Annotated in this window: 50 protein-coding genes and 1 tRNA gene (2 of these 51 running past the window's edge); 22 read left to right on the forward strand and 29 right to left on the reverse strand. The window is 68.2% G+C overall.

All coding sequences use genetic code 11. The features are described 5' to 3' along the window. The 3 genes in view from ACFWUR_RS18760 to ACFWUR_RS18770 are tightly spaced (at most 5 nt apart) and all read right to left on the reverse strand, a layout consistent with a single transcriptional unit that may run on beyond the window. Window positions 1-1927, reverse strand: partial view of an ATP-binding cassette domain-containing protein gene (locus ACFWUR_RS18760; protein WP_378908414.1) — the 5' portion only. Its footprint begins 602 nt before the window's first position; only the first 1927 of its 2529 coding nucleotides appear in the window; its start codon is at window positions 1925-1927; the stop codon falls past the left edge of the window. Beyond that, window positions 1924-2853, reverse strand: a complete 930-nt coding sequence (locus ACFWUR_RS18765; RefSeq protein WP_378908539.1) for an ABC transporter permease — start codon at window positions 2851-2853, stop codon at window positions 1924-1926. Before ACFWUR_RS18765 ends, ACFWUR_RS18760 begins: the two co-directional genes overlap by 4 nt. A 5-nt stretch (window positions 2854-2858) precedes the next feature. Beyond that, window positions 2859-4367: an ABC transporter substrate-binding protein gene (locus tag ACFWUR_RS18770; RefSeq protein WP_378908415.1), complete on the reverse strand. Its 1509-nt coding sequence runs from the start codon at window positions 4365-4367 to the stop codon at window positions 2859-2861. 302 nt (window positions 4368-4669) lie between these two features. On the opposite strand from ACFWUR_RS18770, the gene ACFWUR_RS18775 reads away from it, so the two are divergent. The 5 genes from ACFWUR_RS18775 (at window position 4670) to ACFWUR_RS18795 (ending at window position 10713) form a co-directional block, all read left to right on the forward strand. After that, the gene (locus tag ACFWUR_RS18775; RefSeq protein ID WP_378908416.1) at window positions 4670-5785 is read left to right on the forward strand and encodes a TauD/TfdA family dioxygenase; all 1116 of its coding nucleotides are present in this window, start codon (window positions 4670-4672) and stop codon (window positions 5783-5785) included. Next, the gene (locus tag ACFWUR_RS18780) at window positions 5757-6767 is read left to right on the forward strand and encodes an ornithine cyclodeaminase family protein (protein ID WP_378908418.1); all 1011 of its coding nucleotides are present in this window, start codon (window positions 5757-5759) and stop codon (window positions 6765-6767) included. The genes ACFWUR_RS18775 and ACFWUR_RS18780 overlap by 29 nt, the downstream gene beginning before the upstream one ends. Beyond that, window positions 6758-8143 carry an alanine racemase gene (locus ACFWUR_RS18785; protein ID WP_378908419.1) on the forward strand — a complete coding sequence of 462 codons (1386 nt, stop codon included), beginning with the start codon at window positions 6758-6760 and terminating at the stop codon, window positions 8141-8143. The genes ACFWUR_RS18780 and ACFWUR_RS18785 overlap by 10 nt, the downstream gene beginning before the upstream one ends. A gap of 25 nt (window positions 8144-8168) precedes the next feature. Beyond that, window positions 8169-9200, forward strand: a complete 1032-nt coding sequence (locus ACFWUR_RS18790) for a PLP-dependent cysteine synthase family protein (RefSeq protein ID WP_378908420.1) — start codon at window positions 8169-8171, stop codon at window positions 9198-9200. Window positions 9201-9321: 121 nt separating this feature from the next. Further along, complete coding sequence (locus ACFWUR_RS18795) at window positions 9322-10713, forward strand: MATE family efflux transporter (RefSeq protein ID WP_378908422.1); 1392 nt, start codon at window positions 9322-9324, stop codon at window positions 10711-10713. 55 nt (window positions 10714-10768) lie between these two features. On the opposite strand, the gene ACFWUR_RS18800 is transcribed toward ACFWUR_RS18795, so the two are convergent. The 4 genes from ACFWUR_RS18800 to mfd all read right to left on the reverse strand — a co-directional run bounded on the left by ACFWUR_RS18800 (window position 10769) and on the right by mfd (window position 16409). Then, window positions 10769-11344 carry a TerD family protein gene (locus ACFWUR_RS18800; protein WP_301903359.1) on the reverse strand — a complete coding sequence of 192 codons (576 nt, stop codon included), beginning with the start codon at window positions 11342-11344 and terminating at the stop codon, window positions 10769-10771. 38 nt (window positions 11345-11382) lie between these two features. Continuing rightward, on the reverse strand, window positions 11383-11868 hold the full coding sequence (locus tag ACFWUR_RS18805; protein ID WP_378908423.1) for a hypothetical protein: 486 nt from the start codon (window positions 11866-11868) through the stop codon (window positions 11383-11385). Between the two features lie 222 nt (window positions 11869-12090). Next, window positions 12091-12798 carry a MazG family protein gene (locus tag ACFWUR_RS18810; RefSeq protein ID WP_378908424.1) on the reverse strand — a complete coding sequence of 236 codons (708 nt, stop codon included), beginning with the start codon at window positions 12796-12798 and terminating at the stop codon, window positions 12091-12093. Beyond that, window positions 12795-16409 carry a transcription-repair coupling factor gene (gene mfd / locus ACFWUR_RS18815; RefSeq protein ID WP_378908425.1) on the reverse strand — a complete coding sequence of 1205 codons (3615 nt, stop codon included), beginning with the start codon at window positions 16407-16409 and terminating at the stop codon, window positions 12795-12797. The genes ACFWUR_RS18810 and mfd overlap by 4 nt, the downstream gene beginning before the upstream one ends. Window positions 16410-16526: 117 nt before the next feature. Here mfd and ACFWUR_RS18820 point away from each other — a divergent pair, with 117 nt between their 5' ends. Further along, window positions 16527-17150, forward strand: a complete 624-nt coding sequence (locus tag ACFWUR_RS18820; protein WP_378908426.1) for a TIGR03085 family metal-binding protein — start codon at window positions 16527-16529, stop codon at window positions 17148-17150. Window position 17151: 1 nt separating this feature from the next. Here the strand turns inward: ACFWUR_RS18820 and ACFWUR_RS18825 are convergent, their stop codons facing one another. Then, a complete protein-coding gene (locus ACFWUR_RS18825; protein ID WP_056813825.1) occupies window positions 17152-17799 on the reverse strand; it encodes a TetR/AcrR family transcriptional regulator in 648 nt (215 codons plus the stop codon). A gap of 160 nt (window positions 17800-17959) precedes the next feature. Then, a complete protein-coding gene (locus ACFWUR_RS18830) occupies window positions 17960-18598 on the reverse strand; it encodes a TetR/AcrR family transcriptional regulator (RefSeq protein WP_358071705.1) in 639 nt (212 codons plus the stop codon). A 302-nt stretch (window positions 18599-18900) separates the two neighbouring features. Between ACFWUR_RS18830 and ACFWUR_RS18835 the strand changes: the two genes are divergently transcribed. The 6 genes from ACFWUR_RS18835 (at window position 18901) to ACFWUR_RS18860 (ending at window position 23530) form a co-directional block, all read left to right on the forward strand. After that, window positions 18901-18971 (forward strand) — tRNA-Gln (locus ACFWUR_RS18835). Window positions 18972-19065: 94 nt separating this feature from the next. Next, window positions 19066-20556 carry a bifunctional UDP-N-acetylglucosamine diphosphorylase/glucosamine-1-phosphate N-acetyltransferase GlmU gene (glmU, locus tag ACFWUR_RS18840; RefSeq protein WP_378908428.1) on the forward strand — a complete coding sequence of 497 codons (1491 nt, stop codon included), beginning with the start codon at window positions 19066-19068 and terminating at the stop codon, window positions 20554-20556. Beyond that, on the forward strand, window positions 20553-21533 hold the full coding sequence (locus tag ACFWUR_RS18845; protein WP_378908429.1) for a ribose-phosphate diphosphokinase: 981 nt from the start codon (window positions 20553-20555) through the stop codon (window positions 21531-21533). Before glmU ends, ACFWUR_RS18845 begins: the two co-directional genes overlap by 4 nt. Window positions 21534-21737: 204 nt before the next feature. Further along, window positions 21738-22361 carry a hypothetical protein gene (locus ACFWUR_RS18850; RefSeq protein WP_378908430.1) on the forward strand — a complete coding sequence of 208 codons (624 nt, stop codon included), beginning with the start codon at window positions 21738-21740 and terminating at the stop codon, window positions 22359-22361. 64 nt (window positions 22362-22425) lie between these two features. After that, window positions 22426-23091 carry a DUF2461 domain-containing protein gene (locus ACFWUR_RS18855; RefSeq protein WP_378908431.1) on the forward strand — a complete coding sequence of 222 codons (666 nt, stop codon included), beginning with the start codon at window positions 22426-22428 and terminating at the stop codon, window positions 23089-23091. A 64-nt stretch (window positions 23092-23155) separates the two neighbouring features. Then, a complete protein-coding gene (locus ACFWUR_RS18860) occupies window positions 23156-23530 on the forward strand; it encodes a hypothetical protein (protein ID WP_378908433.1) in 375 nt (124 codons plus the stop codon). 89 nt (window positions 23531-23619) lie between these two features. Here ACFWUR_RS18860 and egtD read toward each other — a convergent pair whose 3' ends face one another. From egtD to egtA, 4 genes are all read right to left on the reverse strand, one after another. Continuing rightward, the gene (gene egtD, locus ACFWUR_RS18865) at window positions 23620-24591 is read right to left on the reverse strand and encodes an L-histidine N(alpha)-methyltransferase (protein WP_378908434.1); all 972 of its coding nucleotides are present in this window, start codon (window positions 24589-24591) and stop codon (window positions 23620-23622) included. After that, the gene (locus tag ACFWUR_RS18870; RefSeq protein WP_378908436.1) at window positions 24588-25637 is read right to left on the reverse strand and encodes a class II glutamine amidotransferase; all 1050 of its coding nucleotides are present in this window, start codon (window positions 25635-25637) and stop codon (window positions 24588-24590) included. The genes egtD and ACFWUR_RS18870 overlap by 4 nt, the downstream gene beginning before the upstream one ends. Continuing rightward, window positions 25637-26971 carry an ergothioneine biosynthesis protein EgtB gene (gene egtB / locus ACFWUR_RS18875; RefSeq protein ID WP_378908437.1) on the reverse strand — a complete coding sequence of 445 codons (1335 nt, stop codon included), beginning with the start codon at window positions 26969-26971 and terminating at the stop codon, window positions 25637-25639. Before egtB ends, ACFWUR_RS18870 begins: the two co-directional genes overlap by 1 nt. A gap of 181 nt (window positions 26972-27152) precedes the next feature. Further along, complete coding sequence (gene egtA / locus ACFWUR_RS18880) at window positions 27153-28442, reverse strand: ergothioneine biosynthesis glutamate--cysteine ligase EgtA (RefSeq protein WP_378908438.1); 1290 nt, start codon at window positions 28440-28442, stop codon at window positions 27153-27155. Between the two features lie 122 nt (window positions 28443-28564). Between egtA and ACFWUR_RS18885 the strand changes: the two genes are divergently transcribed. Next, window positions 28565-29743 carry an aminotransferase class V-fold PLP-dependent enzyme gene (locus ACFWUR_RS18885; protein ID WP_378908440.1) on the forward strand — a complete coding sequence of 393 codons (1179 nt, stop codon included), beginning with the start codon at window positions 28565-28567 and terminating at the stop codon, window positions 29741-29743. A 449-nt stretch (window positions 29744-30192) separates the two neighbouring features. Then, window positions 30193-31836 (forward strand): fatty acyl-AMP ligase, encoded by a 1644-nt coding sequence (locus ACFWUR_RS18890; RefSeq protein ID WP_378908441.1) that lies wholly within the window; start codon window positions 30193-30195, stop codon window positions 31834-31836. A 176-nt stretch (window positions 31837-32012) separates the two neighbouring features. On the opposite strand, the gene pth is transcribed toward ACFWUR_RS18890, so the two are convergent. Together pth and ACFWUR_RS18900 are read right to left on the reverse strand one after the other, a co-directional pair. Beyond that, window positions 32013-32591, reverse strand: coding sequence for an aminoacyl-tRNA hydrolase (pth, locus tag ACFWUR_RS18895; RefSeq protein WP_062984789.1), 579 nt, complete (start codon window positions 32589-32591; stop codon window positions 32013-32015). A 23-nt stretch (window positions 32592-32614) separates the two neighbouring features. Continuing rightward, a complete protein-coding gene (locus ACFWUR_RS18900) occupies window positions 32615-33235 on the reverse strand; it encodes a 50S ribosomal protein L25/general stress protein Ctc (RefSeq protein WP_378908443.1) in 621 nt (206 codons plus the stop codon). Window positions 33236-33651: 416 nt separating this feature from the next. Between ACFWUR_RS18900 and ACFWUR_RS18905 the strand changes: the two genes are divergently transcribed. Continuing rightward, window positions 33652-35292 (forward strand): peptide chain release factor 3, encoded by a 1641-nt coding sequence (locus ACFWUR_RS18905; protein WP_378908445.1) that lies wholly within the window; start codon window positions 33652-33654, stop codon window positions 35290-35292. A gap of 27 nt (window positions 35293-35319) precedes the next feature. Here ACFWUR_RS18905 and ACFWUR_RS18910 read toward each other — a convergent pair whose 3' ends face one another. Further along, complete coding sequence (locus tag ACFWUR_RS18910) at window positions 35320-35844, reverse strand: nuclear transport factor 2 family protein (RefSeq protein WP_378908541.1); 525 nt, start codon at window positions 35842-35844, stop codon at window positions 35320-35322. A 279-nt stretch (window positions 35845-36123) separates the two neighbouring features. Then, a complete protein-coding gene (locus ACFWUR_RS18915; RefSeq protein ID WP_378908446.1) occupies window positions 36124-36996 on the reverse strand; it encodes an Abi-alpha family protein in 873 nt (290 codons plus the stop codon). Window positions 36997-37398: 402 nt separating this feature from the next. Here ACFWUR_RS18915 and ACFWUR_RS18920 point away from each other — a divergent pair, with 402 nt between their 5' ends. Together ACFWUR_RS18920 and ACFWUR_RS18925 are read left to right on the forward strand one after the other, a co-directional pair. Continuing rightward, window positions 37399-38613: a DUF445 domain-containing protein gene (locus tag ACFWUR_RS18920; protein WP_378908447.1), complete on the forward strand. Its 1215-nt coding sequence runs from the start codon at window positions 37399-37401 to the stop codon at window positions 38611-38613. After that, complete coding sequence (locus ACFWUR_RS18925) at window positions 38604-39440, forward strand: Abi-alpha family protein (protein WP_378908448.1); 837 nt, start codon at window positions 38604-38606, stop codon at window positions 39438-39440. Before ACFWUR_RS18920 ends, ACFWUR_RS18925 begins: the two co-directional genes overlap by 10 nt. On the opposite strand, the gene ACFWUR_RS18930 is transcribed toward ACFWUR_RS18925, so the two are convergent. Beyond that, a complete protein-coding gene (locus tag ACFWUR_RS18930) occupies window positions 39437-41227 on the reverse strand; it encodes an ABC-F family ATP-binding cassette domain-containing protein (protein WP_378908450.1) in 1791 nt (596 codons plus the stop codon). The genes ACFWUR_RS18925 and ACFWUR_RS18930 overlap by 4 nt on opposite strands. A 207-nt stretch (window positions 41228-41434) precedes the next feature. After that, on the reverse strand, window positions 41435-42370 hold the full coding sequence (locus ACFWUR_RS18935) for a 4-(cytidine 5'-diphospho)-2-C-methyl-D-erythritol kinase (RefSeq protein ID WP_378908451.1): 936 nt from the start codon (window positions 42368-42370) through the stop codon (window positions 41435-41437). Between the two features lie 153 nt (window positions 42371-42523). On the opposite strand from ACFWUR_RS18935, the gene ACFWUR_RS18940 reads away from it, so the two are divergent. Continuing rightward, complete coding sequence (locus ACFWUR_RS18940) at window positions 42524-42730, forward strand: heavy-metal-associated domain-containing protein (protein ID WP_378908452.1); 207 nt, start codon at window positions 42524-42526, stop codon at window positions 42728-42730. Between the two features lie 414 nt (window positions 42731-43144). Here the strand turns inward: ACFWUR_RS18940 and rsmA are convergent, their stop codons facing one another. The 5 genes from rsmA to ACFWUR_RS18965 form a co-directional block, all read right to left on the reverse strand. Beyond that, on the reverse strand, window positions 43145-44029 hold the full coding sequence (gene rsmA, locus ACFWUR_RS18945) for a 16S rRNA (adenine(1518)-N(6)/adenine(1519)-N(6))-dimethyltransferase RsmA (protein ID WP_378908454.1): 885 nt from the start codon (window positions 44027-44029) through the stop codon (window positions 43145-43147). 34 nt (window positions 44030-44063) lie between these two features. After that, window positions 44064-45209 (reverse strand): lipase family protein, encoded by a 1146-nt coding sequence (locus tag ACFWUR_RS18950; protein ID WP_378908455.1) that lies wholly within the window; start codon window positions 45207-45209, stop codon window positions 44064-44066. A gap of 113 nt (window positions 45210-45322) precedes the next feature. After that, on the reverse strand, window positions 45323-46471 hold the full coding sequence (locus ACFWUR_RS18955) for an alpha/beta fold hydrolase (RefSeq protein ID WP_378908456.1): 1149 nt from the start codon (window positions 46469-46471) through the stop codon (window positions 45323-45325). A gap of 186 nt (window positions 46472-46657) precedes the next feature. After that, window positions 46658-47785, reverse strand: a complete 1128-nt coding sequence (locus ACFWUR_RS18960) for a transglycosylase family protein (protein ID WP_378908457.1) — start codon at window positions 47783-47785, stop codon at window positions 46658-46660. Window positions 47786-47957: 172 nt separating this feature from the next. Then, window positions 47958-48812 carry a TatD family hydrolase gene (locus tag ACFWUR_RS18965; RefSeq protein ID WP_378908458.1) on the reverse strand — a complete coding sequence of 285 codons (855 nt, stop codon included), beginning with the start codon at window positions 48810-48812 and terminating at the stop codon, window positions 47958-47960. Window position 48813: 1 nt separating this feature from the next. Here ACFWUR_RS18965 and metG point away from each other — a divergent pair, with 1 nt between their 5' ends. Beyond that, window positions 48814-50382, forward strand: a complete 1569-nt coding sequence (metG, locus tag ACFWUR_RS18970) for a methionine--tRNA ligase (RefSeq protein ID WP_378908460.1) — start codon at window positions 48814-48816, stop codon at window positions 50380-50382. A gap of 121 nt (window positions 50383-50503) precedes the next feature. Here the strand turns inward: metG and ACFWUR_RS18975 are convergent, their stop codons facing one another. Both ACFWUR_RS18975 and soxR read right to left on the reverse strand, forming a co-directional pair. After that, a complete protein-coding gene (locus tag ACFWUR_RS18975; RefSeq protein ID WP_378908461.1) occupies window positions 50504-51256 on the reverse strand; it encodes an isocitrate lyase/phosphoenolpyruvate mutase family protein in 753 nt (250 codons plus the stop codon). Window positions 51257-51289: 33 nt separating this feature from the next. Next, the gene (gene soxR / locus ACFWUR_RS18980) at window positions 51290-51775 is read right to left on the reverse strand and encodes a redox-sensitive transcriptional activator SoxR (protein WP_378908462.1); all 486 of its coding nucleotides are present in this window, start codon (window positions 51773-51775) and stop codon (window positions 51290-51292) included. A 164-nt stretch (window positions 51776-51939) separates the two neighbouring features. Between soxR and arcA the strand changes: the two genes are divergently transcribed. Together arcA and ACFWUR_RS18990 are read left to right on the forward strand one after the other, a co-directional pair. After that, a complete protein-coding gene (gene arcA, locus ACFWUR_RS18985; RefSeq protein WP_378908464.1) occupies window positions 51940-53181 on the forward strand; it encodes an arginine deiminase in 1242 nt (413 codons plus the stop codon). Next, window positions 53178-53546: a GntR family transcriptional regulator gene (locus ACFWUR_RS18990; RefSeq protein WP_378908465.1), complete on the forward strand. Its 369-nt coding sequence runs from the start codon at window positions 53178-53180 to the stop codon at window positions 53544-53546. The genes arcA and ACFWUR_RS18990 overlap by 4 nt, the downstream gene beginning before the upstream one ends. 122 nt (window positions 53547-53668) lie before the next feature. On the opposite strand, the gene ACFWUR_RS18995 is transcribed toward ACFWUR_RS18990, so the two are convergent. Continuing rightward, window positions 53669-55273, reverse strand: a complete 1605-nt coding sequence (locus ACFWUR_RS18995) for a dolichyl-phosphate-mannose--protein mannosyltransferase (RefSeq protein ID WP_378908466.1) — start codon at window positions 55271-55273, stop codon at window positions 53669-53671. Window positions 55274-55440: 167 nt separating this feature from the next. On the opposite strand from ACFWUR_RS18995, the gene rsmI reads away from it, so the two are divergent. Then, window positions 55441-56295, forward strand: coding sequence for a 16S rRNA (cytidine(1402)-2'-O)-methyltransferase (gene rsmI / locus ACFWUR_RS19000; RefSeq protein ID WP_378908542.1), 855 nt, complete (start codon window positions 55441-55443; stop codon window positions 56293-56295). 38 nt (window positions 56296-56333) lie between these two features. On the opposite strand, the gene ACFWUR_RS19005 is transcribed toward rsmI, so the two are convergent. Together ACFWUR_RS19005 and ACFWUR_RS19010 are read right to left on the reverse strand one after the other, a co-directional pair. Next, window positions 56334-57461 carry a glycosyltransferase gene (locus ACFWUR_RS19005; protein WP_378908467.1) on the reverse strand — a complete coding sequence of 376 codons (1128 nt, stop codon included), beginning with the start codon at window positions 57459-57461 and terminating at the stop codon, window positions 56334-56336. Window positions 57462-57634: 173 nt separating this feature from the next. After that, window positions 57635-57671, reverse strand: partial view of a GAF domain-containing protein gene (locus tag ACFWUR_RS19010; protein WP_378908469.1) — the 3' portion only. Its footprint extends 968 nt past the window's final position; 37 of the gene's 1005 nt are visible here — the last part of the coding sequence; the start codon falls outside the window, past its right edge; its stop codon occupies window positions 57635-57637.

The following is a 57671-nucleotide window of genomic DNA, read 5'->3' on the forward strand; positions in this document are numbered from 1 at the left end:
GCGTGGTCTTCCCCGCGCCGGACGGTCCGACCACCGCGAGAGCCGAACCCGCGTACACACTGAACCCGATGTCGTCGAGGACCACGTGACCGTCGGCCTCAGCTTTGATTCCCTTGGTGCGCAACGCAACTGTCGTGGCCACGCCGTCGGCGGACGATTCGATCCCCGCCGGGCGCGGACCCGTCCCCTGCGGCCGGCTCGGGTGACCGTTTCGGCCCAGCGGAATCTCGCGCGCCGACACCGCTGCGTGAGTGCCGTGCGACTCCGAGGGGCCGTGTTCAGGGGGCAGCTCCACCGATGGAGAGACGACTGGAGTGTTCGCCGCGGCAGCGGGTGTCGCCGGCCCCGGCGGGTGGACCTCGATCACGGTGTCGGCGACGGCGTTGATGGCCTCGGTGTCGTGGCCGGAGAGCAGGACGGCGGTGGAGTCGCGCGTGGCCAGGGTGGAGATCAGGTGCGCGATTTCGGTGCGGAGCGTGCCGTGCAGGCCCGCCAGGGGTTCATCGAGGATGAGAATTCGGGGGCGGCGAAGGATGGCGCGCGCCAGTGCCACGCGACGTTGCTGGCCGCCGGACAGGCGGGCGCAGCGGCGGCGCAGGTGGGCGGGGTCGAGGCCGACCTGTTCGAGGACAGCCAAGCGGTCGGCCTCGGAGCTGTCGGGTGCCGCGTCGGCCAGAACTGCGCGAACGCGAAGAAGCGGGTTGAGTTCGGAGCCGGGGTCCTGGCCGACGTAGGCGATATGTTCGCGGCGGAACCCGCGCAGCGCACCGCCGTCGAGTGCGAACACGTCGTGCCCGGCGACCAGCACCGTGCCTTGCGCACGAGTGTCGGCGGGCAGATGCCCGAGCAGCGCGCGCATGGCCGTCGATTTTCCCGCGCCGGACGCCCCGGTGAGCGCGGTGACCGTCCCCGGCTGCAACCGAAACGACAACGGCGCCAGCAACATCGCGCCACTGTCGGTCACCACGCTCAACTCGTCCACCACCGCCGCGTCACCCTTCACCGAGATCCCGCAGCCGCCCGACCGCGCCGCACCTCGCGTGCTCCGGTCTGCCCGCACGAGGTCGGCCGATTCGGCAGCATCGGATGCGGTTTTCGGGATTCGTCGATTCCCGGGGCCACCGGTCACCACCAAGTTCACACCGACCGCCACGACGGCGATGGCAGCACTAGGCGCCAGCACCGCCCAGGGGTTCAACAGCAGCCCGGAGGCGTTGTCGCGGACCATGATCGCCCAGTTGTCGGGATCGAGGGCGGCCACCCCGAGGAAGGCGATGGTGCTGACGAGATAGATGGCCACGACGAAGCGCAGGCCGAGCTGGGTGGTGAAGACAGCCCGGAGATTGGGCAAGATCTCGCGGAAGACCAGGTGGGACAACGATTCTCCGCTGGCGACGGCCGCTTCGACGTAGCCGGAGGTCGCGACGGTGGCGGCCGAGGCCGCGAATATCCTGGCACAGTAGGGAACTCCGAAGATCAACGACACCACGATCAGCGCGGAGACGCCGCCCTGCGGCCAGGCGGTGAGCACGAGCAGAATGCCGAGGACCGCGGGCAGCAGGATGACCAGGTCACCGCAGAGTTCGATGATCTTGCCCGCGCGCGGGCGCACGGCGGCGACGGCGCCGAGGACAGCCGACAGCACGGTCACCGCCACCGCGATCACCGCCGAGACCACCAGCAGGTGGGTGCCGCCGGTGAGCAGGTGGCTGAGCACATCCCTGCCCAGCCGATCGGTCCCGAGCAGCGCTCCCCCACCCGGGGGTGCGAACGGCATCCCGACCGCCTTCTCACCCGGATAGGGCGCGAACAGCGGCCCCGCCACCGCGAGCACCACCACAAGCCCGACACCCGCGGCCACCGAGTACCGCCACCCCGCAGCGCCCCATCGCGGCACCCGATCACCGGTCCTTCCCGCGACGTTCATCGCGCACTCCGCGATGCCCACGCCCGGACCAGGTCGGCGACGGCAAGCAGCACCATGATGACGATCGCCGTCAACGCGACCACCGCGGCGACCATCGTGGCGTCCCGATCGGCGACGGACCCGGCGAGCACAGCGCCGACCCCGGGATAGTTGAACAGGGTCTCGACCACCAAGGCCCCGCCGAAGAGCATGCCCACCGATGTCGCGTACCCGGCGACGATGGTCGGCGCGGCGAAGGGCAGCATGTGCCGCAACAACACAGCGCGAGGCGGCAGCCCTTCCAGCACAGCGCTTTCCACATGTGGTGCCGCAGCCACATCGAGCAGGGCCGAGCGCACGACTCGGGTGTTCCAGCCGATCTGCGGAATCGCCAGAGCCAGCACCGGCAGCACCAACATCTCGGGCCCGACCGGAAACCCGGACCGGCCCGTGATGGTCACGGCGGGCAGCCAGCCGGTGGCCAGGGAGAACACCAGGATCAGCAAGGTGCCGCCGACGAATTCGGGCACGGCCACCGCAACAGTGCTGACGGGCTGCAGAATGCGCGCACCGAGCGCGGTGGGCCGCATCGCCCACCAGCAGCCCAGCCCCAACGACACCGCGATGGTCAGCAGCAGCGCGATCCCACCGAGCAGCAGCGTCTGCGGGAACTTGTCGGCCAGCAAGGCGCCGATCGAGTTCCCGCGCGCGGTCTGCCCGAAATCTCCGGTGAGTACGCCGCAGATCCAATCCAGGAACTGCACCGGCAGCGCCCGATCCAGCCCGAGCTCGTGCTCCTTGGCCGCCAGTTCGGTCGCGTCCGCGTCCCTGCCGAGCGCCGCGCGCGCCGCGTTTCCCGGCAGCAGGTCCACCGCGACGAATACGACGGCCAGCAAGGTCACCAGGAGCGCGATTCGCCGGAGCATCGGCAGGGCGAAGGTTTTCATGTGGTTCACGCCAACCAGGCACGTTCCAGCTGCACGCGCGCGAACCCACCCAGCGTCGGCAGATCGCGCACCGTCGCCGCGGCGATGTCGACGCCGTCGGCCATACCCCACACCAGGTAGCCGCCACGCTCGAACTCGATGCGCTGCAGTTCGCGCACGGCGCGGGTGTACTCGTCACCGGACGCGGCGAGGGCCTTGGCGTTCGCGGCATCGAATTCCGGGTCTCGGAAGCCGGTTTCGTTGCGGTTGGATCCGGATGTCATCAGCTTGTCGGCCAGGAAGACCACCGAGTCGTTGGTCCCCCACGACACCGTGTACAGCGGCGCGTTGAGCCAAGTCTGATCGTAGAACGCGGCCGATTCCACCACCTGTACGTCGAGCCGCACGCCGATCTCGGCGAGCTGGGTGGCGATCACCTTCGCCGATTCGACCTCACCCGGGGCTTCGGCCTTCGTCACGAACGGGTAGCTGCGTGCGGTGTCGAAACCGGCTTCGCGCAGCAGGGTTTTCGCGCGCTCGACATCGCGGTCGCGGCGCAGCGCGGAGTCGTAGAGCGGGTCGGCGGTGCCGAGGACATCGGCGCCGACGGTGCCGTAGCCGGAGTGCACCTGGTTGACCAGCGCGGTCCGGTCGACGCCCAGCCGCAGCGCGGCGCGCACCCTGGCATCGGCGAACGGTCCGTCGGCGGCGCGCATGGCCACCCCCAGCATGGTGTCGTTCGCGCGCCGGATGACCTGCAGGTCACCGCGTCCCGCGGCGGTGCGGCCGGCGATCGCGCCCACGTTGGAGGCGAGGTCGATCTGCCCGCCCAGCGCCGCGTTGCCCAGCGCGGTGACGCTGTCGAACATCGTCACCTCGATGGCGTCGAGCAGTGGCGGCGTACCGTGCCAACGCTCGTTGCGCACCAGCCTGGCGTTGCCGTTCTGATAGGACTCGAGCCGGAACGGGCCGGTGCCGATCGCGGCGGTGAAGTCGGTGGTGTTCTTGGGCACGGTGAACGTCATCAGCCGAAGCAGCAGGGGCAGTTGGGTATTGGGCTCGGACACGGTGAACACCACGCGACCGGGGCCGTCGGCGACGATGTCGTTCTCGGCCACCGGCATCTTCGACGCGCCGCCGACCGAGCGCAGGCGTCGCATCGACCACACCACGTCGTCGGCGGTCACCGGCGCACCGTTGTGGAAGGTCGCGCCGTCGGCGATGGTGAAGGTCCAGCGACGGTTGTCGGCGCTGGATTCCCAGCGCGAGGCGAGCCGCGGGGCGACGGTCGGGTCGCCGCCGGGCACGGTGAGGGCGTCGTAGACGAGCGAGGCGATCAGGAAGTCACTGTCGTTGCTGAGGTTGGCGTGCGGATCTCGTTCACTGCGCGCGGCGGTGCCGAGGGCGCCGACCCGCAGGGTGCCGCCCTTCTCGGCAGGTCCGTCCGCCCCATTGTCGTTGGTGCAGGCCGCCGCCAACAGCACAGCGGTGACGCCGATTCCGGATTGCAGGAGCTGCCTGCGCGTGAAACCCATCGTGTTGCCTCCTCGAACCGCGGGCGCCGCACCCCTTTTCCGGGCACCGCAAACTAGGCGAGGCTAGCCTAAAACGCACCCCGCGTGGTGGGCTTCTTGTCGACCGAGACCGATCCGCAGCGGCGGCGGACACTCCCGAATATCACCTCTTACGCGAGTTCGGGTAGAAATCAGCGTTATATGATTCGGCTATCTTCTTGCCGAAACGTTAGGTAAGTCTTGCCTAAACATATCCCAGGCACTACCTTCGCTCATCGAGTCTCCAACACCCGCGTTCGACCGATGCGAAGAAGGGAAGGCCGGTGAAAAGCGTTCTGTCCGAACGTGTAACGATTCACCTGCACGACATCGAACATCGCGAGCTCGACCCCGGGGCCGCTCTGGCCGTCCGGGCGCTCGCGACCGACATCCGTCACCGTTTAGGTGACGCAAAACACACTGTCACCCTCCATGATCCGGCGCTGATTGCCCACATCGAACGGCGCGCAGGCGAATTGCCCGACTCCGTGCGACACGCCGTTCGCCCGCCCGCCACCGCCGCGGGGGCGACCGTGCTGCGCGGCTTGGCCGTTACCGACGCCGAGTTCGGTCCGACCCCGGCGCATTGGCACGACGCCGCCGTCGCGGCAGGCGAATCCGACCACCACGGTTCGCTCGAGCTCGACATCGTGTTGATGCTGCTCGGCCGATGCGCGGGCAATCCGTTCGGCTGGCAGGGCCAGCAGAACGGCAGGCTGGTCAACAACATCGTGCCCGCGATGGGGCACGAGAACGAGCAGTCGGGAGCGAGCAGTTCCACCCTGTTGAGCCCGCACACCGAAGACGCTTTCCACTGCGAACGGGCCAACCTGCTGATGTTGAGCTGCGTGCGCAATCCGGACCGCGTCGCCACCACCATCTCCTCGGTGCGCCAGGTCCAACTGTCCGACGACGATCGGCGCGCGCTCGCCACGCCGACCGTGCCGATCCTGCCCGACGTGTCCTACGGCACCGGCTTCGATCAGCACGCGCTCCCGCTGCCGACCCTGTGGGCTGACGAAACAGGCAGTGTCACAGTGCGTTACGACCCGGCCTACACACCCCTCGACGACGCCGACCCGCATTTCCGTGCCGCGTATGCCCGGCTCACCGCCGAGCTCGCGCGGGTCTGCCACGCACCCGCGCTGGCGCCGGGCGAGATCCTGTTGATCGACAACGATGTGGCCGTGCACGGGCGAGTACCGTTTCGCGCCCGCTACGACGGCACCGACCGCTGGCTCAAGCGCATCAACATCCGGCTGCCCGAACGCCGTCGCCGCGCGCAGGAAGCGTCCGAGAATGGGTACGGGCAAGAGGTGGTCGCGCCGTTCCGGGCGGGCACCGATCGGACGGCGGAGCAGGGCAGGGCAGATGAACGAGGACGCAGTGAACAATCGTGACCGCAGTATCCCGCTCCGGGTGCTCTCGCGCAGTGACCTGGCCGACGTACCGATCACCCCGGCCGAGGTGGTCCGGGCGGTCGAAGAGGCCTATCTCGCCTTCGCGGCAGGCGAATCCGACAACCCGCGCAAGCTGAGCGTCGCCGACCCCGGCGGCTCCTCGGTGTCCTACGCGATGCTCGGTCGCGACGGCCGACGGCGCGTAGTGGCGATGAAGACCTCCTACAAGTTCGATCCGGGCCACGACCGCAGCACCAAGCGGTACTACACCACCATCACGCTCTACGACGACACCACCGGGGCCCCGATCGCGATGATGGACTGCGCCCGGGTCGGCGCGTTACGCACGCCCGCCGTCTCGGCGCTGCTCGTGCGCGAGACCGTGCGCCGGGGAGCCGACAGCGCGCTGCTCATCGGCACCGGCACGCAGGGACGCAACGCGCTGCCACACCTGCTCGCGGCGAACCCCCAGTTGCGCAAGCTGATGGTCTACGGCACCCATCCCGACGGGCTGGCCGCGGTGCACGCACAGCTGGCGGCGGAGGTGCCGCACGCGGTGCTCGAGCAGGTCGACGATCCGTATGCGGCGGCCGCCCACGCCGATGTGGTGCTGGCGACCGCGGGGCCGGGGACCGAGGTGGCGCTCGAATCCGCCCATCTGGCACCGGGTTCGGTCGCGGTGCTCATCGGCTACGGGCTCGCGCCGTCGGCACTGGTCGATGCCGACCGGGTGGTGGCCACCAGTGCCGCGCAGATGGCGCTGACCGGCACCGACATGGCGGGGCCCGACGGCACGCTGCGTTCGGTCGACGCCGAACTTCCGCAGATCCTCACCCGCAGTGCCACGGCCCGCCGCAGCCAGGACGAGAAGATCTTCGTCTACAACAGCGGGCTGGTGCTCACCGATATCGCCGTCGCGCACGCCCTGGCCGCCCGGGCGATCGCCGAGGGACGTGGCACGGAGGTGCCCCTGTGGGATTAGCCAGGGCGAACTCCGCGACCATCGCGGGTGGCACCACCGAGCCCGGCACCGACGACGCGCCGCACTGCGCGCCGCCGATGCCCGCCCACATCGATGCGACCGAACAGCGCCTGCTGGCTGATCCGGGACTGCTCGGTGACATCGCCGAGGTGGTCGCCGGGCCGTTCCATGTGCTGTTCCCCGACCGGGTATCGCGCAACATCGAGGCTTTCCAGTCGGCGTTCGCCGACGCGGGCATCGACGGGTTCGTCTATTTCGGGAAGAAGGCGAACAAGGCCGCGTGCGTCGCCAGGGCATGTGCGCAGGCCGGCGCGGGCGTCGATGTCGCCAGTACCGGCGAGCTGACATCGGCGCTGGCACAGGGTGTTCGGGGTGAGGACCTGATGGTCACCGGCCCGGCGAAATCCGATGATCTGCTGTGGCTGGCCGCTCGGCATCGGGCGCTGATCGCGCTCGACGCCCTCGACGAAATCGACCGGTTGGCCGCGCTGGATCTGCCGGCGCGCGTGCTGCTGCGGGTGCTGCCGGAAGGGTCGACGAGCCGATTCGGCCTCGACCCCATGGAACTGGAGCAGGCCATCCAGGTCATTCGCGCCGATGGACCGATCACGCTGTCCGGCTTCAGTTTTCATCTGTCGGGCTACGACGCGACCGACCGCTCCGAACAAGCCGCCGCGTTGGTCGGACACTGCCTGCGCGCGCGGGCCACCGGGCATCCGGCCGACACGATCTCGGTCGGCGGCGGCTTCGGCGTCGACTATCTCGACGCCGAATCCTGGGCCCGTTTCCAGGACACCCTCAGTGACAACTGGTTTCACGGCGGCCCACCGTCCGACGACTACTACCCCTACCATTTCCCGATCCCCGGCGCGGCCATGCTCGCCGCCGTCCTCGCCCACAAAGATCTCGCGAAACTCTTGCGTGACAACGGCATCCGCCTGGCCGTGGAGCCCGGTCGCGCCTTGCTCGACCGAGCGGGCAGCTCGGTCTTTCGCGTCCAAGGCGTGAAAACCCGTGCCGTCGACGGTGAGCCCTACGACATCCTCACCGTCGACGGCACCAGCCTGAGCCTGTCCGAGCAGTGGTTCGCCAGTGAGTACCTGCCCGATCCCGTGCTGTGGCCCGCCCGCGACGGGCACCGGACCCCTACCTGTGTCGGCGCCACCACCTGCCTGGAGTCCGACCTGCTGAGCAGGCGGCGCATCCCACTGCCCCGGCGCGCCCGCATCGGCGATCTGCTCGTCTACCCGAACACCGCCGGGTATCAGATGGACTCCAACGAGTCCCCGTTCCACGAACTCCCGCTGCCACCGAAGGTGGTGCTGCGCGAGGGCTCCGACCGGTTGCGCTGGACCCTCGACACCCCTTCCCGCTGATCCACATCCGATGGAGGAACACCCCATGGCTCTCGTCACCCGCGTGACGGATCTGATCGGCCGCACTCCCCTGTTCGAACTCGCCGTCACCGACACCGGCACCCGGCTGCTGCTCAAGCTCGAACAGTTCAATCCGACCGGCGCCGCCAAGATCAGAATGGCCCGTTCGATGGTGCTCGACGCGGAGCAGCGAGGTTTGCTGCGCGATGGCGGGCATATCATCGAGTCGACGTCCGGTAACACCGGGCTCGGCTTGGCGGTGGTCGCGGCCGAACGTGGCTATCGATTCACCGCCGTGGTCGACAACCATGCCTGTAAGGACAAGTTGCGCGCGATGCGAGCCATGGGCACCGACCTGGTGTTCGTCGCCGACGACGGAGACGACGAGCTGGCCACCTCGGCACGCGAAGACCTCGCCGAGGCGATGGCGGCCGCCCGCGACGACGCGTACTTCACCGAACAGCACAACAACGACGCCAACGCCGTCGGTTACTACGCCGTCGCCGACGAGTTGCTGGCCGAGGTCGATCGGGTCGACATCCTGCTCTCGGCGGTCGGCACCGGCGGCTCGCTGTTCGGCACCGCCACCCGCCTGCGCGATCTCGGTTTACCCGCCCGGGTGATCGGGATCGAACCGGTCGGTTCCATCGCCTTCGGCGGCGAGGGCGGCCCGTACTGGCAGTCGGGCACCGGCACCCCGCCCGGCGCGACCATCGGCACCGCCGTCGACTACGCGCTGCTCGACGAGGGCGTGAAGGTCAGCGACGTCGACGCCTTCGCCACCACCCGTGCCGTCGCGAGGACACACGGGCTGTTGATCGGCGGTTCGGCGGGCGGTTCGGTGCACAATGCCTTGGCGCGGCTCGAGGAGTTCCCGGCCGGGTCGACCGTGGTGACCATCGTGTGTGATGGTGGCGAGAAGTATCTCGATACCGTGTTCGACGACGAGTGGATGAGCGCGCGCGAACTGCTCGATCCCGCCGCCGAAGCGGAAGTTACCACGATGCTGCGTCGCTATTCTCCGCTGCGGCGCCACAACGAACTGATGGAGGTCTGAGTGAGCGCGATCGCGCGCTACCCGAGCAGCTGCCCCGGAGCGAGCAGGTGAACGTGACGACACGTTCCACCGAGACACGCCGCAGCCCCCGCTGCCGGGAAAGCCACGTCGGAGCGAGCCGGTGAGCGGCGCGCGGGCTGACGGCAGCGCGCTGGCCAGGCTGGCGACACCGATCGCGCTCACCCAACTGGCGCAGATCGCGGTCTCGACGACCAATCTCGCGCTGATGGGCACGCTCGGCGTGCGCGAGGTCGCCGCGGGCGGGCTGGCGCTGGTGCTGTTCAACCAGATCCGGACGATGTGCGTGGGGCTGATCACCGGCACCGGCAATCAGATCGCCGGCGCGCTCGGCGCGGCCGGTAAGCGTGGCGGTTGCGCCGACGACGAGGTGCGGGCGGTGGTGCGGGCCGCGTTCGTCATCGCGACCATCGCCGGTCTGCTCGGCGGTGCGCTGCTGGTCGGGCTTGGTTGGGTATTGCCGTGGCTCGGTCAGGACGCGGCGGTGCTCGAACTGGCCAGGCCGATGATGATCGCGCTCGCGCCCGGGCTGCTGCCGTGCCTGTGGTTCCAGGTGCTGCGCCAGTACACCGTCGGGATGCAGCGCCCGCAGGCGTTGCTGCTGGTCACGCTCGGCTCGGTGGCCCTGAACCTGGTCCTCGCGCTCGCTTTCATCCACGGCTGGGCCGGCATTCCGGCCATGGGCCTGACGGGTGTCGGCATCGCGACCTCGCTGGTCTTCCTGATCACCTTCGGGGTGCTCTGGGCGATGGTGCGCCACGACGAACAACTCGGCCGCACCCTGCCGTCGACGCCGTGGCCGGTGCGCTGGTCGACCGTGCGCGAGGAGTTGCGACTCGGCACGCCGATCGCGCTGACCTACGGTTCGGAAGCGGGCATGTTCTCGGTGCTCGCGCTGGTGATGGGCAGTTTCGGGCCCGCGGCGCTGGCCGCGCACAATGTCGTCTACCAGATCATCTACATCGTGTTCCAGGTGGCGATCGGCCTCTCCCACGGCGCGTCGATCCTGGTCAGCGACGCTGTCTCACGCGAGGAGTTCAGCCATGCGAGGGCGCTGGCCTGGCTGGCGTTGCGGATGGCCGCGGTGCTCGCGATCATCACCGGTGTCGTCTACGTGCTCGCCCCGGACCTCGTGCTGGCGCCGTTCCTCGATGCCACCGACACCGACACGATCGCTATCGCGCACACGCTGTTGCTCATCGGCATCGTGTTGCAGTTCTTCGACGCCGCCCAGAACATCGGCACCGGACTGCTGCGCGGGCTCAAGGAAACATCCGCGGGCTTCCGGCTCTCGCTGGTCGGTTATTGGGGTGTGGGACTTCCGGCGGCACTACTGCTCGCGTTCCCGCTGGACCTCGGCGCGGCAGGCGTGTGGTGGGGCCTGACGGCAGGCCTGGCGACCACCGCCGCGCTCATGCTCCGCAAGTACTTCGCACTACTCGATCAGGCCGGCGCGGTGCGTCCACCACGCGTGCCCGTCAGCCAAGCGCGGTAAGCGCGAACACGGAAAAGGCGGGCGACATCACGTCGCCCGCCTTTGTCGCGGTGCGTCAGAGATTCACGCCGTAGTCACGAGCGATGCCCGCCAGGCCCGAGGCGTAGCCCTGGCCGACGGCGCGGAATTTCCACTCGTTGTTGTGGCGGTAGAGCTCACCGAAGACCATCGCGGTCTCGGTGGACGCGTCCTCGGACAGGTCGTAGCGCGCCAGCTCCACACCGGTGTTCGCGTCGGTGACGCGGATGTAGGCGTTGCGAATCTGGCCGAACGACTGACCGCGGGCCTGGGCGTCGTGGATCGAGACGGGGAAGAAGATGTTGGTGATCGTCGGCGGGGTGGCGGCCAGGTCGACGTTGATGATCTCGTCGTCGCCGTCGCCCTCGCCGGTCAGGTTGTCGCCGGTGTGCTCGATGGTGCCTTCCGGCGAGCGCAGGTTGTTGTAGAAGATGAAGTGCTGATCCGAGAGCACCTTCAGGTTCGTGCCGGTGGCCAGCGCGCTGGCGTCCAGGTCGTGATCGGCACCGGTGGTGGTGCGCACGTCCCAGCCGAGACCGACCGCCACCTTGGTGAGGTTGTCGGTCTGCTTCGACAGCGAGACATTGCCGCCCTTGGCGAGTGTGACGCTCATGAAAACCCTTCTGTCCAGATGGTGTGCCGTAGAGGAACTTACGCCGCGGGTCCGGTGTCGGCCCAGGTCCGCAGGGTCTCGACGCGACCCTCCAGCGCCCGCAATTCGGTGTCGTCGAGGACGGTGCGCTGGATGCCGCGAGCGACCGCGAACGCGGACTGCCGATGGTCGTCGATCACGTCCACGTCCAGCTGCACCGCGGTGTAGTCCTGCGCCGACGGCATCTCCTCGGCGACGACCTTCGCCCGCCCCCGCGCGCACAACGCCACGTTGCCGCCGCCCAGAATCAGCAATGCCACCTCCGGCTGCGCCCGCAACCGTGCCAGCGACCCGCGATCGGACTTCAGACTGATGAGAATCCGCCGGTCACCGGCGCGCACCGGCCACGAGACAGGGATCGCGTGCGGCGCCGGATCGGTGGTGACGAGCACCGCAATCGTCTCCTGCGGCCACACCGGCAACACGTCGAGCTCAGGATGGTCGGTCATCACGTCCTGCCCTGCCGGATCTACCTCTGTACCCATCAACCTCACCTCGACGATCGCCGGTCCCCTGCCCCGCCGCGAGCGGCGAGCTGCTTCGAGTCTAAAGCGCTGCGGCCCTTGCTCGCTGGCGCGCGCACGATTGTCCGCAAGATCTCAGCAAGGTCTCAGCCGCCGACGCCGTTCACCGAGCCCACGATCTACCGTTAGCCCATCGGTAACTGACCGCGTGCAGCCGCGGCTCGAGCAGCCGGGCGGTGATGCTCAGCGCACCCAGTAGGCACGCCAGTCGTGCGGGGTGAGCGGCGACCGGGTCCCTCGTTCGGCTTCGGCGGCGTCCTCGGCGGCCCGGACCGCGGTGGCGAACTCGATGGACGCTTTGCGCAGACGTTCCTCGGCCGAGTCGGGACCACCGAGCTCGACCACGCGCAGAGCGTCCGGGACGAGGTCGGCGGGCAGGCCCGCGGCGGCGCTGCGGGTGCGGATCTTCTCGGCGAGGGCGAGGGCGGGCTGGGCCATGGCTATGCCGTCGAGGCAGGAGCGACGGGATTTCTCCGCGGATTTGCGCTCCTCCCAGGCCTTTTCCTGCGCCGCGATCTTGTCGTCCACCGAGGTCCCCGCGGAGAAATCGGCATCGGTGAGGTAGGGGCTGCGGTGGACGAGCTTGTCGACCAGGGTCGCCGCGACGTCGTCGACGGTGAATTCGCCCGCGTGTTCGGCGATCCGGGAGTGGAACAGGACCTGCAGCAGCAGGTCACCGAGTTCTTCCCTGATGGTGTCGGCATCGCCTGCCTGGATGGCGTCGAGGAGTTCGTAGGTCTCCTCGAGGAGGTAGGGACGCAGCGAGTCGTGGGTCTGGGTGCGTTCCCAACCGCCGAAATGCCAGAGGCGATCCATCACGTGGACGGCGTCGGACAGGCCCGCGGCAACGACCGCGGCGTCGGCTCGCTCCTGCGAGGTCTCGGGACTCATCGCGACACCGCCGCCGGCGTCGGTACCGAAAGATCCACCATTCCCTGCGGTTTGCCGTCGAGCACCAGCAGCAGATCGGCGACGAACTGCAGCACCGCCACGTCACGCACCCGATCGGCGCCGACACTGTCGGTGATCCGCGGCAGCGGCAGGGTGATCAGGCCGCTCGCCGGGCGATAGTTGGCGGCGGGATAGATCCGCTTGAGCCGAAGTTGTTTGGAATCGGGCAGATTCAGCGGGGCGATCTTGAGCGACGAACCGGTGACCACGATCTCGGACACGTCGTACTCGCGCGCGAGCAGTCGCAATCTGGCCACTGCCACCAGTCGCCCGACCTCCACCGGCAGCGGCCCGTACCGGTCGACGAGCTCTTCGATCACCGCGGCCAGGGCCGAATCGTCCTGGGCGGCGGCGAGTTTGCGGTAGCCCTCCAGCCGCAGGCGGTCGCTGGCGATGTAGTCGGGCGGGATGTGCGCGTCGACGGGCAGGTCGATGCGTACCTCCTTGTTCTCCTCGGTGACGATCGGCTTGCCGTCGGCGGCCGCGCGGTAGGCCTCCACCGCCTCGCCGACCAGGCGCACGTACAGATCGAAACCGACGCCGGCGACGTGGCCGGACTGTTCGGCGCCGAGCACATTGCCCGCGCCGCGGATCTCGAGGTCCTTCATCGCCACGGCCATACCCGCACCGAGATCGGAGTTCTGCGCGATGGTGGCCAGGCGGTCGTAGGCCGTCTCGGTGAGTGGCTTCTCCGGCGGGTACAGGAAATACGCGTAACCGCGCTCACGGGAGCGACCCACGCGCCCGCGCAACTGGTGCAGCTGCGACAGGCCGAGGGAGTCGGCCCGTTCCACGATCAAGGTGTTGGCGTTGGAGATGTCGAGACCGGTCTCGATGATCGTGGTGCAGACCAGCACGTCGTATTCACGTTCCCAGAATCCCTGCACGGTCTTCTCGAGCTGGTCCTCGTTCATCTGGCCGTGCGCGACGACGACCCGCGCCTCGGGCACCAGATCGCGAATCTTCTTGGCCGCCTTGTCGATCGAGGACACCCGGTTGTGCACGTAGAACACCTGACCGTCGCGCATCAACTCGCGACGGATGGCGGCGGTGACCTGCTTGTCGTTGTAGGCGCCCACATAGGTGAGCACCGGGTGGCGCTCCTCGGGCGGGGTGAGGATGGTCGACATCTCGCGGATGCCGGCCAGGCTCATCTCCAGGGTGCGCGGGATCGGGGTGGCCGACATGGTGAGCACGTCGACGTGGGTGCGCAGCGCCTTGATGTGTTCCTTGTGCTCCACACCGAAGCGCTGCTCCTCGTCGACCACCACCAGGCCGAGGTCCTTCCAGCGCACACCGGTCTGCAACAGCCGGTGGGTGCCGACCACGATGTCGACCGAGCCGTCGGCCATCCCGGCCAGGATCTCCTTGGAATCGGCGGCATCGGTGAACCGCGACAGACCACGCACCGTCACCGGGAAGCCCGCGACGCGTTCGGTGAAGGTCTGCAGATGCTGTTGCGCGAGCAGGGTGGTCGGCACGAGCACGGTGACCTGCTTGCCGTCCTGCACCGCCTTGAACGCGGCGCGCACGGCGATCTCGGTCTTGCCGTAGCCGACATCGCCGCAGACCACGCGGTCCATGGGCACCGCCTTCTCCATATCCGACTTCACGTCGGTGATGGCGGTCATCTGGTCGACGGTCTCGGTGAACGCGAACGCGTCCTCCATCTCCTGCTGCCACGGTGTATCCGGGCCGAAGGCGTGACCGGGCGCGGCTTGGCGCGCCGCGTAGAGCTGCACCAGTTCGCCCGCGATCTCGCGAACAGCCTTGCGCGCCTTGCGTTTGGTGTTGGCCCAGTCGGAGCCACCGAGCTTGGACAGGCTCGGCAGTTCGCCACCGACGTAGCGGGAGAGCTGATCCAGCGATTCCATCGGCACGAACAGCCGGTCGCCGGGCTGGCCGCGCTTGCTCGGCGCGTATTCGATCACCAGGTACTCGCGCCGTGCGCCGCCGATGGTGCGCTCGATCATCTCGACGAACCGGCCGATGCCGTGCTGGTCGTGCACCACCATGTCGCCCGAGGTGAGGGCGAGCGGGTCGACCTGGTTGCGGCGCTTGGCGGGCAGCCGCTTGCCCTCCGACGGCGCGGTGACCCGGTTTCCGGTGAGATCGGATTCGGCGACGACCACCAGCCCTGCATCGTCGAAGATCAGGCCGTCGTGCAGCGAACCACACAGCACCCCGACCACTCCCGGCTCCGGCACCGCGCCGGCGGGCAGCAGGGCGGCGGGCACTTCGGCCTCGCCGAGCCGTTCCAGCACGCGTTGCGCGGTGCCGTGCCCGGTGACCACGACGACCGCGCGGCCACCGGTGGCGACGTGTGCGCGCAGCGACGCGAAGATGGTGGCGACCAGTTCCTCGGATCCGCGCGCGGTGGGGCCGGCGGCTACCTGCAGATTCACCTCGATCGGGTCGCCGGAGCTCAGTGGGCTCAGTGTCCACCATGGCAGGCCGAGTTCGTCTGCGCTGGTGTGTAATTCGGGCAGTGCGCGATAGCCGGAGGCGGCCAGGTCGAGCCCGTTGGCACCCAGCGGGGCGTCGCTACCGAAAGAGGCAGCGGTCCACGACGCTTCGAGGAATTCCTCGCCGGTGCGCACGAGATCGGCTGCGCGGGTGCGGATCTTCTCCGGATCGCACAGCAGCAACTGGGTGCCCGGGGGCAGTGCCTCGGTGAGCAGGCTGAGCTTGCCCGGCGCGAGGACCGGCAGCAGGGCCTCCATGCCGTCGACGGGGATACCCTCGGCGATCTTGTCCAGCATCTCCACCAGCGAGGCGTCGGCCTCGTTGTCGGCGGCGACGGCGGCGGCGCGTTCGCGCACCGGTGTGGTGAGCAGCAGCTCACGACACGGCGGCGCGACCACCATCTCGACGGTGCTCTCACCGATCGAGCGCTGATCGGCCACGGAGAACGGCCGGATCTCGGTGACCTCGTCGCCCCAGAACTCCACGCGCACCGGATGATCCGCGGTCGGCGCGAACAGATCGAGGATGCCGCCACGCACCGCGAACTCGCCGCGCTTGCCGACCATGTCGACCCGGGTGTACGCGAATTCGACCAGGCGCAGCAGCAATTCGTCGAAATCGTGCTCCCCGCCGACGCGCAGCACCACCGGCTCGATGTCGCCGAGCCCCGCGGTCATCGGCTGCATCAGCGAACGCACCGTGGTGACCACCACGCGGAGCGGGTCGGGGTAGACGGGGTCTTCGGGGTGGGCGAGTCGGCGCAGCACTTCGAGCCTGCGGCCCACCGTGTCGGGCCCGGGCGAGAGACGTTCGTGGGGCAGGGTCTCCCAGGACGGGAACATGGCCACCGACGGGCCGAGCATCTCGGTGAGCTCCACGGTCAGATCGTCGGCTTCGCGACCGGTGGCGGTCACCACCACCAGGGGGCGCTGATCGGCGATCGTCGCGGCCACGAACGGCCGTACCGCCGATGGTGCGACCAATTCCACCCCGGACTTGCCGACCAGGTCGGTGATCGTGCGCAGCGCGGCGTCACCCGCGACCGCCTCGGCCAGACCGGCGAGCGGAGGACGAAGGGAGGACATTGTTCGCTCCTGAATGCGCAGTCGGGATGGGCGAGATAGCCGTCTCGAAGTCTAGTCATCGGGTATGACAGGCCCCGTGCAGCCCAGTGCGGGCCTGTACGCGCGTAGGGTCGAGTCGTGAGTCTGGCTCAACGTGAACGCCATGCCCTCGTGGCGACAATGACCGAGGCGGGCCCCGCCGCCCCGACCCTGTGCGGCACCTGGACGGTGCACGACCTCGCGGCCCATCTGGTGGTCAGGGAGCGCAGGCCCGATGCCTCGGTGGGCATCGTCTTCGGCCCGATGGCCGGCTATCTCGAAGCGAAGCAGGCGCAGATCGCGCAGCGCCCGTTCGCCGAACTGCTGGAACTGGTGCGCACCGGACCGCCGTGGTGGTCGCCCCTGCGCCCGGTCGACGCGGTGGCCAACCTCAGCGAGATGTTCATCCACCACGAAGACGTTCGCAGAGCCGAACCCGGCTGGGAGCCAAGGCAATTGGCGGAGCGCGACGAAGCTCGCCTGTGGACCGCACTGCGTGCCGTCGCCCGCACGGCCTACCGCAAGTCGCCGGTCCCGGTCGTGCTCACCTCACTGCAGGGAGCCGAGATCAAGGCACATCGTGGCGACGGCGACGCGGTGGTACTCACCGGCACGCCCTCGGAGCTGCTACTGCACGCCTTCGGCCGCGACGAAGTCCGGATCGCGGCGACGGGAGCCGACGCCGACGTGCAGGCCGTGCTCGCCACCGACCGCAGCGTGTGAACTACACGACGTAGCGACGCAGCCTGCGCGCGGCGAACTCCCGGAAGTACGACAGCTTCTCCGGCGGCACCAGGGAGGGCAGCAGGAAATACCAGGCCCGCTCCATCCGGGCGGCCATCTGATCCATCGTCTCGGTGCCGACCGCGACGATGTGCACGCCCGCGGTCAGTTCCTGCAGCAGCACGCCGACCACATCGGGATCGAGATCGGCGATCAGGTCGCCCTGGGCGATGGCGCGCTCCGACAGCAACCGGTAGGTCTCCCCCCAGGTCTTGGCGATGTTGTCGCCCTGTGCGCCGCGATAGTCGCCGATCTGGTGGGTGAGCTTGAGCATCGCCCCCACCATCGGATCGTTCATCGACAGATCGGCCACCACGTAGGTGATCCCGATCCCGGCTTCCAGTGCGGGCACCCGGGAATCGAAGAAGCCCTGACAGGATCCGATCAGGCGCTCGTTGCCCTGATCTACCACCGCCCTGGCCAACTCTTCCTTGGAGCCGAAGTGAAAGTACAAGGCGCCCTTGGTCACATTGGACTGCGCGATGATTTCGCTGAGGCTCGCGTTGGCGTAGCCCAAACGGAGAAAGACATCGGCAGCGCCAGCAAGGACGGAGTCGCGGGTGATCTCCGCGCGTGCTTGCCTAGCCATCAGATCCGCCTGTCATCCAATAATCCAGCCATCCTGAAGTAGACCGACATCCCGAAATTTGCTCGACATACCGCCCGGCAGCACCCAAAAGGATGGGTGAACCGTACCACCAGGCGGCAAAGTGGCAGCCGAATCATGGATTCGGTCCACCCGGCGTGCGCTAACGTCCGGTTACCCCACCGATGGTCGGCGTAGTTCCCGTATTCCATTCGGAGCTGAGCCCCGGTTCGGCTTCCAAATGACTCAAACCGTTCCAACACAGATTGACCAGGTGCGCCGCGACCACCTCTTTCGGCGGGGTGCGCTCGTCGAGCCACCAGGTGGCGGTGGTCGACACCATGCCGACCAGAGCCTGGGCGTAGAGCGGCGCGAGACTGGTATCGAGATCGCGGCGGCCGAAATCACCGGCGAGGAGATGGGCCACCTGGTTGACGGCCTCGTTCAGCAAGCTCGAGTAGCGACCGTCGGCGTTGGCCGCGGGCTGGTCGCGGACCAGGATGCGAAAGCCGTCGGTGCGTTCCTCGATGTAGGTGAGCAGGGCCAGCGCGACCTGCTCCAATCGCACCCGCGAACGGTTGCGGGTGAGCGAGGAGGTGACCATCTCCAGCAGCATCGACATCTCGCGGTCGACGACCACCGCGTAGAGACCTTCCTTGCCACCGAAATGCTCGTAGACGACCGGCTTGGACACCTGCGCGCGCTGCGCGATCTCCTCGATCGATGTCGCGTCGTACCCTCGCTCCGCGAACAACGCGCGACCGATCTCGATCAACTGCTGCCTACGCTGCGTACCGGTCATCCTCGGCCGCGACGGACGCACCGACTCGCTGGAAGACAACTCCCCTGCCTCTCTACGCCTGGCGACCACTCCCACAACTGTCTCAGACCAATCGCCCACCACGTCCATCGCCTCCCGGAACAACGGATTTCGCGAGAACACGGGTAACCCACCAGGTATGGACGAACCCTGCGAGATTGCCGCGTCCCCAACACACCCCGCACCCGAGTCCGGCCAAGATTTTCGGAGAGGCGGAAACTGTGCGAGGATCACTGGCGTGCCGTAGCACAGTGGTGGGCTTTCGCGGCCCACTGGTGTGGCGATCCGCCGTAGTGTAATGGCAGCACCTCTGATTTTGGTTCAGATAGTTCAGGTTCGAGTCCTGGCGGCGGAGCACACGGACACACAGTGACGTATCGTCGGCCCGCACCATATCTACCGACCGAACCCGCCACAGTCACTCGCTGACAGGCAGCCGAGGGAGATCCATGCCACCGCAGACCGCCGTCGTCGTCCTCGCCGCAGGGGCTGGGACGCGAATGCGGTCGAAGACTCCGAAAGTGCTGCACCCGTTGGCAGGCCGGTCGATGCTCTCGCACGCGCTGCACGCCGCCGTCGAGATCGATCCGACCCACCTGATCACCGTCGTCGGGCACGACCGCGAGAAGGTCGGCGCCGCCGTGGCGGAGGTGGGCAAGGAACTCGGCCGCGAGATCGTCTGCGCGGTGCAGGAGCAGCAACTGGGGACCGGTCACGCGGTGCAGTGCGCACTGGGTTCGATCCCGGCGGACTTCGACGGCGACCTCCTCGTCACCTCGGCCGATGTGCCGCTGCTCGACGGGCACACACTCTCCGCGCTGCTCGACGAGCACCGCAGCTACGCCGAGCGGCCCGCCGTGACGGTCCTGACCTTCGTGCCCGACGACGCCAACGGCTACGGCCGCATCGTGCGCGACGACGACGGTCAGGTCGCCGAGATCGTGGAGCACGCCGACGCCACTCCCGAGCAGGCCAAGATCAAAGAGGTCAACTCCGGGGTCTACGCGTTCGACGCGTCGGTGCTGCGCACCATGATCGGGCGGCTGTCCACCGCCAACGCCCAGCACGAGCTCTACCTCACCGATGTCCTGCGCCTGGCCCGCGAGGCCGGTCATCCCGTGCACGGCGCGCGGCTGGTCGACTCGAACAAGGTCACCGGCGTGAACGACCGGGTGCAGCTGTCCCAGGCGGGCGCCACCCTCAACCGCTATATCCTCGAACGCCACATGCGTGCCGGTGTCACCATCGTCGACCCGGCCACGACCTGGATCGACGCGAGCGTGCGGATCGGGCGCGACGCCGTACTGCGGCCGGGCACCCAACTCTTCGGCGAGACCCATATCGGTGAGGACGCCGAGATCGGGCCCGACACCACGCTCACCGACGTGTTCGTCGGCGAGGGCGCGAGCGTGATCCGGACCCATGGCGAGCGGGCCGAGATCGGCGAGGGCGCCACCATCGGACCGTTCAGTTATCTGCGGCCGGGCACCGTGGTCGGCGAGGAAGGCAAGCTCGGCGCGTTCGTCGAGACCAAGAACGCCTCGATAGGCGCGCACTCGAAAGTGCCGCACCTCACCTACGTCGGCGACGCGACCATCGGCGAGTACAGCAACATCGGCGCTTCCAGCGTTTTTGTGAACTATGACGGGGTGAACAAGCACCACACCGTGATCGGTTCCCATGTGCGCACCGGTAGCGACACCATGTTCATCGCGCCGGTCACCGTGGGTGACGGTGCCTATACGGGTGCGGGTACTGTACTGCGCAGAAGCGTTCCACCGGGTGCACTTGCTGTCTCGGGTGGGCCACAGCGCATTATCGAAAACTGGGTGCAGCGCTACCGTCCAGGAACCGCTGCGGCGCGCGCGGCGGCGGAAGCCATCGCGGCAGACGAGACGTCTTCGAAGACAATCGAGCAAAAGGATGGCAACCAGCAGTGACCGCGTTCTCGATCGACAACCAGAAGAACTTGATGCTCTTCGCCGGCCGGTCACATCCTGAGCTGGCCGAGCAGGTCGCCAAGGAACTCGACGTCGACATCACCCCCCAGACCGCGCAGGATTTCGCCAACGGCGAGATCTTCGTCCGGTTCGAGGAATCGGTCCGTGGCTCCGACGCCTTCGTGCTGCAGAGCTTCCCCGCGCCGCTCAACCAGTGGCTGATGGAACAGCTCATCATGATCGACGCGCTCAAGCGCGGTTCGGCCAAGCGGATCACCGCGGTGCTGCCGTTCTACCCGTACGCCCGCCAGGACAAGAAGCACCGCGGCCGCGAGCCGATCTCGGCCCGCCTGGTCGCCGACCTGCTCAAGACCGCGGGCGCCGACCGCATCATCAGCGTCGACCTGCACACCGACCAGATCCAGGGCTTCTTCGACGGCCCCGTCGATCACATGCACGCGCTGGTGCAGCTCTCCGATTACATCCGCACCAACTACCCGTCGGACAACCTCGCGGTGGTCTCTCCCGACGCGGGCCGCGTGAAGGTCGCCGAGAAGTGGGCCGACGCGCTCGGTGGCACGCCGCTGTCGTTCATCCACAAGACCCGCGACCCGCTGGTGCCCAACCAGGTGAAGTCCAACCGCGTCGTCGGTGACGTCGAAGGCCGCACCTGCGTGCTGATCGACGACATGATCGACACCGGTGGCACCATCGCCGGCGCGGTGAAGGTGCTCAAGGAAGCGGGCGCCGGCGATGTCATCATCGCGGCCACCCACGGTGTGCTCAGCGATCCGGCCGCCGAGCGTCTGGCCAACTGTGGCGCCAAGGAAGTCGTCATCACCAACACCCTGCCGATCAGCGAGGACAAGAAGTTTCCGACGCTGACCGTGCTGTCGATCGCGCCGCTGCTGGCCCGCACCATTCGTGAGGTCTTCGAGAACGGTTCGGTCACCGGACTGTTCAACGGCAACGCCTGAGCTGAGCCGGTCCGCAGCTCCGGCACTCTCGGCCGGTCCGAGTGGGGGACGCGGCCAGCCGTTCAGAGGCGGAGGGTCGGCCGTACCCGGTGAACAACCCGTGTTCTCGCGAGACCAGTCGGTGAGCTTGTCCTCGGACATTGGCGCACCGGCTGGTCTTTGGTGCATGGTGGTCCTGTAATTCGGGACGTGACAGGGGGCGGCATGGGGACTGAGCCGGAGCGGCGGGTCGAACTCGGTAAGGACCACGGTGTACCGCGGGTACAGGATGCCCCGGAGGTAGCCGATCGGTCGGGCGGGGAACCGTGGGGTGGGATCGTCAACCCGGTAACCCCTGTCGATGCGGCGCCGTATCCGCCGCCGCCCGCCGCGCGGCCTTGGGGTGGGATCGCGAATCCCGGTCCGGCTGTCGAGCTACCGCCGTATCCGCCACCACCGCCGGGGCCGGTTTTTCCCGCTCCTGGTTATCCCGCCGCTGGTTATCCCGCTTCCGGCAATCCGGCACCGGGCTATCCCACACCGGTTCGACCGCCGTACGGCGCCGGGCCGTATCAGCCGTATCCGCCGCAGCCCGGTTACGGGTACAAGGACACCACGCCGCTGTGGTCGATCTTCAGTTTTTGTTGCGCCGCGGCTTCGGTGTTCGGCGGGTTGGCGATGTGCGGGCTGCCGGTGCTGGTCACCGCGCCGACGGGGATCGCGCTCGGCCTGGTCGGGCATGCCAAGGGCGAGGAGATGGGCAAGTGGGCCGCGATCGTCAACGGTGCGATCGCGGCGCTGGCCGCGCTGCTCGTCATCGTGTTCGTCGCGATGCTCGGCAGCCTCTGAACCGCGGCGGGCGATACTGGAGCGGTAGCCTGTCTGCCGAACAGAACGGAGAAACGCCGAGCCGATGGATGCTTTCACCGGATTCCCGCTCACCGGACTCGACTTCTACGAAGACCTCGAGGCCGACAACTCGAAAGCCTTCTGGAACACGCACAAACACCTCTACGACGAGGCCGTGCGCGCCCCCATGACCGCGCTCACCGCCGAACTCGCGGCCGAATTCGGACAGGCCAAGATCTTTCGGCCCTATCGTGATGTCCGCTTCTCCGCCGACAAGCTGCCCTACAAAACCCATCAGGGCGCGGTGGCGGGCATGGGGCCCGGCGTCGGCTGGTACGTCCAGATCGGGGCGGCGGGGTTGTTCGTGGCGGGCGGCTGCTTCCGGCCCTCACCCACGGCATTGGCGGTCCTGCGGGCCACGATCGACGACGAGGTGCGCGGCGCGGAGCTCGAGAAGATCCTGGCCACGACCACCGCGGCCGGCTTCACCCTCGGCGGCGACAAGCTCAAAACCAAGCCGAGAGGCTACGCCGCCGACCACCCCCGCATCGACCTGCTCCGCTACAAGTCGCTGACCGCACACCGCGAGTTCGGCGCGCCGGACTGGCTCACCACCCCGGCCGCGGCCACCGAGGTCCGCCGCGCGTGGAACGAACTGCGCCCGCTCGTCGAATGGTTCGCCGCCGTCCTCGCGGGCGTCCCCGAGGACACCCGAGGCAGACGTCCATAAGCGTCAACCGACTGTCACTAGCGTGGCTCGTGACGGACAGCCTTCGGAGGCCGATACTGGAACCATGAGCCGTGAACCGTTGGACATGGACATGGGCGATGACGATCAAGCCGACGACATCGTCGAGTACGAGCGCTATGTGGAGGACCCGCCCGCCGACCACGTGATCCGCAATCACGAAGCCGAAGCCGACGGCTTCCTCGGCATCAACGAGGAAATGTCCGCGGAGTACACCGAGCGGGGCGCCCGCCGTGAGGCGCTGGTGGAGGACGAACGGCCCGCCGAGGAAGTCGCGATGGGGGTGCGCGGCGAGGACAGTATCGATGGCGACCTGTTCGACGACGAAGCCGTCAACGGTGAGGAAGGCGTCGAAAGGGACCTCGAGGGCGACGAGAACCTCACCAGCGGCGAATACCTCGCCGAAGAACTCGACCTCTAGCCCAGCCCGCCGACGGCTGCCCACGCTATCGCGATCGTCTCGACTGCCCGGGTGCTCGCGATGGCGGGGAGCCGGGCGGCTCCCCCTGATCAGCGGCGTTCGGCCAGGGCCAGGGTGAAGCGGTTGTCGGGGTCGGTCCAGGTGTGGGCGGGGGTGAAGCCTGCCTCGTTCAGTTCGGCGGCGAGGGTTTCGGGGCGGAATTTGGCGGAGATCTCGGTGCGCATTTCCTCGCCCGCGGCGAAATCGACGGTGAGGTCGAGTCCTGCGACGGTGGCCGTCATCGCTTCGGTGGCGCGTAGGCGCATTTCGATCCACTCGTTCTCGGCGTCCCAGAGGGCGACGTGGTCGAATTTCTCGGGGACGAAGTCGGCGTCGAGTCGATTGTTGAGGACGTGCAGGACATTGCGGTTGAATTCGGCGGTGACGCCGGCGGCGTCGTCGTAGGCGGGGACCAGGATCGCGGGATCGATCACCAGGCCCGCGCCGAGCAAAAGCAGTTCGCCGGGTTCGAGGACCTCGTTGATGCCTGCCAGGAACTCGGCGCGCTCGGCGGGGACCAGGTTGCCGATGGTGCCACCGAGGAAGGCGATCATGCGGCGACCACCGCGGGGCAGGTTGTGCAGGGTGTCGGTGAAATCGCTGACCACGCCGTGCACGGACAGGTTGGGGTACTCGGCGGCGATCTCGGCGGCCGCGCCGCGCAGTGCTGATGCCGAGACATCCTGCGGTACATACGTTTTCAGTGAACCCTCGGCGGTGAGGGCGTCCAACAACAGACGGGTCTTCGCGGCCGAACCCGAACCGAGCTCCACCAGCACCTCGGCGTGTGCCGCCGCGGCGATCTCGCCGACGACACGCTCGAGCAGGGCTCGTTCGGTGCGGGTCGGATAGTACTCGGGGAGCTCGGTGATCCGCTCGAACAGTTCGCTGCCGCGCGCATCGTAGAACCACTTGGGCGGCAAGGATTTCGGGTCGGCGGTCAGGCCCGTGCGGGCGTCGGTGCGCAAGGCCGCGGTGAGATCGTCGTCGGTGAGGTGGATGTCCAGCAGCGGCGCGGTCATGAACGGACCCTTTCGGTGTCGGGGAGTTCGAGTTCGGTGATGATGCAGTGGCCGGGCGTGGCGACGACCAGCTGGCGGTCGGCGATGGATCGCCAGCGCGGGTCGGCATCGTAGGGTTCGGAGGACAGCACGGTGTGGTCATCGGCGACGAGGACCGACAGCGAATGCCAGCAGGTGGTAGCCCACAGTTGAATGCCGTTTCCCAGCATCAAGTTCAGACGGGCGGTCGGCTGATGACGCAGTATCAGAGCGACCAGCAGTTGCAGCGCATCGGCCGCGGACGTGACCGGGCCCGCGGTGGAGATCGCCCCGAGTAGGCCCCGCAGCAACACCCACAGCGCGGCGGAGTCTGTGAGCGCCTCAGCCTCCAACAGCACCGCGGGCGAACCGAATAGTGCTGTAGGAACGAAGGATTGCGTCACCTCGCTCGTCGCTGTAGCAGAGGCGTCGCCGAGAACAGCATCAGCGGAAGCCGCCACCCCCTGCGCCGCTGCGGGCACGTCGTGGGAATCCGGTGCGGTGGAGCCGAACTCCGCTCCGCGACCAGGTGATTCGGCGATCGGTACCCCGCGCGACGTTGCGGCGGTGAACAAGTCGTCGAGCTCGTCGAGAACGGCCACAAGGGTCGCCCGCCAGTCGGGGATGACACCGTTGTGGCTGAAGGCCCAGTGGTCGTCGGTGAAAGGCGCGCAGGCGGAGCGCTCCACCGGCATGCCCTCGGTCGCCGAACGGACGGCGGCGATCACCGAGCGCGATTCGAGTTGGCCGAGGACCTCGGCTACGGCCGGATCGGTCCAGATGGGGGCTTGGTTGCGATAGCGGGTCACCACATCGCGGGCGCCGCCGACGCGAGGCCGACGCGCACCGCCACCCGGGCCCAGATCGGCTCGGCGCCACCAGGCGACGCCGAATCCGTCGGCGTTGATGGTGCCGCCCGCGCGCATGTCGGCAGGCGCCCAGGACTGGGCGAAGAGCGAGTGCGGGCCGCGGACGACCAACTCGCCGACCCCCACCGGTGGGCCGACGTAACCGAGGTGTCGGCACATCAGCGTTCGTCCTCGCGCAGGTCCCTGGCGAGGCGGAACCCGGCGAAGATCTGTCGACGGATCGAGTGATCCCAGTTGCGGAAGGTGGCGCGGCAGGCGACTTCGTCGGTACCGAAGGAGCCGCCGCGCAGGATGCGGTAGTCGCCGCCGAAGAAGACTTCCGAGTATTCGCGGTAGGGGAACGCGCGGAAGCCTGGGTAGGCCTCGAAACCCGAGGAGCACCATTCCCAGACATCGCCGATGAGCTGGTGTACGCCGGTGGCCGAGGCGCCGGCCGGGTAGGCGCCGACCTCGGCGGGTTCCAGGTGTCGCTGGCCGAGATTGGCCGTGCGGGCGTCCGGTTCGTCCTCGCCCCACGGATAGCGCCGGGACGCACCGGTTTCCGGGTCGAAGCGGGCCGCCTTCTCCCATTCGGCCTCGGTCGGCAACCGCTTGCCTGCCCAGCGTGCGTACGCTTCGGCCTCGAACCAACACACATGCACCACCGGCTGATTCGGGCGCAGCGGGGTGCGGGCGCCGAACGTCGTGCGCGTCCACCGGTCACCATCGCGCTCCCAGAATTGCGGTGCGACCAGCCCGGCCTCCTGCCTGTGCGCCCAGCCACGCTCCGACCACAGCTCGGGCCGGTCGTAACCGCCGTCGCCGATGAACGCCAGGTACTGCTCGTTGGTCACCGGGGCGACATCGATCGCGAACCCGTCGATGTGCACCGGGTGGGCAGGTCGTTCGTTGTCCAGAGCCCACGGGTCGGCGGAGGTACCCATCAGGAACTCACCTGCGGCAATGACGATTTCCCCGCCGACCGACACCTGGGCGGCGGGCGCGGGCGGGGCCGACAACACCGGGGCGCCGATCCGCAGTTGATGGGTGGCGAGCATGGTCTCGTCGTGCTGCTGTTCGTGCTGGGCGATCATTCCGAAGGCGAAACCGTTGTCCACCAGGGGCGTACCGGCCAGATCGCTGGAATCGAGGACATCCAGCACCTTTTCGCGCACAGACCCGACGTAGTCACGCGCCTGCTCGGGGTCGAGCAGCGGCAGCGCGGGTCGGTTCGACCTGGCGTGTTTGAACGCGTCGTAGAGCTCGTCGATATCGGCCCGCACGGCATCGCGACCGCCGACATCGCGCACCAACCACAACTCCTCCTGGTTCCCGATGTGCGCCAGATCCCAGACCAGCGGCGACATCAGCGGCGAATGCTGCGCGACGAGGTCGGCTTCGTCGACGCTGTCGGTGAGCAGGGCGGTGCGGCGGCGAGCACGCATCAGCACCTCGGCGATCCGGGCGCGGGTGCGGTCGCGATCGCTGTGATCGGCAGGGGCGGAAAGGGTCACGAGATGAGCTCCGAAACAGACTGGTCTACAAAGACTTCGGGCAGAAACGAACCGGCGGCCGAACAGCTGTCGGGCCGCCGGGCGACGCCGACAGCCGAGCAGCGAGAACGCGCGGCCGCATGACCGGCATCGACGGAAACGCGATGAGCGACGGACGACCCGAGCCGAACGATCGGCGACGTCATCGCGACCTGCCCGAGCCGTTGCCCGACGAGGCGACCGCGGCGAGCGGACTGCGACCCGACCGACATCGGCGGGCCGCCGCAGCCAATTCCTTCGCGGCAGCGGGGGTTCGCGCGTGCGCGGCGGCCAGGTCGAGCACATCGACCGCGGCGCCGCGCAATTGCGGATCGAACAGTCCACACCGCGCGGCGGTCAACCAATCCCCTGCCGTCGGCGCGGCGAGCGCGGTCGCCTCGGCCACGACCGCGGGGGTCGACAGCAGGGCGTCGAACAGGTGGATCGGGGTGGTCCAGCTGTCGCCGGGTTGGGTGTCGAGGTAACGAACCTCGAGGTGGCCGGACGCTCGGACCGGCGGGAACAGCGTTGTCAGGTGGTAGTCCAGGTCGACGAGGGTCGGGCGACGGCCCACTTCGTCGTCGAGGGCCCCGGACAACCAGTCGGCGAAGGTGGCGCCGGGAGGCGGCGACCAGTCGGCGTCGACGTCGGCGCAGCGCACGCACAGCAGTGGCACGTCGAGGGCCCAGTGGGCGTAGGAAGTCATCGGGTCGGCCCAGTCGGCGACGGGCGGTCTCGTGCGGGAGGGGTCCAGGCGCAGCCAGGTGCGCATTCGCTGGGACGCCCAGTCGCCGCGCGGCACCCCGTGCAGGCGCGGTGAGCAGGCGAAGGCCGAGATCAAGGTGGGGCCGAGGACGTAGAGGGCGGTCCAGCGAGCCTGGACTTCGGCGGGGTCGGCGCCCGCGTCCACGCTCACCTGGGTGGCGGCGGTATTGCACATCATCAGGGTGCCGAACGGCCCGACGCCGTCGAAACGACGTTCCATCGCCGCGTAGCGGGGTAGGCGGAGCAGGCGCTCGGCGGGACGGCCCGCATCGGCGGCGGCGGCGAAGACGCTGATCTCTCGGGCGGCGAGCAGGTCCCGCAAACGGGCCGCATCAGCGCGCAGATGCTGTGTCAGCGCGGCCGGATCGGCGAACGGTGCGCTGGAGAGTTCTATCTGACCACCGGGTTCGACGGTGACCAGGCTCCCGCCTGGCAGTGGATTCGCGGGCGAGGCGGGTGCGATGGAGGTGGGCGCGTGCGCCCCGAGGGCCGCTGCCAGCTGGTCGAGCGAGGGCCGCGAACCGGTGGGTCCGGCGGTGAGCCATTCCAGTTCGGCCCCGATCAGCGCAGGTGGTCCGAGCTTGAAACAGACCCCGCCGACATAGGCCTCCGCAGCCGCCCTGGACGACAGTTCGCCCTGGTCGGTGGCGGAATCAGGCCACGACGAACGTTCCAGGGTGACCGCCATACCAACCTCCACGTGCTGTGTGCCGCCGGGGAACCTGCGTTTCGCTCATTCCAGAGTAGCGAGGACCACCGACAGGAAAAGTGACGAAATGGGGAACGGCTCGGGGCGCTATCGTCGTGGCCATGCTTGACCTCGCCGCGATCAGAGCCGCCACCTCAGGACTTGCCAATGGTCAGATCTTCCTCGACAGCGCCGGATCGTCGCTGCCGCCCCAGGTCGTCGTCGACACGATGATCGGCCATCTACACCGCGAAGCCGAGATCGGTGGCTATCGCGCGGCTAACGAGCGCATCGACGACCTCGCGAAGGTGAAGAGCTCGATAGCCACCCTGATCGGCGCCACCGCCGACACCATCGCCCTCAGCGACAGTGCGTCCCGGTCATGGGCCGATTTCGCCTACTCGGTACCGCTGAATCCAGGCGACCGGATCCTCATCTCGGGCGCCGACTACGCCAGCAACGCGATCGCCGCGCTCCAGCGCGCGAAGGACACCGGGGCCGTGGTCGAGCGCATTCCCAGCGACGACACCGGCCGCCTCGACACCGACGCGCTCGCCGCCATGCTCGACGAGCGCGTGCGACTGGTGTCGCTGCAGCACGCACCGTCCAACGGCGGCCTCGTGAACCCGGTCGCCGAAGCCACCAGGATCGCCCACGAAGCCGGTGCGCTGGTCCTGCTCGACGCCTGCCAGTCGATCGGCCAGTTGCCCGTCGACGTCACCGAACTCGGCGTCGACGCCATGTCGAGCACCGGGCGCAAATGGCTGCGCGGACCTCGCGGCACCGGATTCCTCTATGTCCGTGCCGAACTGGCGCAGACCATGGAACCCGCCCGGCTCGACCTGCACAGCGCCGTGTGGGTGAGCCCCGGCGAATACCGGCTCGCCGCCGACGCGTCCCGTTTCGAATTCTGGGAATGCGGTGTCGCCGCCCGCCTCGGCCTCGGCGCCGCCGTCGACTACCTGCTCGAGCAGGGCCCCGACGAGGTCTACGCGACGGTCGCCGCCCGCGCCGATCACCTGCGCGAAACCCTGCCCGACCTGCCCGGTGTGACCGTGCGCGACCTGGGTACCGAGCACAGTGGCATCGTCTCGTTCACCGTCGACGGCCACGACCCCGACCGGCTGCGCGAGCGCCTCGTCGAGCACGCCGTCACCGTCACCGTCAGCCGCGCGAGCTCCACCCTGCTTGACATGTCCGAGCGCGCCCTGCCCGCCGTCCTCCGAGCCTCCCCGCACTACTTCGTCAGCCCGGCAGACCTCGACCGCTTCGTCGCGACACTGGCCGACCTCACCCGCTGAACCCGGCGAGGAGCAATTCGCCCAGAGAGCACACGGCCACGGGATGGCAGGTCTATCGTGGTCGCACCGGGGCGCAGCGCGTTGCCATGGCCACCGGGGCACCGGCGGTGCTCGTGGTCCTGGACGGTACCGATCGCATGAACCCTCGCGGTCGGAAACTGTTGCGTTTCACCAAGGTACGCATCACCGTCCACCCAGCGCGACACTATCCCGCTGCTGTTCATCGCGCCCAGGTCAGCGCGACGACAGATCTGCTGATGCGGGAAATTGCCACGTAATCGGGTAGACCATAGGTAAACCGCTACGCAGCAAGCTTCGCTGTCGAGGGCTGACCAGCAGGGGTGCTGGCGTGTCAGCCCGGATCAACACGCGCGGGGCGGGGCGGGATTTCTCTGTAGGGAGTGCAAAGCACGGCCGTAACCGATCGTTGGCGTAGAGGGAGACCGACGTTGAGCAGGTTCACCGACGAAATGTTTGGCACAGCATTGACCAGCTCCAGGGGGCTGGTCACCGGGGAGCCGGAGACACCGCTGCGCCAGACCTGGGGCGACATTCACAGGCAGGCACGGCGGATGGCGGGCGGTCTCGCCGCCGCAGGCATCGGGCACGGCGACGCGGTCGGCGTGCTGGCAGGCCTGCCCGTCGACATCGCCCCCGCCTGCCAGGGGATCTGGATGCGTGGCGCTTCGATCACGATGTTGCATCAGCCGACGCCGCGCACCGACCTCGAGGTCTGGGTGCGCGACACCGAAACGGTGCTGCGCATGATCGAGGCGAAGGCCGTCGTCCTCGGTGCGCCGTTCGCGGCCGCCGAACCGGTGTTATTGGAACGTGGGATCACCGTGGTGCGGATCGAGGACCTGCACAACGGCCCGGACGCCGACCCGGTGCCCACCACCGAGGGCGATATCGCGTTGCAGCAGTTGACCTCTGGATCGACCGGATCGCCCAAGGCGGTGCGAATAACCCACGGTAACTTCTACGTCAACGCGTACGCGATGTTCAACCGGGTCAAATTCCAGACCGACGACGACGTGATGATCAGCTGGCTGCCGCTGTTCCACGACATGGGCATGGTCGGGTTCCTCAGTGTGCCGATGCAATTCGGCGCCGAAGTGGTGTGTGTGACGCCGCTGGACTTCCTGGCCAGGCCGCTGCTGTGGGCCGAACTGATCGACAAGTATCGCGGGACTGTCACCGCCGCACCGAACTTCGCGTACTCCCTGCTCGCGCGGCGGCTGCGCCAGGCCGAGGATGCCACGTTGGATCTGTCGAGCGTGCGCTACATGTGGAACGGCGCCGAACCGGTCGACCCCGACACCATGACCGCCCTCGCGGCGGCGGGACAACAGTACGGGCTCAACCCGATGGCGCTCACGCCGGTCTACGGCATGGCCGAAACCACCCTGGCCGTGTCGATCCCCGACCCCGGTCACGGGCAGGTCCTCGACGTGATCGACGCCGACCTGCTGGAAGCGGTCGGCAAAGCCGTCCCGATCGCCGAGGACGGCCACCACGGCACCCCGCGCAGACTGCCGACGCTGGGGCATCTGGTCGACGACCTGGAAGGTCGGGTCGTCGATACCGAACGTCAGCCGCTGCCGGTTCGCTCGGTGGGCGTCATCGAATTGCGCGGCCCCGCGGTCACTTCGGGCTACGTCACCGTCGACGGCTTCCGACCCGCCCAGGACGCCGACGGCTGGCTCGACACCGGCGACCTCGGCTACTTCACCGAAGAGGGCCTGATGGTGGTGTGCGGGCGCATGAAGGACGTCATCATCATGGGCGGCCGCAACATCTACCCCACCGACATCGAACGAGCCGCACTGCGCGTACCGGGCGTCCGCCCCGGCAACGCGGTAGCGGTACGGCTCGACGCCGGCGAGAAACGCGAAAGCTTCGCGGTGGTGGTCGAATCCAACGACTACCAGGACCCCGACGAGGTGAAGCGCATCGAGCGCGAGATCGTCCACGAGGTCTTCGCCGAAGTGGGCTCGCGCCCCCGCACCGTGGCCGTCCTCGGGCCGGGCGCTCTCCCGAAAACCTCCTCGGGCAAGCTCCGCCGCGCCGCCACGGCGGTGCACCTGCGCTGACACCACAACCGGCGCCGCACATCCCGACCTCGAGGAGGGATCGCCGAGGACGTCGGCGGTACACGGGCAGTCCCGTCGATCAGGGCCGTTGCGTAGGCGACGAAGGAGCGAGCAACGGTGCCTGATCGACGGGACCGCCCGGGGCGCGAACTCGAGCGCGCCGGCGCTCCAAAAACTCAGTGCAGGTTGTTCTGGGCCGCTTCCAGACCGACCTTCAGCAGCAGCTCCACCGCATCGGCGGCCTGCTCCACGATCACCGGAACCTCTTTGCGCTCCGGCGCGGAGAAGGGCTTGAGCACGTAGTCGGCCGGATCCTGCCGACCGGGCGGACGCCCGATCCCGATCCTGGTCCGCAGGTACTCCTTGGTGGTCAACGCCTGCGAGATCGACCGCAACCCGTTGTGTCCGCCCTCGCCGCCGCCCTGCTTGAGCTTGAGCGTTCCGAACGGCAGGTCGAGCTCGTCGTGGACCACGATCACCTGGTCCACCGGTACCGAGAAGAACTTCGCCAGCGCGGCGACCGGTCGCCCGGACAGGTTCATGTAGGTGCGCGGCTTCGCGAGGAGGATCTGGCGGCCGTCCAGTCGCGCCTGGAGCAGGTCGGCGCCGGACTTCTTGTGCACGGCAAAACGGCCGCCGATGCGCTCGGCGAGCACATCGGCGACCAGGAAGCCCACATTGTGGCGGGTGCGCTCGTACTCGGGGCCGGGGTTACCCAGTCCGACTACGAGCGCGGGCCCGGAAGATTCGGTCATTGCCCGAATCGTAGTGCGCAGTCTTACTCGGACTCGGGAGCGGTCTCCGCGGTCGCGGCGTCGGCGGCGCCTTCGCCCTCGTCGTCCATCTGCGAGGCGGACGGGGCTTCGATCACGTTGACGATCAGCGCCTCCGGGTCACCGGCCAGGGTGACGCCCTCGGGCAGCGCGATGCTGCCGGCCAGGATCTGGGTGCCCGGCGCGATGCCCTCGACCGAGACCTCGATGGACTCGGGCAGGTTCATCGCGTCGGCCTCGATCGACAGGGTGTTGAGTTCCTGGGTGATCAGGGCGCCGGAGGTGGCATCGCCGACGACGACGACGTTGACGTCGGTGGTGACGCGCTCGCCACGCTTGACGATCAGCAGGTCGGCGTGCTCGATGTAGCGACGGATCGGGTGGACGACGACCGACTTGGTCATCGCCAGCTGCGGCTTGCCGTCGATCTGCAGGTTCAGGATGGCGTTGGTGCCGTGCAGGCGCAGGATCGCGGCGAACGCCTTGGCGTTCAGCGACAGGTGCTGCGGCTCGGCGTGGTGGCCGTACAGCACGGCGGGCACGTTGCCGTCGCGACGGGTACGGCGAGCGGCGCCCTTACCGAATTCGGTGCGGACGGCGGCTTCGATCAGATTGGCGTCGGACATACGAATGAGCTCCTACGGCTGGTCATGGGTGACCCAACTACGGGGCCAAGGTCTACTCGTCGGACGAAGAACGAACGAGGACGGCCCAAACAACTCAGCCGAGCCGCGTCGATCACGGTGTGCGCACCAAACGGGCACTCACCCTCGCCGAGACAACCCGCCAACCATACCGCATCGGCAATCGCACCCTGAAACCGCCATGTGACCGCACACCGACCCGCACATCCCGACCTCGAGGAGGGATCGCCGACGCAGTCGGCGGTTCGCGCCCGTCCCGTCGATCAGGTGCTGTTGCGTAGGCGACGAAGGAGCAAGCAACGGTGCCTGATCGACGGGACCGCCGGGGGCGCGAACTCGAGCGCGCCAGCGCTCCAATACTGTAGATAGGTTGCCGACCACTGCGAAAGGTTCGACCGTTGACCGAGTCCGGAGAAGGCGTCGCTCCCACCCCACGCGGGCTGCCCGCCGAGGTGGCCCGTCGCCGCACGTTCGCCGTGATCTCGCACCCCGACGCGGGTAAGTCGACGCTCACCGAAGCGCTGGCCCTGCACGCCAGGATGATCTCCGAGGCGGGTGCGATCCACGGTAAGGCCGGTCGCAAGTCGACGGTGTCGGACTGGATGGAAATGGAGAAGGCGCGCGGAATCTCCGTGAGTTCGACCGCGCTGCAGTTCAATTACCGCGCGGCGGGCTCCGATGTCGACAATGTGATCAATTTGGTCGACACCCCCGGCCACTCCGATTTCTCCGAGGACACCTACCGGGTGCTCACCGCCGTCGACGCCGCGGTGATGCTGATCGACGCGGCCAAAGGCCTCGAACCGCAGACATTGAAGCTGTTCCAGGTGTGCCGCCATCGCGGCATCCCGGTGATCACCGTGATCAACAAGTGGGACCGGCCGGGTCAGGCTCCGCTGGAACTGCTCGACGAGATCAGCGAGCGGATCGGCCTCACGCCCACTCCCCTGTTCCTGCCGGTCGGCATCGCGGGTGATTTCCGCGGCCTGCTGCGCCGTGGGCCCGAGGGTGAGGCGAGCGAGTACATCCACTTCACCCGCACCGCCGGCGGCGCGACCATCGCACCCGAGGAATATCTGAGCTCCGACCAGGCTCTCGCACGCGAAGGCGAAGCGTGGACGACCGCGGCCGAGGAGAGCGAACTGCTCTCGGCGACCGGGCAGGATCACGACCAGGAGATGTTCCTGGCCGGCCAGACCTCGCCGGTGATCTACGCCTCGGCGATGCTGAATTTCGGTGTGCGCCAGCTGCTCGAGACGCTGGTGGAGCTGGCGCCCGCGCCCGGCTCCCGGGCGGACGTGACCGGCAAGGAGCGCACGACCGGTGACCCGTTCAGCGCGGTGGTGTTCAAGGTGCAGGCGGGAATGGATACCGCCCACCGCGACCGGCTGGCGTTCATGCGGATCGTGTCCGGCGAATTCGAGCGCGGCATGGTGGTGACCCACGCGCAGACCGGTCGCCCGTTCGCCACCAAGTACGCGCTGACGGTCTTCGGCCGCGAGCGCACCACGGTCGACACCGCCTATCCCGGCGATGTGGTCGGCTTGGTCAACGCCACCGCGCTCGCGCCGGGCCACACGCTGTTCGTCGAGAAGAAGGTGGAGTACCCACCGATTCCGAGCTTCGCCCCCGAGCACTTCGCGACGCTGCGCGCGCAGAGCGCGGGCAAGTACAAGCAGTTCCGCAAGGCCATCGACCAACTCGATTCCGAGGGCGTGGTGCAGGTGCTGCGCAACGACGCCCGCGGTGACGCCACCCCGGTGCTCGCCGCGGTCGGTCCGATGCAGTTCGAGGTGGTCACCGCGCGGATGCAGGGCGAGTTCAACGTGGAGACCCAGCTCGACTTCCTGCCCTTCACGCTGGCTCGACGCACTGACGCGGAATCGGCGCCCGAGCTGGATCGTCAGCGCGGCGTCGAGGTGTTCACCCGCACCGACGGCGCGATTCTGGCGCTGTTCAGCGACAAGTGGCGGCTGCAGTACATCGAGAAGGAACACCCGAAGCTCACGCTGGAACCGCTGGTCGCGACCGCGGACTGACGCGGGCGCTGTCTGGGTCGGGCAGGCTCAGGCGGCCGGTCCGGGATTGCGTTCCACCGAGGAGATGTGGTTCTCCTGCGCGATCATTCCCCAGCGGCTCGCAGTGAGACGCAGGCTGGGCAGATCGCTGAGCGAGAGCACCACCTCGTAGGTGCGCTCGTACCCGGTGTGTGAGATGCGCCAGTGCCCGTCGTCGCAGCGCACATAGCTGTCGGTGTAGAAGGCGGCGCCGCGCAGGCACATGTTGTGTTCGGGGATGATCACCGTGTCAGCCAGGTACCAGGTGCCGGCGGCGGTGTCGCCGTCGATATCGATCTCGGGATGGTCGCAGCGATGCTCGGTGATCACGTGCGGTCCGAGGGTATTGCGCAGGAAGGCCAAGAAGGCCTCGCGCGACTCGAACTGCAGGTACTCGCTGTAGGTGGCGGTGGCCTCGGGGATCAGCGTGTCGGCGAACTCGTCCCACGACTTGGTGTCGAGACTGCGTAGGTAGCGGTACTTCAGCCTGCTGATGGCGATGAGGTCGTCGGGGTGATCCGGCGGGCGCTCGATCGGTGCGGGCTGTTCGTCGTCCGACGGCGGTGACGTCATCCATGCCTCCCGCGAGTCCGACCCGGCGACCAACGGCTCGTCGGCATCGGGCAGCAACGGCACAGGGCCGGTCCACACGGCCGCGACAGGTTCGTCGACGTGCACGTTCGGCGTTTCCGGGCCCTGCTCCATCCCTCCACGATCCCACCAGAAGTGGCTTATCGCCCGTTCTGTATCAGATCGCTATCACTGCCGACACCGGAGTGTGACCTCCGGCGCCGACGAACCGGGGTGTCTGGGCTACCCGATGGTGAAGCAGGTGCGGCAGAAATCCTCGCCGAATTCCGAGAGCCGAAGGCTCTTGCGCACGATCTTGGGCGCGCGGCCCGCCTTCTTGAGCGCCTGCTCCACCACGGGCTGCACTTCCAGCACCATGTACCGGCTCAGCACGACCGGATCGTCGGAGGTGAGGGTGAGGCCGAGCCGATTGAGGTTGATCAGATAGGACCGGGAGCGGTCCGGGTAGCGCACACCCGCCTGTTCGGGAACCGAGGTCAGATCACCTTGCACCAGCTCCGAGCCGATGCCGAGCGGGCGGTTGGTGCGCACGTCGACCGAGGGTTGCGGACCGTTGAGGGCCATGAACCGCAGAATGCGGGCCTCGTCGGGCGCGACCTCGTCGAGGATGCGGTCGTAGGCCGGGTGCACCTCTTCGGTGAAATACACGTCGGCCGAGCGGGCCAGCAGTGCGTCGCCGCGTCGCCGCAGTTCGTCGGTGGTAGCCGAGCGCAGGTACGGGCCGACGGTGACGGCCGCCTGCGACGACCCGTTCGGCGTCGGCACGTAGCTGACGATCTCGCGCACCGACCCCTCGGTGACGCCGAGCGCGCTGCGCGCGATGGAGCGCAGGGCATTGCCGGTGCGCTCGGCGATGTCGGCGGAGGATTCGCCGTCCAGTGCTGCCTGTGCGAGTTCCTTGGTGACCTCATAGGTGGTGCCGACAGCCCACTGGCTGCCGCGCACCGCCGTACCGGCGGCCAATCCGGCGGCGCGGAAAACGCCTCGGATCAACCGTGCTTCATTGCTGATCTGTCGCTGCTCGACATCCGAGCTGCGCTCGACGGCGCGGGTACCGGCACGGGCCAGGTCCTGTCCGGTCCTGTCGTCTGTCACGTCCTACTCCGAAGTCTCGCCATGTGAACAGCCCTCCCCCACCCGCGCGCCCCCTGTGCGCAACGGTTGTGGCCGGTCACGAAGTGTGGTGGTGGTCATTGTTCCGACTAGCAAGGGTGAGTACGACATTCGCGACAGGTTCTGTGACTGATGTCTCAGACACTACCCTGTGGCCTGAACCACGACGAATGGACCCAGTTCCTCATCTCACAGTAGGGTCACCTCGCCGCGGGGGTGATAAATTTTGGTTCTCGGTGAGGCGGTGGTCACCGGGTATCGGCAGGAGGGCGTGTCGTGTTGGAGAGTGTGTTCGGGTTACACCCGACACTCCTGCTGGAAATTCTGACCATTCCTCTTTTCACAGGAATTATCGGTTACATAACGAACTGGTCCGGCATTCTCATGCTGTTCCAGCCGATTAAATTCCACGGTTTCCGGCTGCCGGGCCTGCGGGCGGTCTTCCCCTACCTACCCAAGCGGATCCAGGTGTTGCCGCTGCTCAGCTACGACGGGCGTATCGGCTGGCAGGGCATCGTGCCCTCGCGTGCCGACAAGATGGCCAGCATCGCGGTCGACAAGGGGCTGTCCAAGCTGGGCAGCGTCGCCGACTTCTATCGCGAGCTCGACCCGGAGAAACTGGCCGAACATCTGGCCGAGGTGGCCGACGCGCAGATCCGCGACATCGTCGAGGTGATCCTGCGCCGCGAACACCCGCAGCTCTGGTACAACCTGCCCGTTCCGGTCCGGGAGATGATTCATCAGCGGGTGCGCTCGCAACTGCCCGAGATCCTGCGCGACCTCACCATGGAGCTGGGCGCCAATATCGATCAGCTGCTCGATGTGAAGCAGATGGTGATCCGCTACTTCCAGGCTCGACCGCAATTGCTCAACCAGCTGTTCCAGGTGCTCGGCGCCAAGGAACTGCGGTTCATGCAGAACTTCGGCTTCTACTTCGGCGCGCCCTGCGGGTTGCTGCTGGTCCTGACGTTGCACACCACCGGGTTGTCACCGCTGGTCGTGCTGCCCGTGGGCGGGATCATCATCGGCTGGGTGGTGAACTGGGTCGGCATCAATATGATCTTCGCGCCCGCCACCCCGAAGTGGTGGTGCCCGTGGCGGCAGGGCCTGCTGATCAAGCGCCAGCCCGAAATCACCGCGGGGTACGCCGCATTGGTGTCCACCGAGGTCGTCACGGTGGCCAATATCGGCGACGAACTGCTCAACGGTCCGCGCTCGGACCGCACCCTGCAGATGCTCGAGGACACCCTGCGGCCCGCCGCCGACCGTGCGCTCGGCCCCGCGCGGCCCGCGGTGAAATTCATGCTCGGCAGCCGCGAATACGACTCGCTGCAAACAACTCTCACCGCGCAGGCCATGACGATCGCGCCGATGGCGTTCGCCGACCCCGCGTTCAATGTCCAGCAGGGCAGACAGGTCAACGAATACATCGCCCGGCAGATGTCGGCACTGTCGCCCCACGACTTCGTCGACATGCTGCGCTCGGCGATCAAACAGGACGAATGGTTACTTTTTGTCCATGGCGGCGCGCTGGGGCTGCTTGCCGGATACGCTCACATACTGGTCTTCGGAACAGGAGTAGCGACGACATGGATGTAGACGACGGGACCTCGTCCACCGACATGGTGCGACGATCGGTACCGCCGCTCGACAAGCGTGGTGGCCTGCTGCCCGTCTCACCGGCACGCACGGTGCGAGCAGCGACCGGCGTGGCGCGGGTCGCGCTGACCGCGGCCTCCGGAATGACGCTGTGGACGCTGGACACCGCGCTCGGGGTGACCGTCACGGTGGTGCGCGGCAGCATGGCGGGCACCCCACCCAACGAGGTGCTCGCGGAAGCGGAAACCGAAGTGCGTGACCGGCTTCGACACGCGCTCGGCCTGCCCACCGGCGCCGATCACCGCGGCGACGACGGCACGCCCACCCTGCGCGAACAGGGCGCCGAGCTGCTTCGCCTGTCCGCCAGCACCCACGCCGCGCCGCCCGACACCCATCCGGCCTATCCCGGCATCCTCGCCGAGATCACCCCCGACGAGGCCCGGATCCTGCGATTCCTGCACATCGACGGACCGCAGCCCGCCATCGATGTGCGCACCGGGCGTCAGCGGGCGTTCGGCGGCGAGCGGTTGATCAGCGGACTCACCATGCTGGGTGACCATGCGGGCCTGCGGTTTCCGAACCGGGTCCCGCAATACCTGCCCAACCTGCGCAGGCTCGGGCTCATCGAGTCCACCCGTGACCCTGTCGGCAACCCGCACCGCTACCAGGTCATCGAGGCCCAGGAGCAGGTGCGGGAAGCGTTGAAGCGCCCCGGTTTCGGCACGAAGGTGAGCTATCGCAGCATCCTGCTCACCGAGTTCGGCGCCGACTTCGTCCAGACGTGTTTACCGGTCGTGATCGGCGACGGGCGCGAGAGCGCGACTTAGCTCTCCCCGAGCTCGGCCAGTTCCATCCACCGTTCTTCGGCCGCTTCCTTGTCGGCCACGACAGCCTTCAGCTCGGTGCCGAGCTTCACCAGCTTGTCGGGATCCGTCGCGGCGTCGGCCAGGGCGGCGTGCAGTTTCTGTTCGCGCTCGTCGAGCTTGGCGATGCTGCGTTCGACCTTCGACAGCTCCTTGCGGGCCGCGCGACGGTCGGACGAATCCGTGGAGTTGCCACCGGTCTTCGCGGTGAGCGGCTTGGCATTACCCGCCATGGCGGCGCGCTTGGCGAGGTAGGAATCGATGCCGCCGGGCAGGTTGGTGAGCTTGCCGTCACCGAACAGTGCCCAGGTGGAGTCGCAGATGCGCTCGACGAGGTAGCGGTCGTGGCTGATGACCACCAGCGTGCCCGCCCAGTTGTCGAGCAGGTCTTCGAGCTGCTGCAGGGTGTCGATGTCGAGGTCGTTGGTCGGCTCGTCGAGCAGCAGGACGTTCGGTTCGGCCATCAGGATGCGGGTCAGTTGCAGGCGACGGCGCTCACCACCGGAGAGGTCGCCGACCGGGGTGCGCTGGCGAGCCGGGGCGAAACCGAGTCGTTCGGCGAGCTGACCGGCCGAGATCTCCTTGTCGCCGAGCATGATTCGCTGCGCGACCTGCTGGACGGCCTCGAGCACCCGCATATCGGTGGGCAGGTCGTCGAGTTCCTGGCGCAGCCAGCCGATCTGCACGGTCTGGCCCTGGATCCGTTTGCCCTTGGCCGGCTCGGTCTCCCCGGCCAGCGCGCGCAGCAGCGTGGTCTTGCCCGACCCGTTGACGCCGACCAGGCCGACCCGCTCGCCCGGCGCGAGCCGCCAGGTGAGGTCGTCGACCAGCACCCGACCGTCGGGGGTGGTGAGGGAGGCGTCCTCGAGTTCGATCACCACGCGGCCAAGGCGCTTGCGGGCGAAGGCTGCCAGCGAGACCGAGTCGCGCGGCGCGGGCACATCGGCGATCAGCGCCTCGGCGGCCTCCACTCGGTAGCGCGGCTTGGAGGTGCGGGCCTTGGCGCCGCGGCGCAGCCAGGCCAATTCCTTGCGGGCCAGGTTGGCGCGACGCGATTCCGAGGCGTCGGCCTGGCGTGAGCGTTCGGCGCGCGCGAAGATCCAGTCGCCGTAGCCGCCCTCGTAGGTCTCCACCTTGCCGCCGACGACCTCCCAGGTGCGGTTGGCGACGGTGTCGAGGAACCAGCGATCGTGGGTGACGACGACGAGCGCGGTGCGCCGGGCGACCAGATGTTCGGCCAGCCACTGCACACCCTCGATGTCGAGGTGGTTGGTCGGCTCGTCGAGGACGAGCAGGTCCAGGTCGCGCACCAGGGCGGCCGCCAGGGCGACCCGGCGGCGTTCGCCACCGGAGAGGTTCGTGACGAGGGTGTCCAGGCCGAGGTCGGCGATGCCGATGCCCTCGAGGATCGAGCGCACGCGCGAGTCGGCGGCCCACTGGTGGTCGGCGATGTCGACGGTCGACAGGTCGTCGGACAGCCCGGCGAACACGATCGACCCGATGCTCGCGCCCTCGGGCAGCACGCCGCGCTGGGTGACCACGGCCATCCGCAGCCCACCGACCCGGCTCACCCGACCCTTGTCGGGCGGTTCCAACCCGGTCAGGACCTCGAGCAGCGTGGTCTTACCGCCACCGTTGAGTCCCACCACCCCGATCCGTTCCCCCGCGTGAATTCCGAGGGAGACGTCATCCAGCAGCGGCTTGACGCCGAAGCTCTTGGAGACCTGTTCCAGGTTGATCAGGTTGGACATAGGTGTAGCCTGTTCCGCCTCCCCGCGACTTTGGGCCAGACTCAGGCGCGGGGAGGCGTGCGTCGGCGGCCTACGTTGGATTGCTGGATCAGTTGGCCCGTCCCCGGCGAGTTACCCATGTCCATACGAAATCTGTTGATTCCGATCATAGAGGACCGGCCCCTGGCTGCTCCGCCCGCGCCGCTGCGGCCAGGATCAGGTGGTGGTTCAGCGGTTGGACTGCGCCTCGGTGTCGAGCACCCGCGCGCCCGGAACCGGGCCGCTGGCCGTGCGCACGCTGCGGCACACGCCCGCGCCTGCCAGTTCGGCGGCGACGCCGATCGCGGCTTCCTCGGACTCGCACAGGAATGCGCAGGTGGGACCGGAGCCCGAGACCAGCCCGGCCAGGGCGCCCGCGCCGACGCCCGCGCGCAGGGTGCGGCGCAGTTCCGGTTTCAGTGAGAGGGCCGCGGCCTGGAGGTCGTTGCCGAGCAGCGGGGCGAGAGTGTGCGGGTCGCCCGCGGCCAGCGCCTGCATGAGTTTCTGGGGGTCGCCGAGGCGCGGCGGGTCGCCCTCGGCGCGCAAGCGGTCGAGTTCGCGGAACACCGAGGGGGTGGACAGGCCCTCCTTGGCCAGTGCGAGGACCCAGTGAAAGGTGTTGCGCGACAGCACCGGGAGCAGGCGTTCGCCGCGACCGGTGCCGAGGGCGGTGCCGCCGTGCAGGGAGAACGGCACGTCGCTGCCGAGTTCGGCGGCGATCGTGGACAGTTCCTCACGGGTCAGGCCCAGGTCCCACAGCTCGTTGAGCCCGACCAGGGCCGCGGCCGCGTCGGCACTGCCGCCGGCCATACCGCCGGCCACGGGGATGCCCTTGGTGATGGAGATCTCGACCAGCGGCGCGCGCCCGGCCAGATGCGCCAGCCGGACCGCGGCCTTCCAGACCAGGTTGGTCCGGTCGGTGGGCACCTCGGCGGCGCCTTCGCCGCTGACCCGCACGGCGAGCGAGGCCGACGGCGCCAATCGGAGGTCGTCGGCGAGGGACAATGCCTGGAAGACGGTGGTGAGGTCGTGGTAACCGTCCGGACGCAGATCAGCGACTCCGAGATGCAGGTTCACCTTCGACGGAGCTCTTACGACGACCGGGCTGGGCACAACTGACAGCACGATCACCAAGCGTAATGGGTTCCACCGACGAGTACGCACGTCGAACGCTCACTACGCGGACACGGGGTTGCGAACAGTACCCATGGGGGGTATGTTCGTTCCTGTCGGGGATATACCCCTGGACCGTATGTTCGAAGAGCGAAGGAGCCGGCCATGGCCACCACCACCTACACCGTCACGGGGATGACCTGCGGACATTGCGTGAGCTCGGTCAAGCAGGAGATCGGCAAGATCGACGGCGTCACCAGCGTGGATGTCGACCTCGCCAGCGGTCGGGTTCGAGTCGACAGCGCGGGCGAACTGGCCGATTCCGAGGTGGCCGCCGCGGTCGACGAAGCGGGTTACGCGCTGAGCGCCTGACTCCACTCCCCGCTGGGCGAGCCCCCGTCCCACTCGCCCAGCGCAGAGCGCGGCTCGAACAGCGGACCGATCCCGCTCGACCACCCCGGCAAGTGAGGATGGCACGCCCGCGTTCACCGGCGGTTCACCCACCTGGGCTGCACGAAAAGTCATCCACAATGTCATCCACAACCGTCCCCAGGCGTGATGGGACGCGCATTTCCGGGGTCGACCGGCAGCGCTGACCCCGGACCATGATCAAGTACGCGCACCGCGAAAACCGGTTGTCCACAATTGCTTTCACAGGAGCCCGCAGCCCACGCCGGTGAACAGCCGGTGTACTGCGGGTTCCTGTGCGGGAGCCCACGTTTCGTCGAGCCGGGCGAATCGCGCGTTCGTCGCCTGCCGTGCGCGACCGAGCAACTCCTGCGCCGATCAGGTCGTGGCCGCCAAGCGGACGAACGCCGCGGTCTCCAGGGTCTCGCCCCGGGCCGTCGGATCGATGCCGGCGGCGACGAGCCGGCGCTCGGCCTCCGCCGGCGAGCCCGCCCACCCGGACAGCGCGGCCCGCAACGTCTTTCGCCGCTGCGCGAACGCCGCGTCGATCACCTCGAACACCCGTCGGCGATGCGCCTCGTCCATCGGCCACGGCGGTTCGACATAGCGGTCGATCCGCACCAGGCCCGATTCGACGCGGGGCACCGGCCAGAAGACCTGCGTCCCCACGGCGCCTGCCCGCTTGACCTTGCCGAAGAAGCCCGCTTTGACACTGGGCACCCCGTACACCCGATTGCCGGGCTCGGCGGCGAGCCGGTCGGCGACTTCGGCCTGGACCATCACCAGCGACACCATGATGCTCGGCAACGTGGCGAGCAGATGCAACAGCACGGGCACCGCCACGTTGTAGGGCAGGTTCGCCACCAGCGCGGTCGGCACCGCGGGCAGCTGCTCCGGGCGCACCCGCAGCGCGTCGGCCTCCACCACGCGCAGGTGCTCGACGAGGCCCGGTGCGCGATCGGCGATGGTCTCGGGCAGATAGTTGGCGAGCACGGGGTCGATTTCGACGGCGACCACCTGGTCGACCACATCGAGCAGCGCCAGCGTCAGTGAGCCGAGACCCGGACCGACCTCGAGCACGATGTCGCCCGCACCGACGCCGGCCGCGGACACGATGCGACGCACGGTGTTGCCGTCGTGCACGAAGTTCTGTCCGAGCTGCTTGGTGGGTCGGACGCCGAAACGCTCGGCCAGGGTCCGCACCTCGGCGGGACCGAGCAGTGCGGCACGGCTACCTCGGGCGGAATTCTCGGGTTCGGACACCGCTAGAACTTACCAACCTCACCGATAGGGCAGCTCAGCGCTGTGTCGGGGCGAGGTTGACCCGCGCGAGGAAACCGTCGATGGCGGCGAGCTGCTCGGGCGAGACCGAGCCGTGCTGGCCGGTGCCGGTGACCACCTGCTGGTCGACGCCGTTGGCCGCGAGTTGGGCGACCAGCGCCGCGTGCAGCGGTGACGGCACGACCGTGTCGGTGACGTTCATCGTCAGCAGGATCGGGGCGTCGTAGCCGCTGGTCGGCAGCATCATGTACGCGGCGAGCGGTTCGCGCAGCGGAGCGAGCGAACGCGCCAGGAAATCGGCCGAGGTCACGCCCTTGGTCGCGGCGAGGATCTCGTCCAGGCACTGGGTGCCCGCGTCGTCGACGAGCGCCTTGCCGCGCGCCGTCAGATAGGAGTCCACGTCGAGTTCCGGGTGGGTGGCGCGCAGCCCGGCCAGAATGCTGACGACGAACGACGTGGAGCCGGGCAGCGACGGGACGTCCGGGCCGAGGAACAGCAGGATCTTCTCCACGTCCGAGGCCGCGTCGATAGCCGCGGTACCACGGAAGTCCAGCTCGGGGGCATATTCGGCCTGTACGTGCGCTGCGCTCAGCGCCGCGTGGCCGCCCTGGGAGGTGCCGGCGACACTCCAGGTCCGCGACAGTTCGGGGCTGGCGGCACGGGCCGCGCGGACCAGATCGATCGTCGCGGTCGCCTCGCTGCGCACCTCGAGGTACGGGTGTGGGCCGGTGTCGAAACGGCCGAGGCCGAGGTAGTCGGGGGTGACCACGGCGAAGCCCTGGTCGACGAACCGCTTGATCAGCCCGTCCTCGGCGGCGCGGTGCAGCGGCAGCGGCGCGAGCTCCGGGTCGGCCTGACCGCCGCAACCCGGGCCGGAGCCCGAGGTGCCGTGGTTGTAGGCCAGGATCGGCCAGCCGCCGGCGGGAGCGTCACCGTCGGGCAGGAACATCGCACCGCTTGCCGGGCGCTGAACGCCGGCCGAATCGGTCATCCAGTACTCCACCGACGAGCCCCGAGCGAGCCCGTGCCAACCCGCCGGTTCGGTCTGCGCCGAGATGAGCGCACCGGGCGCTTCGGCCACCGCCGGGGTGAAGCCGGCAGCCACGACGGCGCTCGCGGACAGCGCGGCGACAACGGTCGCCCGAACCGGGTCCTTCAGCACAATTCAGTCTCTCTACCAGGCCATCAAGATCTTGGGCGAGTGTACAGATCGAGCGGAGCCCCGGCCTCGAATGACAGAGAATCCTCAGCCTTGCCAAATCAGCGCTGCGACGATCAGGGGTAGACCTGATCGAGGAACCTGTCGATCGCCGACCACATCGCCGGATTCAGGTCGCAATGACTGCCGGTGCCGAGCACCGGCGTGTAGGGCACACCACCCGCGGTGAGCTGCGCGGCCAACGCCGCGTGCAGCGGCGACGGCACCGTGCGGTCGGTGACGTTGACGAGCAGCAGGATCGGCGCGTCGTAACCGCTGGTCGGGACGGTCATGTAGTCGGCCATCACCGAGCGCAGCGGCTCCTCGCCGAGCGAGCGGCTCAGCATCGCACCCAGTGTCAGATCGGCGACCCGTTCGTCGATGGCGTCCGAGCACATGGCGCCGATCTCGTCGATGACCTGGCGGCCGAGCGGGCTCAGATAGCTGTCGACCTGCGCGTCCGGGCGGGCGGCTCGCAGTCCGGCCAGGATGCTGGCCGAGAACCCCAGAATCCCGCCGCTGACGCGATCGGGGTTACCCGGCCCGAGCAGTGGGGCCACCTTCTCCACATCCGATTCCGGGTCGATGGCGATGGTGCCGCGGAAGTCCAGTTCCGGCGCGTAGCTCATCTGTCGATGCGCGGTGCCGAGCGCGGCCTGCCCACCCTGCGACATGCCCGCCACCACCCAGACCGGCGACAGATCATCACGCACCGACCGAGCGGCCCGGAGCAGGTCGATCGTGGCGGTGGCCTCGGTGTCGATGCCCAGATACGGGTGCGGGCCGGTGTCGAACCTGCCGAGACCCAGGTAATCCGGCGCGACGACAGCGAACCCCTTCGACACCAGATGCCGAAGGAAAACATCCTGTCCCACTTGCGATTGCGGCCACGGCGCCCCCGCCGGATCCGACTGCCCGCCACATCCCGCACCGAGACCCGTCGTCCCGTGGTCGTAGGCGACGACCGGCCAACCACCCGCGGGCGCGACCCCCGTCGGCAGATACAGCGCGCCACTCGCAGGTTGCGGCACTCCCCCGACGCCCCGCGTCCAGTAATCGATGACCTGAGCCCCCGACATCCCATGGAACCCGTCCGCCTGTGGAACGACCGCGATCACCGTCCCCGGCTCCGCCGCATGCGCCACCCCCGCCGGCGCGCACACTCCGAGCCCCGCCGCCAGAACCACCGCGGCAACCGCACGCCACCAAGCCGAAACCGTAGACATCCCAACCACCCGTCGACTCGTCCAACGACCCGACCCCACCGCACGAGCACAGCAGACCCGGCGAAACGAGAGCACAGTACCGCCCCTCCGCGTATTCGTCCGGGAGCCCGATCGTTAGTTCTCGGCCTTGCGTCGGGTGCCCATCGAAGGGGAGGTGGCTGGGGAGTTACCCCTGTTCGTGCGAAATCAGCTGATGCCCAACCGTCCGGTGCAAGCCGGCCACGCGCCCCAGCCCTGCCGTGCCCGAGTCACTTCGGCGATCGCGATCTGTTCTTCCCGAGTCGCCAGATCAGCGCGCGGCGCATACTTCAACCCACCCTGTCTTTCCCATGTGCTCTGATCGAACTGAATGCCGCCGTAGTACCCGTTGCCGGTGTTGATCGCCCAGTTCCCCGTCGACTCACACTTGGCCAGCGCATCCCACACAGCACCGTCGCGCACCGGGGGCACCTCGGTCCCCGGCTTGGCGCCCTTCCGGATCGTCTTGGGCTGCGCGGGTGTGATCACGTTCGAATTCACCTGTACGCGTGAGGCTTCGACCCCGTTGACCATCTTCACCGCGAACGTCGCCTCGTGCAGGCCCGGCATGCCAGGGTTCTCGACCACGGTGCGGCTCATGTTCATGGTCACGTCCTCGATCACCGTTTCGGTGGGATCGAGCGGCAGGGTTTCGATGCGCTGTTCGGTGCGCTGGCGGGTGACGACGACCTGCATGCCCTCGGCGAGCGGCGTCGTGGCAGCGGGCTCCGAGAAGTCCTCGTTCTCGAGCGGAATACCCGCGGCCGTGAGGAACTCGCCGACGGTCGCGGCGGCGAGGCGCACATCGACCGGGGCGGCACCGCCGTCGATCAGCGAGATATTGCGCGGGGTGTACACGCTCATCTCCCCACCCTCGAGGGGCAGCTTCTCGGCGCGGGAGGGCAACACATGGGTGTCGGACGCGATCTGCATCGCCATGAGCGCGTCGCCGGCGGTGGTGCCGACGGTCCACACCTTGCGCTCGACACCGTCGACAGTCACCGTGACCTCGCGGCCCCGGTTGAAGGTGATGGTGTCGCCGTCGCCAACTTTGGTGCCCGCGGGCGGGACCACCTGGTCGTGCTCGGTGATCTCGTAGCCCGCGTCGGCCAGGATGGCGCGCACATCGCGCGACATCGTCGAGTGCTCGGTCCGTTCGCCGTCGATGACCAGCGCGACCGTTTTGTGGTTCACGATGGCCAGGGAGGCGCCGAGGAGAAGAATCAGCAGCATGGCCGCCACCGCTGCGAAAAGCAGCGGTGAACGTGACGAGTTGATCCGCGCGAAAGCCGACATGATTACAGGACGATAACGACGCGATGCCCAGTAGACAACACCAGGCGGCCCGATCAGCGGGATCGTAGATCACGATTCGATATAGACGGCGCTGGTAGATAACGGCGTGAGCGGGCAAATGTGAGCCGACTCACGTTTATCGTCCAGCCCCCTACCGAACAGACGAAACGGACTACCGAATCCGATACACCCTGCGCGCGTTGGCGGTGGTGATCTCGGCCAGCTCCTGCGGGTCCTGTTCGCGCACTTCGGCCAGCGCGCGCACCGTGTAGGGCAGGCAGTACGACTCGTTCGGAGCCCCGCGATACGGGTGCGGCGTGAGATACGGTGCGTCGGTTTCCACCAGGATCTGGTCGTCGGGCACCAGCTTGGCGGCCTCGCGTAGTTCATGCGCGTTCTTGAAACTCACGGTGCCGGAGAAGCTCAGCACGTATCCCTCGGCCACGCAGGCTTCGGCCATCGTGGCGTCGGAGGAGAAGCAATGGAAGATCACCGTATCCGGCGCGCCCTCGTCGAGCAGCACCGTGAGCAGGTCGTGGTCGGCTTCGCGGTTGTGGATCATCAGCGGTTTGCGCACCCGTTTGGCCAGGTCGATGTGCCAGCGGAAACCCTCGCTCTGGGTTTCGACATCGGCGCAGCCGTCGAGCTTGCCCGGCCAGTAGTAGTCGAGGCCGGTCTCACCGATCGCGACCACGCGGGGATCGGTGGCGAGGCGTTCGAGCTCGGCCTTGGCCTCGTCGTCGAGCGCGTCGGCCCGGGTGGGATGCAACGCGACGGCGGCGTACACCCGCGGATCCCATTGCGCGGCCCGCACGGCCCACTGCGCGGCGGCCAGATCGTCGGCGATGGTCACCACCTGCCCGACACCGGCCGAGGCGGCGCGGTCCACGATGGCCGTGGTCGACGCGGCATCGGTTGCGCCACAGGCATCGAGGTGCGTGTGGGCATCGATCAAGGGCGCGAGCGGCGGCGGAACGGGCGGAGCCGGACGATTCGTGTTTGCCACCCGGATTAGAGTAGTGCCCATCATGAGTGCAGCCGAAGGCGCCGAGGCGCCCGCCTTCTACGTCACCACGGCCATCGCGTACCCGAACGGTGTGCCGCATATGGGCCACGCGTACGAGTACATCTCCACCGACGCGATCGCCCGCTTCAAGCGACTCGACGGGTACGACGTGTTCTTCATGACCGGCACCGACGAGCACGGTCAGAAGATGCAGCAGACCGCCGCCACCGAAGGCATCCCGGTGCAGGAGCTCGCGGCACGCAATTCCGATGTCTTCGAGGCGATGGACAAAGCGCTCGACATCTCGTTCGACCGCTTCATCCGCACCACCGATGACGACCACATGGCCGCGAGCGTCGCCATCTGGGAACGGATGCTCGCCAATGGCGACATCTACCTGGACAACTACTCGGGCTGGTACTCGGTGCGCGACGAGGCCTTCTACAACGAGGACGAAACCACCCTCCTACCCGACGGCACCCGCGAGTCCACCGAGACCAAGACCCCGGTCACCTGGTCCGAGGAGTCGAACTACTTCTTCAAGCTCTCGGAGTATCAGGACAAGCTCCTCGCCCTCTACGAGGAGCGGCCCGAATTCATCGCGCCCTCGACGCGGCGCAACGAGATCGTCAGCTACGTCAAGTCCGGGCTGAAGGACCTGTCGATCTCCCGCACCACTTTCGACTGGGGTGTTCCGGTCCCCGGCGCGCCCGAGCACGTGATGTATGTGTGGGTCGACGCGCTCACCAATTACCTGACCGGCGTGGGCTTTCCGAACACCGACTCCGCCACGTTCCAGAAGTTCTGGCCTGCCAACCTGCACATCATCGGTAAGGACATCACCAAGTTCCACACGGTGTACTGGCCCGCGTTCCTGATGTCGGCCGGGATCGAACTGCCCGACCGGGTGTTCGTGCACGGGTTCTTGTACAACAAGGGCGAGAAGATGTCGAAGTCGACGGGCAACGTCGTCGACCCGCTCGCGCTGGTGTCCACCTACGGCCTCGATCAGGTGCGCTTCTTCCTGCTGCGCGAGATCTCCTACGGCCAGGACGGCAGCTACAGCAACGACGCCATCGCGGGCCGCATCAACAGCGACCTGGCCAACGAGTTCGGCAACCTGGTCCAGCGCAGCCTGACCATGGTCAACAAGAACTGCGACGCCAAGTCGCCGACCCCCGGCGAGTTCACCGACGAAGACCGCGCACTGCTCGACCGCGCCAACGGGCTGCTGGCCAAGTGCCGCAGCGAGTTCGACGTCCAGCAGATGCACCTCGCCCTGGAAGCCCTCTGGCTCACCCTCGGCGAGACCAACCGCTACTTCTCCGCCAACGCCCCCTGGGCGCTGCGCAAGTCGGGTACCGAGCAAGACCTGGCCCGCATGGCCACCGTTCTCTACGTCACCCTCGAAGTAGTGCGTATCGTCGCCATCCTGGTGCAGCCGGTGATGCCCGGTTCCGCGGCCAAGATCCTGGACCTGCTCGCCCAGGAAGGCCGTACCTTCGCCGACATCGCCACGCCCCTGGCACCCGGTCTCGACCTACCCGCGCCGGAACCCGTCTTCCCGCGCTACCTCGAGCCCAAGGAATAGCGCGGGCCCTGCCGGGCAGGGCGTCCGGACGAGGCCGAAGTCGCTGCCGGACGATTCCGTCGACAGCGACTTCGGCCTCGCATGACGGGCTCGCCGCGGCGGCCGACACCGCGGCCCGGCGCTACTTCCAGGCGGCCAGCAGGTTGGACGCTTCGGCGCCCAGTGCGGCCTGGAGGAACGGGCCGAAGCTGATGCGGGCTACGCCGAGGTCGGCGAAGTAGTCCTTGGACGGGGTGCCCGGTTGGCCGATCGCGTTGACCGGCAGCGGCAGGTCGGTGGTGAGTCGGCGCAGGTCGGCGTCGGCGTGCTTGCCGACCGGGTACAGCACGTCGGCGCCCGCGTCGGCGGCCAGGGTCAGGCGGGCGATGGCGCGGTCGAGGCGGTCGGCCTCGTCGCCGTCCTGGCGCACGAACAGGTCGGTGCGGGCATTGACCACGACATGCACGCCCGCCGCGTCGGCGGCTTCGCGCAGGCCACGGACCAGGTCGGCGTGTTCGGCGGGCGAACGCAGGCGCTTGCCTTCGCTGTGGACCGTGTCCTCGATGTTGAGGCCCACGGCGCCCGCGGCGAGCAGGCCGTCGATGAGCTGCAGCGGTTCGAGGCCGTAGCCGGATTCGATGTCGACCGAGACCGGGAGCTCGACGGATCCGGTGACCTGGGTGACGCGGGCGAGCAGCTCATCGAAGCTCATGCCCTCGCCGTCGGCACGGCCGATCGAGTCGGCGACCGGATGGCTGCCCATGGTCAAGCCCGAAAAACCGGCGGCCACAGCGACATTCGCCGACCACGCGTCCCACACGGTCGGCAACACCACCGGATTTCCCGGACGGTGCAGTTCGAGCAGGGTCTTCGCCTTGGTTTCCAGAGAAGTCATACCCGCGATGATGCCCCAGGCATCCGACAAGAGCTATCCGCAGCCGGATTTCGGCGGGCAGTTCACCTGCACATCGAGCACGCGCGCACCGGGTCCTTCCGCGCCTAGCCGGTCGTGCTCGTTGACGAGTTTGCACGAACCGAGCGAGAGGCAGCCGCAGCCGATGCAGCCGGTCAGGTTGTCGCGCAGGCGGACGAGCTGGGTGATGCGGTCGTCGAGATCCACGCGCCAGGTCGTCGACAGGTTCTCCCAGTCGCGACGGGTGGGGGTGCGCCCTTCGGGTAGCCGGTCCAAGGCCGAGCGAATCTCACTGAGTGGGATACCGACGCGTTGGGAGATGCGAATGAAGGCGACCCGACGCAACGTTTCGCGAGAATACCGACGTTGATTGCCACTGGTTCGACGGCTCGATATGAGACCTTCGCGTTCGTAGAAGTGCAACGCGGACACTGCAACTCCACTACGCTCGGAAAGCTGCCCGGGGGTCAGCTCCTTCGTTTGCCAATCGGCCATCGTCATCTATAGCTCCTCCCACTACCACCTAAACAATACTTCAGGTATTCGTGTCGTGTACGAAAATGGGTGGAACAGGGGCGCCAGGCGCGCACCGCCGCGCGTCCGCCCAGGGCGAAGTCAGCGCGTTGCGGCTCGCAGACACGACGTCCTCGGATTACGGTTTGCAGATGGGAACCGCCCCCGACTCGCGCCTGACCGTCACCTCCGAGGTCGGCCGGCTACGGACGGTGCTGCTGCACCGCCCCGGGCCAGAACTACGCCGCCTCACCCCGAGCAACAACGACCAGCTGCTTTTCGACGGCATCCCCTGGGTCGAACGCGCGCAAGCCGAACACGACGCCTTCGCCACCGTACTGCGCGAGCGCGGCGTAGAAGTGCTGTTACTGGCAGATCTGCTGACCGAAACCCTCAGCGCCAGTGGGGCTGCCAGGATCCAGGGCATCTCGGCGGCGGTCGACGCCCGCAGGCTCGGCCACGGCCTGGCCGATCAGCTCGCCGCCGAACTGCGCAAATTCGACGCCCCCGAGCTCGCCGACATCCTGATGGCCGGGATGACCTTCGACGAGCTGCCGTTCGGCCCCGACGCCACCTCGCTGGTGCGGCGCATGCACCACGGCGGCGATTTCGTCATCGACCCGCTGCCGAATCTGCTGTTCACCCGCGACTCCTCGTTCTGGGTCGGCCCGAAGGTCGCGATCACCTCGCTGGCACTGCCTGCCCGCAGCCGCGAGACCTCCATCACCGACCTCGTCTACGCGTTCCACCCGCGCTTCCTCGGCGTGCGGCGGGCCTACGAATCGCACACCGCACCGATCGAGGGCGGCGATGTGTTGCTGCTCGCCCGCGGGGTGGTCGCCGTCGGCGTCGGCGAGCGAACCACACCCGCGGGTGCGGAAGCGTTGGCGCGCAGCCTGTTCGACGACGATCTCGCGCACACGGTGCTGGTGGTGCCGATCGCGCAGAACCGGGCGACCATGCATCTCGACACCGTCTGCACCATGGTCGACACCGACGCGGTGGTGATGTATCCGGGCGTGCGGAAATCGTTGGAGGCGTTCACGATCCGCCGCGAGGACGGCTTCTCCGGGCGCGGTGACCTCGAACGCATCAGCATCACCGGACCCGAACCCTTCCTGCCCGCCGCCGCCACGGCGATGGGCATCCCGAAACTGCGTGTGATCGACACCGGCCGCGACGGGCCCGACGCCGAACGCGAGCAGTGGGACGACGGCAACAACACCCTCGCCCTCGCCCCCGGCGTGGTCGTGGCCTACGAACGCAACGAGATGACCAACTCGCGCCTGGCCGAGGCCGGTATCGAGGTGGTCACCATCAGCGGCTCGGAGTTGGGCTCCGGTCGCGGCGGCCCGCGCTGCATGTCCTGCCCACTGTCCCGAGACGAGGTGTGAGCGTCGTGTTCCACGTCGAGCTGTCCACCGATTCCGCCCAGCCGCCGTACGAGCAGCTGCGCACGGCGGTGATCGAACAGGTCCGCGCGGGCACCCTCACCGCGGGCACCAAGATCCCCACCGTCCGCGCGCTGGCCGCCGACCTCGGCATCGCCCCCAACACCGTCGCCCGCGCCTACCGCGAACTGGAAGCCGACGGCGTCCTCGAAACCCGCGGCCGCCAAGGCTCTTTCATCGCCTCCTCCGGCGACCCCACCCGCGACATAGCCGGCCGCGCCGCCGTCGACTACGTCGCGACCATCCGCCGCCTAGGACTCGGCGACGAAGACGCACTCGATCTCGTCCATCGAGTACTGAACACCTGAACGACGCCCGAACGGGGGTAACTCACCGGGTACGGGCCGACTCCGCGACCGATACCCGCCGGTCGCGTCCACCCGAGACGACTACTCGAGGCCTGCCCGAATACGCGCAGAGGCGGGTGAGCCTATCGCCAGCTCGGTAGCCAGAGATGGTCCTGCCAGTTCTGCGGCGTGATCGCCTGACCGGTGAGGATCGGCCACAGCCAGACGAAGTTCGCGATCACCAAGCCCAGATAGATACTGACTATCAGCAATCCGAGTGCGTATCGCTCGTTCACCGGGGCGGGCAGATAGGTGCCCGTCGGGCTGCGTGGGATGCCCGCGGGTCTGGCCGACCCGAGGATGTCACCGAGGGCCAGCGCCATCCCCATCACCAAAAACGGCGCCAACACCACCGCGTAGAAGTAGTACATCTGCCGGTCCAGGGTCAGGAACCACGGCAGCAGGCCGGCGCCGTACCCCACCAACACCGCCGCGTAGCGCCAGTCGCGACGCACGACCCAGCGCCACACCATCCAGCCCAGCAGGGGCAACGCCAGCCACCACAGCGCGGGCGTGCCGACTGCCATCACGGCCTTCACGCATTGTGTTTCGCCGCAACCGGTGACCGTGCCGTCGGCGTAGTAGTAGAGCATCGGGCGCAGGCCCATCGGCCAGGTCCAGGGCTTGGATTCCCACGGATGGTGGTTGCCCGCCGAATTGGTGAGACTGGAATGGAAGTCGAGGGTCTCGCCCTGGTAGTGCCACAGCGAGCGCAGCGCGTCGGGCAGGAACGCGAACGCACCACCGCTGCCGACCTGATTGCCGACCGCGTACCGGAAAACGCCGCTCTCGCTGGCGAACCACGCCCAGTACGAGGACAGATACACCACCAGTGGAATGACCACCAGCGCATAGAGCGCGGGCCCCACGTCACGAATCAGCGTGCCCAGCCACGGCCTGCGCACCCCGTACGCGCGTCGTGCGCTCACGTCGAAGGCCACGCTCATCAGACCGAAGAACATGATGTAGTAGACGCCCGACCATTTGGTGCCGCACGCCAACCCCAGCAGCACCCCCGCGCCGAACCGCCACCAGCGCACGCCGAGCCGCGGCCCCCAGTCCGAGACCCCCACCCGCCCGGCCAGCAGCGCGCGCGCCATCCGCTCGCGGACTTCGTCGCGGTCGACTATCAAACAGCCGAAAGCGGCGGTGACCAGCAGCGACATGAAGATGTCGAGCATGCCGATGCGCGAGGAGACGAACGTGAGTCCTTCGGCGATGAGCAGCACACCCGCGAAGGCGCCGATCAGCGTCGAGCGTGCCATCCGGCGCACGATCCGCACCACGAGCAGCACCAGGATCGTGCCCGCCAGCGCCGCCGTACCGCGCCAGCCCCACGCGTTGTAGCCGAAGATCGCCTCACTGATGGCGATGAACTGTTTACCGACAGGCGGGTGCACGACCAGGCCGTAGGCGGGGTTGTCCTCCACGCCGCCGCCGGTGACCATCTGCCAGGCCTGTGGGGCGTAGTGCTTTTCGTCGAAGACGGGAGTGCGCGCGTCGGTCGGATAGTTCAGGTTGAAAAACCTGGTCAGCGCGGCGATGACGGTGAGCACCGCGGTGACCGCCCAGCCGCGCGCGGTGTCGAGCGGACCGAAATCCGGGGCCGGGCGCAGCGGCGCGGGACTGACCACCGCCGACGCGGAACGCGCCGGGGGCATCGCGCGCTCATCGGTCACCGGGATCACGCCCCGATCGTAGGCGGTGCGCCCACCGAAGTCCGACCCGACACTGTGCCCCCTCGTTTCCCCACCTACGCGCGCACAGGGGCGGCCCGCACGCCTGACAGAATGGCGGGGCGCCCTGGCGCGCATCGCACGCACCGCTCGCCGCACCCGATCGCCTGCGGCCCAAAATACCGGAAAGGCGGGACAACACCGTGTTGGTCTTAGCGGCAACCCCCATGGGCGATATCGGCGACGCGTCGCAGCGACTGCGCGACGCGCTCGGTTCGGCCGACGTGGTCGCCGCCGAGGACACCCGCCGCACGAAAACGCTCGCGAAGGCGCTCGGCGTCGAGATCACCGGCCGCGTCGTCAGTTTCTACGACCACGTGGAAACCGCCCGCATCCCGGCCCTGCTCGACGACATCGAGAGCGGCCTGACAGTTCTGCTGGTGACCGACGCGGGCATGCCGTCGGTGAGCGACCCCGGCTACCGGTTGGTCGCCGCCGCCGTCGAACGCGATCTCCCGGTCACCTGCCTGCCCGGCCCGTCGGCGGTCACTACCGCACTGGCCTTGTCCGGGCTACCGGTGGAACGGTTCTGCTTCGACGGCTTCGCCCCTCGCAAGGGCGGCCAGCGCCGAGAGTGGTTTCGCACCTTGGCATCCGAACAACGTGCGGTCGTCTTCTTCGAAGCACCCCATCGCCTCGCCGACTGTATGGCCGACGCGGTCACCGTCCTCGGCCCCGACCGTCGCGCCGCGATCTGCCGCGAACTGACCAAAACCTACGAGGAAGTCGTCCGTGGCACCCTCGGCGAGCTGGCTGCCTGGGCGGCCGACGGCGCGCGCGGCGAGATCACCGTGGTTCTCGAAGGCTCCCAACCGGTTTCGGCCGAGCCCGCCGAATTGGTCGACGAGGTGGAAACACTGGTGGCCGGGGGTATGCGACTCAAGGACGCCTGCGCCGAGGTCTCCGCAGGCCGGGGCGCCTCCCGCCGCGAACTCTACGACGCTGTCCTGGCCGCCCGCTCCGCCGAGGACTGACCGCACCACGCTCGCCGCCGGTGGGTTCGACCTCGAACTCAGCGCCCCAGCACCGCGAGCATCCCCGCGACCGCGCGCGGCCAGCCGAACTGTTCGGCGCGGGAACGGGCGGCGAGGCGGCGACCGGATGTGGGCAGGGCCAGCACATCGGTGACGGCTCGGGCGAAGGCGCGAGGGCGGTCGGCGGCGATGGCTCCGCATTCGGCGGTGACGATGTCGGCGAGCGCCGACGAGCGGCTGGCTACCACCGGGGTGCCCGCGGCCAGTGCTTCCAGCGCGGCAAGGCCGAAGGTTTCGTGCGGGCCCGGCGCCAGTGAGACATCCGCGGTGGCGAGAAGTTTCGCCACCATCGCGCGGTCGTTGATGAATCCGGTGAAACGGACCGCGGGTTCACCACCGGGGAGAGCGGGGAGGGTGCGGGCGCGGCGTTCGAGCGACTCACGGCGGGGACCGTCACCGGCGACGACGAGTCGAGCGGGCACCCCGGCCCGGTGCAGGGCGCCGACCGCCTCGATGCTGCGGTCGACGCGCTTCTCCACCGACAGGCGCCCGCAGTGCACCAGCATCGGATGTCCGGCGACCCCGAGATCGGCGCGCAGGCCGAGGTCACGACGACGCGGACTGAACAGGTCGAGGTCGACGCCCAGTGGCACCAGTTCCACGTTCGGCGCACCGATCCGCAGGAACTCCTCGCGCGCGAAATCGGTGGTGCACACGACCATGTCGTAGTCGTCGGCCGTGCGCCGGTTGGCGATATCGGCGCAGCGGCGCGCGGCGGGCCCCGGCAGGAATTGGCCGAGCAGCCGGTCGAGGCGTTCGTGGGAGATCATCACGCTCGCCACCCCGCGACGCCCCGCCCACCGACCGAAACCGCGCAAGGTGAGCCGGTCCGACACCTCGAGCACGTCCGGCGACAACCCGGTCAGCACGTCGGCCACCCGCCGCGGATCGGCCGCCCGATAACCCCCGGTCCACGGAATCCCCAGCGCGGGCAGGGTGATCCGCAGCGCGCCCGTGGGCAGCACCTCTTCCGACCGACGCGGGCCCGGCACGATCAGCACCACCTCGTGCCCCGCCGCCACATACCCCTCACCAAGATGGTGCAGGGCAGTGCGCAGCCCACCCGATCGCGGGCCATAGAAATTGGCTAGCTGCACGATGCGCACCCGCCGATCGTCGCGCCGCACGGGTTACCTACGGGTCATGCACGAGGAACGCGGGGTGAACAGCGTCGAAAGATGCGACCAACCCGGTTCTGCCTCGTCGCGGTGCCGCCGAAAGACAGCGATCGGTGCCCACCACGGCGACCGGCAGAGTCCGGTGCACCGGGCCTGCGCGATCAGGCGTCGATGGACTCATCGTCGACTGCCGACCAG

The sequence above is a fragment of the Nocardia sp. NPDC058633 genome, from assembly GCF_042717045.1.
Lineage (GTDB): Bacteria > Actinomycetota > Actinomycetes > Mycobacteriales > Mycobacteriaceae > Nocardia.

Bases quoted from the DNA above. Each gene is read 5' to 3' on its own strand.
- ACFWUR_RS18885 (WP_378908440.1), top strand. From the start codon at position 28,565: ATGCTTGACCTCGCCGCGATCAGAGCCGCCACCTCAGGACTTGCCAAT.
- arcA (WP_378908464.1), top strand. From the start codon at position 51,940: ATGGGAACCGCCCCCGACTCGCGCCTGACCGTCACCTCCGAGGTCGGC.
- ACFWUR_RS18920 (WP_378908447.1), top strand. From the start codon at position 37,399: ATGCTGTTCCAGCCGATTAAATTCCACGGTTTCCGGCTGCCGGGCCTG.
- ACFWUR_RS18925 (WP_378908448.1), top strand. From the start codon at position 38,604: ATGGATGTAGACGACGGGACCTCGTCCACCGACATGGTGCGACGATCG.
- ACFWUR_RS18805 (WP_378908423.1), bottom strand. From the start codon at position 11,868: ATGGGTACAGAGGTAGATCCGGCAGGGCAGGACGTGATGACCGACCAT.
- ACFWUR_RS18790 (WP_378908420.1), top strand. From the start codon at position 8,169: ATGGCTCTCGTCACCCGCGTGACGGATCTGATCGGCCGCACTCCCCTG.
- ACFWUR_RS18810 (WP_378908424.1), bottom strand. From the start codon at position 12,798: ATGAGTCCCGAGACCTCGCAGGAGCGAGCCGACGCCGCGGTCGTTGCC.
- metG (WP_378908460.1), top strand. From the start codon at position 48,814: ATGAGTGCAGCCGAAGGCGCCGAGGCGCCCGCCTTCTACGTCACCACG.
- ACFWUR_RS18965 (WP_378908458.1), bottom strand. From the start codon at position 48,812: ATGGGCACTACTCTAATCCGGGTGGCAAACACGAATCGTCCGGCTCCG.
- ACFWUR_RS18900 (WP_378908443.1), bottom strand. From the start codon at position 33,235: ATGTCCGACGCCAATCTGATCGAAGCCGCCGTCCGCACCGAATTCGGT.
- soxR (WP_378908462.1), bottom strand. From the start codon at position 51,775: ATGACGATGGCCGATTGGCAAACGAAGGAGCTGACCCCCGGGCAGCTT.
- ACFWUR_RS18940 (WP_378908452.1), top strand. From the start codon at position 42,524: ATGGCCACCACCACCTACACCGTCACGGGGATGACCTGCGGACATTGC.
- egtA (WP_378908438.1), bottom strand. From the start codon at position 28,442: ATGGCGGTCACCCTGGAACGTTCGTCGTGGCCTGATTCCGCCACCGAC.
- ACFWUR_RS18850 (WP_378908430.1), top strand. From the start codon at position 21,738: ATGGGGACTGAGCCGGAGCGGCGGGTCGAACTCGGTAAGGACCACGGT.
- ACFWUR_RS18930 (WP_378908450.1), bottom strand. From the start codon at position 41,227: ATGTCCAACCTGATCAACCTGGAACAGGTCTCCAAGAGCTTCGGCGTC.
- ACFWUR_RS18975 (WP_378908461.1), bottom strand. From the start codon at position 51,256: ATGACTTCTCTGGAAACCAAGGCGAAGACCCTGCTCGAACTGCACCGT.
- glmU (WP_378908428.1), top strand. From the start codon at position 19,066: ATGCCACCGCAGACCGCCGTCGTCGTCCTCGCCGCAGGGGCTGGGACG.
- mfd (WP_378908425.1), bottom strand. From the start codon at position 16,409: ATGTCCTCCCTTCGTCCTCCGCTCGCCGGTCTGGCCGAGGCGGTCGCG.
- ACFWUR_RS18780 (WP_378908418.1), top strand. From the start codon at position 5,757: ATGAACGAGGACGCAGTGAACAATCGTGACCGCAGTATCCCGCTCCGG.
- pth (WP_062984789.1), bottom strand. From the start codon at position 32,591: ATGACCGAATCTTCCGGGCCCGCGCTCGTAGTCGGACTGGGTAACCCC.
- egtD (WP_378908434.1), bottom strand. From the start codon at position 24,591: ATGACCGCGCCGCTGCTGGACATCCACCTCACCGACGACGATCTCACC.
- ACFWUR_RS18830 (WP_358071705.1), bottom strand. From the start codon at position 18,598: ATGACCGGTACGCAGCGTAGGCAGCAGTTGATCGAGATCGGTCGCGCG.
- ACFWUR_RS18765 (WP_378908539.1), bottom strand. From the start codon at position 2,853: ATGAAAACCTTCGCCCTGCCGATGCTCCGGCGAATCGCGCTCCTGGTG.
- ACFWUR_RS18825 (WP_056813825.1), bottom strand. From the start codon at position 17,799: ATGGCTAGGCAAGCACGCGCGGAGATCACCCGCGACTCCGTCCTTGCT.
- ACFWUR_RS18855 (WP_378908431.1), top strand. From the start codon at position 22,426: ATGGATGCTTTCACCGGATTCCCGCTCACCGGACTCGACTTCTACGAA.
- ACFWUR_RS18955 (WP_378908456.1), bottom strand. From the start codon at position 46,471: ATGTCTACGGTTTCGGCTTGGTGGCGTGCGGTTGCCGCGGTGGTTCTG.
- ACFWUR_RS18770 (WP_378908415.1), bottom strand. From the start codon at position 4,367: ATGGGTTTCACGCGCAGGCAGCTCCTGCAATCCGGAATCGGCGTCACC.
- ACFWUR_RS18860 (WP_378908433.1), top strand. From the start codon at position 23,156: ATGAGCCGTGAACCGTTGGACATGGACATGGGCGATGACGATCAAGCC.
- ACFWUR_RS18960 (WP_378908457.1), bottom strand. From the start codon at position 47,785: ATGTCGGCTTTCGCGCGGATCAACTCGTCACGTTCACCGCTGCTTTTC.
- ACFWUR_RS18870 (WP_378908436.1), bottom strand. From the start codon at position 25,637: ATGTGCCGACACCTCGGTTACGTCGGCCCACCGGTGGGGGTCGGCGAG.
- ACFWUR_RS18800 (WP_301903359.1), bottom strand. From the start codon at position 11,344: ATGAGCGTCACACTCGCCAAGGGCGGCAATGTCTCGCTGTCGAAGCAG.